The sequence below is a fragment of the Stenotrophomonas sp. YJH_SMC_10 genome (assembly GCF_059371555.1).
The window spans coordinates 110,157-165,024 of the sequence record NZ_JCAFUS010000010.1 but is presented as its reverse complement, the minus strand read 5'-3'; the positions used below and the strand labels follow the sequence as shown (position 1 = coordinate 165,024).

General features: G+C 67.3%; 54 protein-coding genes (2 of these 54 only partly in view). 19 read left to right on the top strand and 35 right to left on the bottom strand.

Going from position 1 to position 54,868, the window contains the following annotated elements:
- A protein-coding gene (locus tag AC5P9C_RS14325) for a methyltransferase family protein (protein ID WP_049414606.1) crosses the window boundary here: on the bottom strand, window positions 1-430 show its 5' portion. The gene continues 32 nt to the left of window position 1, outside the view; the window shows 430 of its 462 coding nt (coding positions 1-430); the start codon lies at window positions 428-430; its stop codon lies off the left edge, out of view.
- Window positions 431-584: 154 nt separating this feature from the next.
- On the opposite strand from AC5P9C_RS14325, the gene AC5P9C_RS14320 reads away from it, so the two are divergent.
- From AC5P9C_RS14320 to AC5P9C_RS14310, 3 genes are all read left to right on the top strand, one after another.
- On the top strand, window positions 585-2,606 hold the full coding sequence (locus AC5P9C_RS14320) for an esterase/lipase family protein (protein WP_074726093.1): 2,022 nt from the start codon (window positions 585-587) through the stop codon (window positions 2,604-2,606).
- 84 nt (window positions 2,607-2,690) lie between these two features.
- Window positions 2,691-3,563, top strand: coding sequence for a glyoxalase III HchA (gene hchA, locus AC5P9C_RS14315; RefSeq protein ID WP_074726094.1), 873 nt, complete (start codon window positions 2,691-2,693; stop codon window positions 3,561-3,563).
- A 4-nt stretch (window positions 3,564-3,567) separates the two neighbouring features.
- Complete coding sequence (locus AC5P9C_RS14310) at window positions 3,568-4,272, top strand: PA1136 family autoinducer-binding transcriptional regulator (RefSeq protein ID WP_074726095.1); 705 nt, start codon at window positions 3,568-3,570, stop codon at window positions 4,270-4,272.
- 20 nt (window positions 4,273-4,292) lie between these two features.
- Here the strand turns inward: AC5P9C_RS14310 and AC5P9C_RS14305 are convergent, their stop codons facing one another.
- Window positions 4,293-5,519 (bottom strand): cytochrome P450, encoded by a 1,227-nt coding sequence (locus tag AC5P9C_RS14305; protein WP_103282925.1) that lies wholly within the window; start codon window positions 5,517-5,519, stop codon window positions 4,293-4,295.
- Window positions 5,520-5,922: 403 nt separating this feature from the next.
- Here AC5P9C_RS14305 and AC5P9C_RS14300 point away from each other — a divergent pair, with 403 nt between their 5' ends.
- Entirely contained in the window at window positions 5,923-6,780 is an 858-nt protein-coding gene (locus AC5P9C_RS14300) for an endonuclease/exonuclease/phosphatase family protein (protein ID WP_049470325.1), read from the top strand.
- 19 nt (window positions 6,781-6,799) lie between these two features.
- On the opposite strand, the gene AC5P9C_RS14295 is transcribed toward AC5P9C_RS14300, so the two are convergent.
- Window positions 6,800-7,063: a hypothetical protein gene (locus AC5P9C_RS14295; protein WP_049470327.1), complete on the bottom strand. Its 264-nt coding sequence runs from the start codon at window positions 7,061-7,063 to the stop codon at window positions 6,800-6,802.
- A gap of 141 nt (window positions 7,064-7,204) precedes the next feature.
- Here AC5P9C_RS14295 and AC5P9C_RS14290 point away from each other — a divergent pair, with 141 nt between their 5' ends.
- Window positions 7,205-7,582: a VOC family protein gene (locus AC5P9C_RS14290; RefSeq protein ID WP_053463366.1), complete on the top strand. Its 378-nt coding sequence runs from the start codon at window positions 7,205-7,207 to the stop codon at window positions 7,580-7,582.
- Window positions 7,583-7,623: 41 nt separating this feature from the next.
- Here AC5P9C_RS14290 and AC5P9C_RS14285 read toward each other — a convergent pair whose 3' ends face one another.
- The 6 genes from AC5P9C_RS14285 to AC5P9C_RS14260 all read right to left on the bottom strand — a co-directional run bounded on the left by AC5P9C_RS14285 (window position 7,624) and on the right by AC5P9C_RS14260 (window position 15,447).
- Complete coding sequence (locus AC5P9C_RS14285) at window positions 7,624-9,045, bottom strand: efflux transporter outer membrane subunit (protein ID WP_049470332.1); 1,422 nt, start codon at window positions 9,043-9,045, stop codon at window positions 7,624-7,626.
- Complete coding sequence (locus AC5P9C_RS14280; RefSeq protein WP_049470334.1) at window positions 9,039-9,776, bottom strand: SDR family oxidoreductase; 738 nt, start codon at window positions 9,774-9,776, stop codon at window positions 9,039-9,041. The genes AC5P9C_RS14285 and AC5P9C_RS14280 overlap by 7 nt, the downstream gene beginning before the upstream one ends.
- A 63-nt stretch (window positions 9,777-9,839) precedes the next feature.
- Complete coding sequence (locus tag AC5P9C_RS14275) at window positions 9,840-13,010, bottom strand: efflux RND transporter permease subunit (protein WP_057493810.1); 3,171 nt, start codon at window positions 13,008-13,010, stop codon at window positions 9,840-9,842.
- A 127-nt stretch (window positions 13,011-13,137) separates the two neighbouring features.
- Complete coding sequence (locus AC5P9C_RS14270; protein ID WP_064238203.1) at window positions 13,138-14,361, bottom strand: efflux RND transporter periplasmic adaptor subunit; 1,224 nt, start codon at window positions 14,359-14,361, stop codon at window positions 13,138-13,140.
- Between the two features lie 91 nt (window positions 14,362-14,452).
- Window positions 14,453-15,223 carry an SDR family NAD(P)-dependent oxidoreductase gene (locus AC5P9C_RS14265; protein ID WP_049470344.1) on the bottom strand — a complete coding sequence of 257 codons (771 nt, stop codon included), beginning with the start codon at window positions 15,221-15,223 and terminating at the stop codon, window positions 14,453-14,455.
- A complete protein-coding gene (locus AC5P9C_RS14260; RefSeq protein WP_049470347.1) occupies window positions 15,220-15,447 on the bottom strand; it encodes a hypothetical protein in 228 nt (75 codons plus the stop codon). The genes AC5P9C_RS14265 and AC5P9C_RS14260 overlap by 4 nt, the downstream gene beginning before the upstream one ends.
- Before the next feature lie 147 nt (window positions 15,448-15,594).
- Between AC5P9C_RS14260 and AC5P9C_RS14255 the strand changes: the two genes are divergently transcribed.
- On the top strand, window positions 15,595-16,626 hold the full coding sequence (locus tag AC5P9C_RS14255) for a LysR family transcriptional regulator (RefSeq protein WP_005416157.1): 1,032 nt from the start codon (window positions 15,595-15,597) through the stop codon (window positions 16,624-16,626).
- Between the two features lie 32 nt (window positions 16,627-16,658).
- Here AC5P9C_RS14255 and AC5P9C_RS14250 read toward each other — a convergent pair whose 3' ends face one another.
- Window positions 16,659-17,549: a LysR family transcriptional regulator gene (locus AC5P9C_RS14250; protein WP_057493812.1), complete on the bottom strand. Its 891-nt coding sequence runs from the start codon at window positions 17,547-17,549 to the stop codon at window positions 16,659-16,661.
- A 119-nt stretch (window positions 17,550-17,668) separates the two neighbouring features.
- Here AC5P9C_RS14250 and AC5P9C_RS14245 point away from each other — a divergent pair, with 119 nt between their 5' ends.
- Window positions 17,669-18,394 (top strand): SDR family oxidoreductase, encoded by a 726-nt coding sequence (locus AC5P9C_RS14245; RefSeq protein ID WP_049470357.1) that lies wholly within the window; start codon window positions 17,669-17,671, stop codon window positions 18,392-18,394.
- Window positions 18,395-18,577: 183 nt separating this feature from the next.
- Here the strand turns inward: AC5P9C_RS14245 and AC5P9C_RS14240 are convergent, their stop codons facing one another.
- The 6 genes from AC5P9C_RS14240 to AC5P9C_RS14215 all read right to left on the bottom strand — a co-directional run bounded on the left by AC5P9C_RS14240 (window position 18,578) and on the right by AC5P9C_RS14215 (window position 26,536).
- Entirely contained in the window at window positions 18,578-19,273 is a 696-nt protein-coding gene (locus AC5P9C_RS14240; RefSeq protein ID WP_005416156.1) for a YiaD family glycine zipper/OmpA-like lipoprotein, read from the bottom strand.
- Between the two features lie 140 nt (window positions 19,274-19,413).
- A complete protein-coding gene (locus AC5P9C_RS14235; protein ID WP_057493813.1) occupies window positions 19,414-20,829 on the bottom strand; it encodes a cryptochrome/photolyase family protein in 1,416 nt (471 codons plus the stop codon).
- Window positions 20,830-20,918: 89 nt separating this feature from the next.
- On the bottom strand, window positions 20,919-21,533 hold the full coding sequence (locus AC5P9C_RS14230; protein ID WP_057493814.1) for an inorganic diphosphatase: 615 nt from the start codon (window positions 21,531-21,533) through the stop codon (window positions 20,919-20,921).
- A 10-nt stretch (window positions 21,534-21,543) separates the two neighbouring features.
- Window positions 21,544-22,893 (bottom strand): purple acid phosphatase family protein, encoded by a 1,350-nt coding sequence (locus AC5P9C_RS14225; protein ID WP_343540619.1) that lies wholly within the window; start codon window positions 22,891-22,893, stop codon window positions 21,544-21,546.
- A 14-nt stretch (window positions 22,894-22,907) separates the two neighbouring features.
- A complete protein-coding gene (locus AC5P9C_RS14220; RefSeq protein WP_057493816.1) occupies window positions 22,908-24,023 on the bottom strand; it encodes an NHL repeat-containing protein in 1,116 nt (371 codons plus the stop codon).
- Window positions 24,023-26,536 (bottom strand): TonB-dependent receptor, encoded by a 2,514-nt coding sequence (locus tag AC5P9C_RS14215; RefSeq protein ID WP_414615257.1) that lies wholly within the window; start codon window positions 26,534-26,536, stop codon window positions 24,023-24,025. Before AC5P9C_RS14215 ends, AC5P9C_RS14220 begins: the two co-directional genes overlap by 1 nt.
- Before the next feature lie 219 nt (window positions 26,537-26,755).
- Between AC5P9C_RS14215 and upp the strand changes: the two genes are divergently transcribed.
- Window positions 26,756-27,388: a uracil phosphoribosyltransferase gene (upp, locus tag AC5P9C_RS14210; protein ID WP_005409099.1), complete on the top strand. Its 633-nt coding sequence runs from the start codon at window positions 26,756-26,758 to the stop codon at window positions 27,386-27,388.
- A gap of 186 nt (window positions 27,389-27,574) precedes the next feature.
- The gene (locus tag AC5P9C_RS14205) at window positions 27,575-27,868 is read left to right on the top strand and encodes a PsiF family protein (RefSeq protein WP_046430010.1); all 294 of its coding nucleotides are present in this window, start codon (window positions 27,575-27,577) and stop codon (window positions 27,866-27,868) included.
- 77 nt (window positions 27,869-27,945) lie between these two features.
- Here the strand turns inward: AC5P9C_RS14205 and AC5P9C_RS14200 are convergent, their stop codons facing one another.
- The 6 genes from AC5P9C_RS14200 to rsmD all read right to left on the bottom strand — a co-directional run bounded on the left by AC5P9C_RS14200 (window position 27,946) and on the right by rsmD (window position 32,759).
- A complete protein-coding gene (locus AC5P9C_RS14200; RefSeq protein WP_049470373.1) occupies window positions 27,946-28,833 on the bottom strand; it encodes an MBL fold metallo-hydrolase in 888 nt (295 codons plus the stop codon).
- Window positions 28,834-28,951: 118 nt separating this feature from the next.
- On the bottom strand, window positions 28,952-30,682 hold the full coding sequence (ggt, locus tag AC5P9C_RS14195; RefSeq protein WP_343542492.1) for a gamma-glutamyltransferase: 1,731 nt from the start codon (window positions 30,680-30,682) through the stop codon (window positions 28,952-28,954).
- The gene (locus tag AC5P9C_RS14190) at window positions 30,679-30,960 is read right to left on the bottom strand and encodes a YfhL family 4Fe-4S dicluster ferredoxin (RefSeq protein WP_010484376.1); all 282 of its coding nucleotides are present in this window, start codon (window positions 30,958-30,960) and stop codon (window positions 30,679-30,681) included. The genes ggt and AC5P9C_RS14190 overlap by 4 nt, the downstream gene beginning before the upstream one ends.
- Window positions 30,961-31,092: 132 nt before the next feature.
- A complete protein-coding gene (locus AC5P9C_RS14185) occupies window positions 31,093-31,584 on the bottom strand; it encodes a hypothetical protein (protein WP_005409092.1) in 492 nt (163 codons plus the stop codon).
- 60 nt (window positions 31,585-31,644) lie between these two features.
- Window positions 31,645-32,154 (bottom strand): pantetheine-phosphate adenylyltransferase, encoded by a 510-nt coding sequence (gene coaD, locus AC5P9C_RS14180; protein ID WP_005416145.1) that lies wholly within the window; start codon window positions 32,152-32,154, stop codon window positions 31,645-31,647.
- A gap of 26 nt (window positions 32,155-32,180) precedes the next feature.
- On the bottom strand, window positions 32,181-32,759 hold the full coding sequence (gene rsmD / locus AC5P9C_RS14175; RefSeq protein ID WP_343542490.1) for a 16S rRNA (guanine(966)-N(2))-methyltransferase RsmD: 579 nt from the start codon (window positions 32,757-32,759) through the stop codon (window positions 32,181-32,183).
- A 646-nt stretch (window positions 32,760-33,405) separates the two neighbouring features.
- Between rsmD and htpG the strand changes: the two genes are divergently transcribed.
- Window positions 33,406-35,295 (top strand): molecular chaperone HtpG, encoded by a 1,890-nt coding sequence (gene htpG, locus AC5P9C_RS14170; protein ID WP_049468731.1) that lies wholly within the window; start codon window positions 33,406-33,408, stop codon window positions 35,293-35,295.
- Between the two features lie 89 nt (window positions 35,296-35,384).
- Here htpG and AC5P9C_RS14165 read toward each other — a convergent pair whose 3' ends face one another.
- The gene (locus AC5P9C_RS14165; protein WP_049468732.1) at window positions 35,385-35,684 is read right to left on the bottom strand and encodes a flagellar basal body protein; all 300 of its coding nucleotides are present in this window, start codon (window positions 35,682-35,684) and stop codon (window positions 35,385-35,387) included.
- A gap of 129 nt (window positions 35,685-35,813) precedes the next feature.
- Between AC5P9C_RS14165 and ftsY the strand changes: the two genes are divergently transcribed.
- The 3 genes from ftsY to AC5P9C_RS14150 all read left to right on the top strand — a co-directional run bounded on the left by ftsY (window position 35,814) and on the right by AC5P9C_RS14150 (window position 38,594).
- Complete coding sequence (gene ftsY / locus AC5P9C_RS14160) at window positions 35,814-37,112, top strand: signal recognition particle-docking protein FtsY (RefSeq protein WP_495205188.1); 1,299 nt, start codon at window positions 35,814-35,816, stop codon at window positions 37,110-37,112.
- A gap of 82 nt (window positions 37,113-37,194) precedes the next feature.
- Complete coding sequence (gene mutY / locus AC5P9C_RS14155; protein ID WP_414615231.1) at window positions 37,195-38,319, top strand: A/G-specific adenine glycosylase; 1,125 nt, start codon at window positions 37,195-37,197, stop codon at window positions 38,317-38,319.
- A gap of 5 nt (window positions 38,320-38,324) precedes the next feature.
- Window positions 38,325-38,594, top strand: coding sequence for an oxidative damage protection protein (locus tag AC5P9C_RS14150; protein WP_019661206.1), 270 nt, complete (start codon window positions 38,325-38,327; stop codon window positions 38,592-38,594).
- 74 nt (window positions 38,595-38,668) lie between these two features.
- On the opposite strand, the gene AC5P9C_RS14145 is transcribed toward AC5P9C_RS14150, so the two are convergent.
- The 10 genes from AC5P9C_RS14145 to AC5P9C_RS14100 all read right to left on the bottom strand — a co-directional run bounded on the left by AC5P9C_RS14145 (window position 38,669) and on the right by AC5P9C_RS14100 (window position 45,620).
- Window positions 38,669-39,118 (bottom strand): DUF6491 family protein, encoded by a 450-nt coding sequence (locus AC5P9C_RS14145; RefSeq protein WP_049468738.1) that lies wholly within the window; start codon window positions 39,116-39,118, stop codon window positions 38,669-38,671.
- Window positions 39,119-39,225: 107 nt separating this feature from the next.
- Window positions 39,226-39,939 carry a lipoprotein-releasing ABC transporter ATP-binding protein LolD gene (gene lolD, locus AC5P9C_RS14140; RefSeq protein WP_049407617.1) on the bottom strand — a complete coding sequence of 238 codons (714 nt, stop codon included), beginning with the start codon at window positions 39,937-39,939 and terminating at the stop codon, window positions 39,226-39,228.
- Window positions 39,932-41,173 carry a lipoprotein-releasing ABC transporter permease subunit gene (locus AC5P9C_RS14135; protein WP_049468740.1) on the bottom strand — a complete coding sequence of 414 codons (1,242 nt, stop codon included), beginning with the start codon at window positions 41,171-41,173 and terminating at the stop codon, window positions 39,932-39,934. The genes lolD and AC5P9C_RS14135 overlap by 8 nt, the downstream gene beginning before the upstream one ends.
- A gap of 23 nt (window positions 41,174-41,196) precedes the next feature.
- Window positions 41,197-41,646: a hypothetical protein gene (locus AC5P9C_RS14130; RefSeq protein ID WP_049468742.1), complete on the bottom strand. Its 450-nt coding sequence runs from the start codon at window positions 41,644-41,646 to the stop codon at window positions 41,197-41,199.
- Window positions 41,597-41,845, bottom strand: a complete 249-nt coding sequence (locus AC5P9C_RS14125; protein ID WP_004153155.1) for an FAD assembly factor SdhE — start codon at window positions 41,843-41,845, stop codon at window positions 41,597-41,599. The genes AC5P9C_RS14130 and AC5P9C_RS14125 overlap by 50 nt, the downstream gene beginning before the upstream one ends.
- Before the next feature lie 98 nt (window positions 41,846-41,943).
- Window positions 41,944-42,729: a succinate dehydrogenase iron-sulfur subunit gene (locus AC5P9C_RS14120; RefSeq protein WP_005409079.1), complete on the bottom strand. Its 786-nt coding sequence runs from the start codon at window positions 42,727-42,729 to the stop codon at window positions 41,944-41,946.
- A gap of 66 nt (window positions 42,730-42,795) precedes the next feature.
- Window positions 42,796-44,586: a succinate dehydrogenase flavoprotein subunit gene (sdhA, locus tag AC5P9C_RS14115; RefSeq protein ID WP_053463388.1), complete on the bottom strand. Its 1,791-nt coding sequence runs from the start codon at window positions 44,584-44,586 to the stop codon at window positions 42,796-42,798.
- Window positions 44,587-44,617: 31 nt separating this feature from the next.
- Complete coding sequence (gene sdhD, locus AC5P9C_RS14110; RefSeq protein ID WP_005409077.1) at window positions 44,618-45,004, bottom strand: succinate dehydrogenase, hydrophobic membrane anchor protein; 387 nt, start codon at window positions 45,002-45,004, stop codon at window positions 44,618-44,620.
- A complete protein-coding gene (gene sdhC, locus AC5P9C_RS14105; protein WP_005416132.1) occupies window positions 45,001-45,393 on the bottom strand; it encodes a succinate dehydrogenase, cytochrome b556 subunit in 393 nt (130 codons plus the stop codon). The genes sdhD and sdhC overlap by 4 nt, the downstream gene beginning before the upstream one ends.
- A gap of 56 nt (window positions 45,394-45,449) precedes the next feature.
- The gene (locus AC5P9C_RS14100) at window positions 45,450-45,620 is read right to left on the bottom strand and encodes a DUF1674 domain-containing protein (protein WP_074726105.1); all 171 of its coding nucleotides are present in this window, start codon (window positions 45,618-45,620) and stop codon (window positions 45,450-45,452) included.
- A gap of 39 nt (window positions 45,621-45,659) precedes the next feature.
- Here AC5P9C_RS14100 and ygfZ point away from each other — a divergent pair, with 39 nt between their 5' ends.
- Window positions 45,660-46,532 carry a CAF17-like 4Fe-4S cluster assembly/insertion protein YgfZ gene (ygfZ, locus tag AC5P9C_RS14095; protein WP_164083335.1) on the top strand — a complete coding sequence of 291 codons (873 nt, stop codon included), beginning with the start codon at window positions 45,660-45,662 and terminating at the stop codon, window positions 46,530-46,532.
- 103 nt (window positions 46,533-46,635) lie between these two features.
- Here ygfZ and AC5P9C_RS14090 read toward each other — a convergent pair whose 3' ends face one another.
- Complete coding sequence (locus AC5P9C_RS14090) at window positions 46,636-47,718, bottom strand: ABC transporter ATP-binding protein (RefSeq protein ID WP_049468752.1); 1,083 nt, start codon at window positions 47,716-47,718, stop codon at window positions 46,636-46,638.
- 352 nt (window positions 47,719-48,070) lie between these two features.
- Here AC5P9C_RS14090 and zwf point away from each other — a divergent pair, with 352 nt between their 5' ends.
- The 5 genes from zwf (at window position 48,071) to eda (ending at window position 54,070) form a co-directional block, all read left to right on the top strand.
- Window positions 48,071-49,507, top strand: a complete 1,437-nt coding sequence (gene zwf / locus AC5P9C_RS14085) for a glucose-6-phosphate dehydrogenase (protein WP_057493828.1) — start codon at window positions 48,071-48,073, stop codon at window positions 49,505-49,507.
- On the top strand, window positions 49,504-50,511 hold the full coding sequence (gene glk / locus AC5P9C_RS14080) for a glucokinase (protein WP_049468755.1): 1,008 nt from the start codon (window positions 49,504-49,506) through the stop codon (window positions 50,509-50,511). Before zwf ends, glk begins: the two co-directional genes overlap by 4 nt.
- Window positions 50,508-51,230, top strand: coding sequence for a 6-phosphogluconolactonase (gene pgl / locus AC5P9C_RS14075; protein ID WP_049468757.1), 723 nt, complete (start codon window positions 50,508-50,510; stop codon window positions 51,228-51,230). Before glk ends, pgl begins: the two co-directional genes overlap by 4 nt.
- A gap of 58 nt (window positions 51,231-51,288) precedes the next feature.
- Window positions 51,289-53,205 carry a phosphogluconate dehydratase gene (edd, locus tag AC5P9C_RS14070; RefSeq protein ID WP_053463391.1) on the top strand — a complete coding sequence of 639 codons (1,917 nt, stop codon included), beginning with the start codon at window positions 51,289-51,291 and terminating at the stop codon, window positions 53,203-53,205.
- A gap of 205 nt (window positions 53,206-53,410) precedes the next feature.
- On the top strand, window positions 53,411-54,070 hold the full coding sequence (gene eda, locus AC5P9C_RS14065) for a bifunctional 4-hydroxy-2-oxoglutarate aldolase/2-dehydro-3-deoxy-phosphogluconate aldolase (protein WP_049468761.1): 660 nt from the start codon (window positions 53,411-53,413) through the stop codon (window positions 54,068-54,070).
- Between the two features lie 294 nt (window positions 54,071-54,364).
- Here the strand turns inward: eda and AC5P9C_RS14060 are convergent, their stop codons facing one another.
- Window positions 54,365-54,868 carry the 3' portion of a response regulator gene (locus AC5P9C_RS14060; protein WP_053506275.1) on the bottom strand. Its footprint extends 144 nt past the window's final position, so the window shows 504 of its 648 coding nt (coding positions 145-648); the start codon falls outside the window, past its right edge; the stop codon is at window positions 54,365-54,367.

Below are 54,868 nucleotides of genomic sequence, written 5' to 3'. Positions count from 1 at the left end.
GCACGTACGCCTCGGGAAAGCGGGCCATCAGTGCACGCTCCTCCGGCAGGATCTGCAACCGGGTGATGTACGCCAGGAACAGCGGTACCACCAGCAGCGCGATCAGGTTCTGCAGGTACATCATGGCCCCCAGCAGAACCAGCGCCTGGCCCAGATACATCGGATTTCGTGTGCGGCGGTAGATGCCGCTGGTAACCAGCACGCTCGAGGCTGAAGGTCGCAGCGGATTGACGGTGGTGCCTGCTCGCCGGAAGGACACCTTGGGCAGCAGGTTCAGCACCACACCGAGCGTCATCGTCAGACCCGCCAGTAGCACCGGCACCGGCGCCCGGAAGTCAAAACCCGGCCACAGGCCGCATGCTGCATATCCGACAGCAGCCCACAGCAGCATCACCACGGGCGGGGGAATACGGTTTTCCAGCCAGGTCATCGCGATCACTGCGTCCCTTGATACTCCGCAGTGTCACACGGCGATACCTGGATGGCACGCAGGGCGAATGAGCCCAGCACCACCCCGACCCAGCCGGTAGATTCCACGTTGACAGACCGCCCGCTAGAGTGGCGCCACCGCGCAGGAGGATCGCATGGCTACCACGGGCTTGGGCTTGATCGGCCGCACGACCCTCATCATCACCGTGCTGCTCACCCTGGGCGGCTGCGCGACGCTGCGCCAGTTCGGGCCGTCGGTGCAGGTCGCTTCGGTCACGCCCGGCCAGTACATCGCGCTCAAGCGCGGTGACATCCTCACCTCCGGCAAGCTCAGCGCGGCGACCACCGAGACCCTGCGCGTGGCCGGGCTCGATGAGGGGGCCTGTGCCAAGCCCGGCCTTCCCTGCATCGAGGCGATGGAAGGCAGCATCGTGGTGCGCGAGGAAGACAAGCGCTCCAGCCTGGCCGAGCTGTGGCTGCAGTATGCGATGACCCTGCCGGCGCCGAAGCGCGAATACTCCGCGTCAGGCCGGGCCAAGACTGCAATCACCGAGCTGGATGCCGACTTCCAGCCGCGCCTGGACGCGTGGATGCAGGTCGCGCGCCAGGCCTATGCCTATCTGTTCTTCACCGAGCGCACCGCCAACCAGCGGGGGTTCGAGGACCGCCAGACCCAGGTGCGCGACTACTACAACCTGGCGGTGCAGGAGGCTTCGGTGCAGCTGTACGATGCCTATGCCACCGGGCGCGTGCACAACACGGCCAACCACCTCCGGCTGGGCCGCTGGACCTTCGTGCTGGCCCCTTCAGACGAAGCATCGGCGCTGGACCAGCGCACCCCCAGCGAGCTGGTACCTGCCGCCTCGCTGTCGTTCACCGGCACGCTGCGCAGCGTGCACCGCCGCGATGGCTTCGGTGCCGAGCTGGTGGCGGTGATGGACGACCCGGCCGGCAGCACGACTACTCCGCCTCCGGCGGCGGCGCAGGCGGCGCAGGCAGGACGTTCTGCCACGCAGAGCTGGAGCGAGATGCCTTCGCCATCGATGACGGTGCTGCTGCGCTTCTCGGGAAAGAACCTGTGGGAAGTGCTGCATGACGACGAGCCGGAACTGGAGATCCACGATCCCTACCAGGTCTCGGAAGTGACCCTGCACGGCCAGCAGGTGCCGCTGGCAGCCAATTTCACCGCCGGCTACGCGCTGTGGCTGGCCCGCTCCAACTTCAGCCGCCAGTCGTTGCGCACGCTGTTCGGTGGCAAGGGCGGCATCGACACGCCGCATCTGTACATGATGCAGCCCTACGACCCGAACCGTCGCGTGCTGCTGATGATCCATGGCCTGGCCAGCAGTCCGGAAGCGTGGGTCAACGTGGCCAACGAACTGCTGCGCGACGACGAGATCCGCCAGGCGTTCCAGGTCTGGCAGTTCTATTACCCCACCAACATGCCCATCGCGATGAGCCACGATGCGATGCGCCACACGCTGGCCGAGGTGTTCAGGCACTTCGACCCCAGCGGCAAGGCGCAGGCCTCGCATGACATGGTCCTGGTCGGGCACAGCATGGGGGGAGTGATCGCACGGTTGATGGTCTCCTCCTCGGGTGACCACCTGGTCGATACCCTGCTGGCCACCGCGCAGATGACGCCTGCCCAGCGCGAGCTGCTGCGCACCAAGGGCGCGCCGGTGCTGACCTTCCTGCCGGAGCCGGAAGTATCGCGGGTGGTGTTCATCGCCACCCCGCATCGCGGCACCGACGTGGCCGGCACCCGCCTCGGCCGCTGGATCGGCCGCCTGGTCCGGCTGCCGCTGACCGTGCTGGAAGACGTGGCGACGCTGGCCAACGACGGCCAGATCGACCGCACCGATGGCAAGCACGGCTACCAGATGAACAGCATCCAGAATCTGGACAAGGATGACCCGTTCGTCCGGGCCGTAACCGACCTGCCGATGTCTCCCAGGGTGCACTACCACTCCATCATCGCCCGCGCCAAGGCCGACGGCCCGCTGGAAAAGACCGATGACGGGCTGGTGCCCTACTGGAGCTCGCACCTGCCGCATGCGGATTCGGAGAAGGTGATCGTGTCCGGGCACAGCGTGCAGGAAGCCACGCCGGCCATCGTTGAACTGCGCAGGATCCTGCATGAGGACATGCAGCAGCACCGGACGCCGCTGAAGTAGCAGGGCCCGATTGAGGGGAATCCCTCATCGTGGCTGCGCGCGCGGCCTTTTATGCTGGGTCCACTTTCCCCCACGGAGGTCCGCATGCACACGCAAGAGCCCAGCCGCCAGCCCAGCCCCGATCCGGCCGAGCGCGATGCCTTCTTCCCGTCGCCGTACTCGCTGTCGCAGTTCACATCGCCCCAGAGCAACCTGTCCGGGGCCGAGTACCCGGATGCACGCCGCGACGGCCGCTGGAAGGTGCTGATGATCGCTGCCGATGAGCGTTACCTGCCGACCGCCAATGGCCACCTGTTCTCCACCGGCAACCACCCCGTGGAAACCTTGCTGCCGATGTACCACCTGGACAAGGCCGGCTTCGGGATCGACGTGGCAACGCTGTCCGGCAACCCCGTCAAGTTCGAATGGTGGGCCTTCCCGCGCGAGGACCGCGAGATCGGCGCACTGTACGAACGCTACGAGGCGCGCTTCCGCCAGCCGTTGCAGCTGGACGCGGTGGTGGCCGGCCTGGGAGCCGATTCGGACTATGCCGCCGTGTTCATTCCCGGTGGCCATGGCGCACTGATCGGCCTTCCGGAGAGCGCAGCAGTGAAGGCCGCGCTGCACTGGGCCATGGCCGCGCAGCGCCACATCATCACCCTTTGCCATGGACCGGCGGCGCTGCTGGCGGCGGGCGTCAACGAAGCTGAAGGCAGCTCGCTGTTCCGTGGCTACCGCATCTGCGCGTTCCCCGACGCGATGGACCGGCAGACGCCGGAGATCGGCTACATGCCGGGGCAGCTGCGTTGGTTCTTCGGTGAGCGGCTGGCGCAGCAGGGCGTGCAGATCGTCAATGAGGGCATCGATGGCAGCGTGCTGCAGGATCGGCTGCTGCTGACCGGCGACAGTCCGCTGGCGGGCAACGCGCTGGGCAAGCTGGCCGCGCGTACGCTGCTGGACGCGTTGGTCGGGCGCTGAGCCAGTGCCCGCGCTGGTGTCCGCGTTGCTGGAACTGGAACAGGCGCGCTCACTGGCCGCGGTGGGCGGCGTGCTGCGCCGCGCCGCCTCACCCTTGGGCTACGACCGCCTGCTGGTGTTCGCCACCGGCACCGGCCTGGAACGCGGCGCACAGCGCGTGTACTGGATCGAAGGGGACTGGTTCGACGACGGCAGCGCTACCGGGCTCGCCCGCTACCTCCACGCCTGCCCGGTCAACCGCCATGTACTGGACAGCACGGCGCCGTTCTTCTGGAGCAAGCGCCAGGGCGTGCGCGGCGAACGCTATCTGGTGGTGAAGCAGCCGCGCGGCGATGGCCTGCATGGGCTGCAGGTTCCGGTGTTCGGCCCGACCGGTCTGGAAGGCGCGGTCAGCTTCGCCGGCACCTCGATTGATGCGTCCGCCAGCGCGCGCGTGCTGCTGGACATGGTCGGCACGTCCGCCTTCCGTGCGGCGCGGCGTCTGGCCGAAGCGCCTGCGCAGGTTCCCGCGGGCACCTTGAGCGCGCGCGAACGTGAAGTGCTGCGCTGGGTCGCGGCCGGGCGGCGCCAGGCGGACATCGCGGCCACACTGGGGCTGTCTGCGCGCACGGTGGAGAACCACCTGCGTCGAGCGCGGCAACGGCTGGGTGTGGCCACCACCGCGCAGGCGGTGCGCGCGGCCGCCCGCCGAGGCGAGATCGACGACTGAGCCCCGCGCGGTGGCCACCGTCATGCGCGCCGCGGCGTCAACGTACCGATGAAGTCGACCGGGATGGCAAAGCCCTCCAGCTGCATCCAGGGTGCTGGCACCTCCTGCACCGACAACTCGAAATCGCGGGTCACCAGCGCGCAGAACAGCAGCAGCTGGGCATGGCCGACCGCGCTGCCGATGCAGGCACGCGATGAGAATCCGAACGGGACATAGGCGCCCTTGTTGGCCTGTCGGCGCTCGGGCAACCAGCGATCCGGATCGAAGCTGTCCGGGTTCTGCCAGTACTCCGGCGAATGATGCTGGAAGTAGGATGACAGCTCGTATGCCCCACCCTTGCGGATGCAGACACCCTCGATGTCGATATCGTGCGAGGCGGGACGATGCAGGGCGAACAGTCCCGGCCACAGCCGCAGAGTTTCCTTGACGAAACGCGACGTGCACGGCAGGGACTTGATCGGCAGTGCATACAGCTGCTCCAGGCTCAGCGCCGAGGTTTCCTCGCGAATGCGCGCATGCCAGTGCGGAAAACGGTGCATCGCGTAGAGCAGGCTGGCGGCAGTGATACCGGGCAGGCCCGACATGCCGGCCAGCACCATCGACACCAGATAGGCCACCCGGTCCACCCCGACCCGTTCTACCAGCGGCAGCAGCGATTGCAGGAAGTCCTCGCGCGGCGCGCTCTCCCGCGCACGGCGCCGGATGTGCCGTGACACGGTGCGCGCCGCGCGGCGGGAAAGGTGGAAGTCGATGATCCGCCGCCAGAACGAGAAGTTCTGCAGCACGATGGCGTTGTAGCGGGTCTTCTGTTCGCCGATGAGTGCTTCGACGTCGGCGCGGCTGAGGCCATCGATCAGCAGCGGCAACAGCGACTGCGAGATCGTCCACCAGCTCAGTTCGCTGAGGTCATGCGCACGATCAGCACGCTGGACGAGAAAGCCGTGCATGCGCGCGTAGAGATCGCGCATGTGCCCGGGGCTGGCCAGGCGTCCGGCCTGTTCGCTCAGTAGTCCACGCACCTCACTCCATGCGACCGGGTCGCGGGCACGGCGCAGGCCAAGATAGTCAATCAGCGAATCCGGTACTGTGTGCCGGTCGGTGTTGGCCTTGTCGACCCTGACCGCCAGGGCCGGATCAAAGATGCCGACAACATCATTGTTGAAGCGCAGCACCGGCCCTTCGCGGCGCACGCGATCGAGCAGGTCGTCGATGGAAACCACTTCCGCATCCGCTGCACGCTCATCCATGCACTGCCCCCGATGCCAGGGAAGATCATCGACCTTCCCTGGCGATGTCATCGAATATGTGGCGTCCTTCCGGTCAGAAGATGTTCCAGTAGCGATACTTGGAACGGATGCACTGGGTGGAATTGTCCGAACGCAGGTTCAGCGACACCTGCAGGGCGCGAATCAATCGTGTCATGGCACAGCTCCTTGTGGTTCCGTTGTGGGTTTGCTGCTGCGATGCCGGGTTCAATGGCCGGCACGGCCGTTCTAGCACGCAGGCCCGGTCTGACGGGTCAATGCGCCGTCAACGCCAGGCTGAATACGCCCCATTCCCGACAGATGCCGCCAGCGCGTGCACAGCCATCCACCGGCAATCCGTGCGATGCTCCGTGAAACCGTTTTCATGGAATGGAGGGATTCCACGATGTTGTCGCGTTTCCGTCGCCCCGCGCTCTCTGCGCTGCTGGCGCTTGCCCTGCCTCTCACCAGCGCCTGGGCGGCTGCCCCCGCGCCGTTGAAGGTGATGTCGTTCAATGTGCGCACCCCGGCCGATACCGAACCCGGCAAGCGCTGGCCTGACCGCCGCGACGCGATGGTGAAGGTCATCCTCGATGCACACCCCGCAGTGATCGGCACCCAGGAACTGGTGCAGGAGCAGGCCGACTACCTGGCCGGGCACCTGCCCGGCTATCGCTGGTTCGGCGAGGGCCGCCGCGGGGGCAGCGGTGACGAGCACATGGGTGTGTTCTACGACAGCAATGTGCTGGCGATCGAGCAATCAGGCAACTTCTGGCTGTCCGACACACCGGACGTGCCGGGCAGCATCACCTGGGGCAACCTGTATCCGCGCATGGTGACCTGGGCGCTGTTCCGCCGCATCGACGACGGCCGCCGCTTCTACTTCATGAACACCCACCTCCCCTACCGCGACGAAGACGAACCGCGGCGGGTCAAGGGTGCCGAACTGATCGGCACGCGCGTGGCCAAGCTGCCGGCCGATCTGCCCGTCGTGCTGACCGGCGACTTCAACAGCGAACCCGGCGGCGACACCTACAAGGCGTTCACCCGCGTGCTGCAGGACACCCGAACCCAGGTGAAGGCCCCGCAGGGCCCGCGGCTGACCTTCCATGATTTCACCGGCAAGGCCACCGTGCAGCTGGACTGGGTGCTGGTGCGCGGCTTCCATGCGCGCAGCTTCCTGACCGACGACCGACGCGTCGATGGCGTGCTGCCGTCGGACCACTTCCCGCTGGTGGTCGAGCTGGACTGGCCCAAGCACTGAGCAGCCACGGCAGCCGCCGTTACAGCGGTGGCTGCCGCGACAGCAGGCGATACAGCGCCTGATGCTGGTCGCGCGCCTGGCAGATGCGGGCGCCGATCGCCAGGAACACGGCCACACCGATCAGGCCCAGCCCGAGCATCGAATCCTGCAGGCGCAGGAAACCGACCGCAGCGGCCATCGTCGCCAGCACCAGCAGCACCACGACCGCCACCGACAACCCGGCACCGGGTGGGCCCGGATCGCCGAACAACATCCGTTGGGTATCCCGCCATCCGTCCGCCATTGCTTGTCCTCCCAGGTGCCTGACCCACTAGTTACACGGCGGGACGCCGTTTCGGCAGAGTCAGAAACGTCACGGACGTGAAGATGTCCACGCCGGGCACCGCGCTACCCTGCCGCATCCCCCTGGACCGCGGAGCAGGACATGGCACACCAGAGCCGGCTGGCCGGATTCATCATCGACTGCCAGGACATGCCCGCCGACGAGGCTGCCCGCTTCTGGGCCGCCGCGCTGGGCCTGCAGGCGCAGGCGGCACGTGCCGAAGGCGGCGCCGAGTACGCCGACCTGCTGGGCGCGCCGGCAGGCTTGGACGTGGAGGTGCAACGCGTCGATCACCCGTCACGGGTGCACCTGGACATCGAGAGCGACGACATCGATGCCGAGGCCGACCGCCTGGAAAAACTCGGCGCCCGTCGCATCGGCTTCGTCAAACGCTGGTGGGTGATGGAAGCGCCCAGCGGCCATCGATTCTGCGTCGTGCGCATGCGCGACCGCGCGGTGCCGGCCAACCAGTGGCCCTGAAAGAAGAAAGGGACGGAAGCCAGCGCTCCCGTCCCCCGGGTCTACTGCAGTTGCGCCACGCTGGGCGGCTGCGGTGATTGCCCCCAGCCCCCCAGTGCCTTGTAGACGCCCACCACGCTGACGTTGACTTCGGCCTCGGCCGCCGCCAGGGCATCGTCGGCAGCCAGCTGCGTGCGCTGCGCGTCGAGCAGGGTCAGGAAGTCCTCCGAGCCCTCGCGGTAGCGGATCTGTGCCAGCGATTCGGCACGCCGTGCCGCCTGCGCCTGCTCGACCACGATCGCCAACCGTGCCTGCTGCTTGGAATAGCGGGTCAGCGCGTTCTCGGTGTCCTCCAGGGCGAGCAGTACCGCCTGTTCGTACTGCGCGGCCACGCCTTCGGCTTCAGCCTTGCTGGCACGCAGGCGCGCACGCACGGTACCGAAGTCGAACGCTGCCCAGCTCAGCGACGGGGTCAGCGACCAGGCCTTGTTGTTGCCGTTGACCAGGCCGCTGGCATCGCCCCCAAGGAAGCCGACGAAACCGGACAGCGACAGCCGCGGGAACAGATCGGCGGTGGCCACGCCCACGCGCGCGGTGGCGGCCGCCAGGCGCCGCTCGGCCACGCGCACGTCGGCGCGCTGGCGCAGCAGTTCGCGGGTGTCACCCAGCGGCAATGCCTTGGCGAAGGCCGGCACGTCGTGCGGCGCAAGCATGTCGGTCAGTACTTCCGGACGCTGTCCCAGCAGCACGGCCAGCCGGTTGCGCGACTGTGTCTCGGCCACTTCCAGCAGCGGGATGTCGGCCTCGATCGCCTTCAGGCGCGCGCGGCTGCTCTGCACGTCCAGCTCGCTGCCGGCGCCCAGTTCCCAACGCGCCTCGGTCAGCTTCTGCGTATCGCGCAGGTTCTCCAGCGTGTGCTGGGCCACGGCGATGCGCTTCTGCGTCCCACGCAGCTCGAAGTAGTTGCGTGCCACTTCGGCGGCGACCAGTACCTGCGCGTCGGCCAGGTTGGCCTGCTCGGCACCGAGGTCTGCACGCGCGGCTTCGGCGGCACGGCGCTTGCGGCCGAACAGATCCAGCTCCCAGCCGGCATCGAAGCCGAGCTGGTAGCTTTCACTGAACACCCGCTGCCCACCCAGCTGCGGATCGGGCTGCTTGCGGCGGTCGTAGCTGCCGCCTGCGGTGATGTGCGGGGCCTGGTCAAGGCGGCTTTCGACGAACACCGCGCGGGCCTGGCTGACGCGGGCCACGGCCACGCGCAGGTCCAGGTTGTCCGACAGGGCACCATGGACCAGCTGCTCCAGCACCGGATCATCGAACTGCGCCCACCAGCTGGCGACCGGCGAGGCCGTGCTGAAGACCGGCTGCTGTGCACCCTGCAGGACCACCGGTTCCTGCACCGGGGCCTTGTAGTTCGGGCCGACGCTGACACAGCCCGCCAGCACCAGGCTGGAGACGGCCATCGCCAACGTGCGGATCACCATGGCAGCACCTCGCCCAGGTAGGTGAAGCTGCCGCTGGCACCGGATTCACCGATCAGCGCCATTTCCACGCTGGAACGCGCGCCTTCGCTGATTTCGATCTCGCCGTTGCCGCCGTTCATGTCGGTCTTTACGTAACCCGGATGCACGGTGTTGACCTTGATCGGCGTGTTGCGCAGCTCATAGGCCAGGCTCAGGGTCCAGCTGTTCACTGCGGCCTTGGACGCGTTGTAGGCCGGAATCTTGAAGTCGTAGATGCCCGAGGAGGGATCCGCGTGCAGGGTCTGCGAGCCGAGCATGCTGGACACATTGACGATGCGTCCGGACTTGGACTGCTTGACCAGCGGCAGGAATGCCTGGGTTACCGCGACCAGCGCATAGACGTTGGTGTCGAAGGTGCGCTTCCAGGTGTCCAGCGACTGCTCGGACGGCGCCTGCGCCGGGTTCTCGATCATGATGCCGGCATTGTTGACCAGGATGTCGAGGCGACCGTGGCGCTGGCGCACCTGCTCGACCGCTTCGGCGATGCTGGCCGCGTCGGTCACGTCCAGCTGCAGGGCTTCGACCGGCAGGCCTTCAGCCTGCAGCTTCAGGGCCAGCTCCACCGCGGTATCGCGCTTGCGACCGGCCAGCAGCGTGTGCACGCCGGCCTCTGCCAGCTGGCGCACGGTTTCCAGGCCGATGCCACGGGTGGCGCCGGTCACCAGCGCGATCTTGTTCTGATGGGTGTTCATGGATGCATGCCTTGTCTGTGGGGAGAGTGGCCGCCGGCCAACGACCGGCGGCGGAGTTCCGTATCAGTGGTGGATGGTCGGTTCGCCGTGCTGCACCAGCTGACCGCCACCATTGCGGGTAACCAGCTTGCGCAGCGCCACGTAGAACACCGGGGTGAGGAACAGGCCGAACAGGGTCACGCCCAGCATGCCGGCGAACACGGTAATGCCGGTCACCGAGCGCACCTCGGCGCCTGCACCGTGCGACAGCACCAGCGGTACGGTGCCGGCGATGAACGCGATGGAGGTCATCACGATCGGGCGCAGGCGCAGGCGGCAGGCTTCCAGCGCGGCTTCAACGATGCCCTTGCCGCCCATCTCCAGCTCTCTGGCGAATTCGACGATCAGGATCGCGTTCTTGCACGCCAGGCCCATCAGCACCACCAGGCCAACCTGCACGAACACGTTGTTGTCACCGCCGGTCAACCACACGCCGAACAGCGCAGACAGCAGGGTCATCGGCACGATCAGGATCACCGCCAGCGGCAGCGACCAGCTTTCGTACAGCGCGGCCAGCACCAGGAAGGCCAGCATGATCGCCACCGGGAACACGATGAACGCGGCCTTGCCCTGCGTGGCCTGCTGGTAGCTCAGGTCGGTCCATTCGGTGGCCATGCCCACCGGCAGTACCTTGCCGGCGATCTCGGTCAGCTTGTTCATCGCCTCGGCCGACGACAGCAGGCGCGGATCGGCTTCACCGGCCAGGTCAGCGGCCGGATAGCCATTGAAGCGCAGCACCGGGTCCGGGCCGAAGGTCTGCTTGATGGTGACCATCGAACCGATCGGCACCATCTCGCCGCGGTCGTTGCGGGTACGCAGCTTGCCGATGTCCTCGACCGTCTCGCGGAACGGACCGTCAGCCTGGGCGATCACCTGCCAGGTACGGCCGAACTGGTTGAAGTCGTTGACGTAGGCCGAACCCAGGTAGGTCTGCAGGGTGTCGAACAGCTCGGTGAGCTGCACGCCCTGTGCCTTGGCCTTGACGCGGTCGACCTCGGCATCCAGCTGCGGCACGTTGGCCTGGTAGCTGGAAATCGGGAAGGCCATGCCCGGCGTCTGCGCCACGGTACCCTGCATCGCCTGGACGGCGTTCTGCAGCGCGCCGTAACCCAGGTTGCCACGGTCCTCGATGAACATCTGGTAGCCGTTGCCGTTGCCCAGGCCGAGGATCGGCGGCGGCATCATCGCGAACGCGAAGCCTTCCTGCAGGCCGGCGATCTTCTGGTTGATCTCGGCGTTGATCTGCGCGGCGGTGCGGCCATGGCGCTCGGCGAACGGCTTGAGCGGGATGAACGCCACACCGGTGTTCGGCGTGTTGGTGAACTGCAGCGCGTTCAGACCGGGGAACGAGATGGTGTGGGCGACGCCATCGGTTTCCTGGGCGATCTTGGCGACCTTGCGCAGCATTTCATCGGTGCGTGCGATCGACGAACCTTCCGGCAGCTTCACACCCGCAATCAGGTACAGCTTGTCCTGGGTCGGGATGAAGCCCGGCGGCACCAGCTTGAAGATCACGCCCGTACCGACCAGCAGGATCGCGTAGACCACGAACACCGCGCCACGACGGCCGAGGATGCGGGCCACGCCACGCTCGTACTTCTCCGAGCTGGACTTGAAGAAGCGGTTGAACGGACGGAACACCCAGCCGAACAGGCGGTCGATCAGGCGGCTCGGGCCGTCCTTCGGTGCGCCGTGGGCCTTCAGCAGGCGTGCGGCCAGGGCCGGCGACAGGGTCAGCGAGTTGATCGCCGAGATCACCGTGGAGATGGCGATGGTGACGGCGAACTGCTTGTAGAACTGGCCGGTGACCCCGGACAGGAACGCCATCGGCACGAACACGGCACACAGCACCAGCGCGATCGCCACGATCGGGCCGGACACTTCACGCATGGCCTGGTGGGCCGCAGCGGTGGGCGACAGGCCCTCTTCGATGTTGCGCTCGACGTTCTCCACCACCACGATCGCGTCGTCGACCACGATGCCGATCGCCAGCACCAGGCCGAACAGGCTCAGCGTGTTGATCGAGAAGCCCAGCAGGTACAGCGCGGCGAAGGTACCCACCACCGACACCGGCACCGCGATCAACGGGATGATCGACGCGCGCCAGGTCTGCAGGAACAGGATCACCACCAGCACCACCAGCGCGATCGCTTCCAGCAGCGTGGAGACCACGGCCTTGATCGAGTCACGCACGAAGATGGTGGTGTCATACACCGCTTCGTACTTCACGTCGGCCGGCATGGTCTTCTGCATCTCGTCCATCGTCGAGATGACCTTGTCGCGGATTTCCAGCGCGTTGGCGCCCGGCGACTGGAAGATACCGATACCGACTGCGTTCTTGCCATCCAGCTGCGAGCGCAGGGTGTAGTCACCGGCACCCAGTTCAAGGCGGGCCACGTCGGCCAGGCGCACGATCTCGCCATCGGTGCCGCTCTTGAGCACGATGTCGCCGAATTCCTTTTCGGTCTTCAGCCGGCCCTGGGCGTTGATCAGGGTCAGGAACTTGCTGTCCGGCAGCGGTTCGGCGCCAAGCTGGCCGGCCGAGACCTGCACGTTCTGCTCGCGCATGGCGCGCACCACGTCGCTGGCGGTCAGGCCGCGCGACGCCACCTTGTCCGGGTCCAGCCAGGCACGCATGGCGTAGTCGCCGCCACCGAAGATCTGCGCGTCACCGACGCCCGGAATGCGCGCCAGCGCATCCTTGACGTGCAGGCGGGCGTAGTTGCGCAGGTACAGGGTGTCGTACTTGCCTTGCGGCGAGGTCAGGTGCACCACCATCAGGAAGGTGGGCGACTGCTTCTGCGTGGTCACGCCCTGCCGGCGCACGTCCTCGGGCAGGCGTGCCTGGGCCTGGGCCACGCGGTTCTGCACCTTCACCGCCGCCGCGTCCGGGTCGGTGCCCGGGCGGAAGGTGACGGTCATCTGCAGCACGCCGTCCGAGCCGGCAACCGACTTCAGGTACATCATGCCTTCGACGCCGTTGATCGCCTCTTCAAGCGGCGTGGCGACGGTCTCGGCAATGACCTTGGGATTGGCGCCCGGATAGACCGTGCGCACGACCACCGACGGCGGCACCACTTCGGGGTACTCGCTGATCGGCAGGATCGGAATCGTGATCAGGCCTGCGGCGAAGATCACGATCGACAGCACCGCCGCGAAGATCGGCCTGTCGATGAAGAAACGGGAAAAGTCCATGGAGGAATTCCTGGGAAAGGCGTCCGGCGGGCAACAGCCACCCTGCCCCTCGCCGGGATGACGAAGGCAGGAAAGGCTGCCGCTGGCGCCGGCAGCTAAGCGGGGACGCGGATCAGGAGCCGGCGGATCAGTGGTTCAGCGCAGCGGTTGCATCGCGGCCCGGTGCCGCCGCCGACTGTGGCTGCATCGCCACGGTCTTGGCCTGCACCGGCATGCCCGGCATGAAGACCTTCTGCACGCCGTCGATGATCACCTTGTCACCGGCGGCCAGGCCGTGCTCGACGATACGCAGGCCATCGGCGGTGCGGCCGAGCTGGATGTCGCGGCGCTGGGCCTTGCCATCCTTGTCGACCACGTAGACGTACTTGCGGTCCTGGTCGGTCAGCACGGCCTTGTCATCGATCAGCATGGCCTGGAACTGGCCGCTGCCGAGCAGCTGCACGCGGGCGAACAGGCCCGGCGTGAACTGGCGGTCGGCGTTGTCCAGCAGCGCACGGACGCGGATGGTGCCGGTGCTGCGGGCCACCTGGTTGTCGAGGAAGTCGACCTTGCCCGCATGCGGGTAGCCCTCTTCCCCGGACAGGCCGACCTTCACTGGCAGCGCGCTGTCACGCTCGCTCGGGCGCTCGCCCTTGCGTGCCATCTGTGCATAGCGCAGGAAGGTGCTTTCGTCGGCATCGAAGTAGACGAACACGGTATCCAGCGAGACCAGCGTGGTCAGCACGCTGGCGCTGTCGCCGGCAGTGACCAGGTTGCCGGCGGTGACCATCGCGCGGCCGGCGCGGCCGTCGATCGGTGCACGCACCTTGGTGAACTCCAGGTTGAGGCGGGCGGCATCCAGCGCCGCCTGCGCGGCCTGCACGGCGGCCCCGGACTGGTCGGCCGCGGCACGACGCTGTTCGGCGGTCTCGGTGGAGATCGCCTGCTGCTCGGACAACCGCTTGGCGCGCTCGGATTCGCTGCGCGCCAGCGTGGCCTGGGTGCGGGCGCGGGCCAGCTCGGCGGCGGCGCGATCGTACTCGGCCTGGTAGCTGCGCGCGTCGATGGTGAAGAGCACTTCGCCCTTCTTCACTTCCTGGCCTTCGACATAGTTGACCTTGTCGATGTAACCGGACACGCGCGGGCGCAGTTCAACGCTCTGCACCGCTTCGACGCGACCGCTGAACTCGTCCCATTGGCTGACCTGCTTGACCAGCACCGGCGCCGCGCTGACCTGCGGCGGCGGCGGCGCACCGGCTTCTTCGGCATGGCCGCCGCTGCAGGCCGCAAGCACGGCCGCGGCGAGGATCGACACGCCGACCATCGCGATGCGATGGCCGAAACGATGTGGGGTGGTATTGGGGGAAGTCATGGCATGCATCCGTACGGAGGGGTGGTACAGCAATATGAGAACGTGTTGCAAAAATCAGCGGCGCATCCTGCGACCTCAACCATGGTCGAGGTCAAGCAACACCTGCGGTATCGCGCCACGAAGGGGGAACGTCCAGGTGCAGCAGCCCGCGTGGCAGTTCGGCATCGCTGCTGTCACAGCGGACGATGGCGCGGTTGTCGCGGCAACCGTCGAGCAGCGAAACCACGCGACGGCCAACCAGCAGCGAGCTCGGCCACTCGATGCAGGCGTTGGCGGCATTGGCCGGGGTACACACCGGGCTGCAGACTTCCAGCATCTGCGCGCGCACGCCCAGTGCCTGTGCTTCCTGGTGGACCACCTGCGCGTACATGCGCAGCGCCGCAGTGGTGATCGAGGTCTCGCCGTAGCCGGCCCACGGCTTGGCGCTGGCCGGGCTGCCGATCATCACGTAGCGCCGCGCATGCACGTTGTCCTGCAACAGCGGCAGCAGGTGGCGGACGGCGTGCACGTGCGGCATCAGATCGGCCTGCATCGCGCCCAGCAGTTCATCACCGTTGCGGTCGATCACCCGGCCGCGGCGGTAGGGCCCGCCCATTGCCGCGATCACGGCAGCCAGGGGACGCGGGCGCTGCACGATGCGCCCGGCCAGCGCGCGGGCCGAGCCGTCGTCGCTGAGCGAGCCCAGCATCGTCTCCAGGCCCGGCTCATCGGCGAACTGCTCATGCAGTGCGGCCAGCCGGCCCGGATCGCGACCGACGACCAGCACCGGGCTGCCGGCTTCCAGCAATGCGCCGACCACGCCCTGGCCGACGGCACCGGTGCCGCCGAGGACCAGGACTTCGGGCGTCAGTATCCCATTCACGGGACATTTCCTCCCAAATCCGGGATAGTCCCAATCCGGCGCAGCCGGTCGCCCTTGTGCGGGACCAGGCGGAGGGCACCGCCACGCTGCTGACGCATGGGCGCGGTAAACTCACGGAAGTCCTTGTGCACCAAGGAACTGGGACGTGCTTCGACGGTCATCGCCAGGTCCAGGGCGTTCTGGCCGACGTGCCGGAAGCGGGCAAGAATGTTGCGCAGGCTCATGGCGAGGGGGCTCCATTTCACGAATGGCGCCACGATAGACCTCAAACCTTTACTTGATTAGTCCTGATTAAGGGGAATAATCATCCCGCACCCGGTCCAATCGTTCTGTCACGATTGTCCCATCCCCGACGTCCAGGATCCCCGACCATGTCCCACGATCTCAACGAGACACTGATCTTCGTCAAGGTGGTCGAGCAAGGCAGCTTCATTGCCGCTGCCAAATCGCTCGGCCTGCCCAAGACCACGGTCAGCCGCAAAGTGCAGGAACTGGAAACGCGCCTGGGCGCGCGCCTGCTGCACCGGACGACCCGGCGCCTCGGCCTGACCGAAGCCGGCTCGATCTACCACGAGCATTGCCAGCGCATCGCGCGCGAGCTTGAAGAAGCCGAGAGCGCGGTGAGCCAGCTGCAGTCCGGCCCACGCGGCTGGCTGCGCTTCACCGTGCCCTATTCGATCGGCATCACCTGGATCGCGCCGCTGCTGGGCCAGTTCCACGCGCAGTATCCGGAGATCCGCCTGGACATGCACATGGGCAACGAGAAGCTGGACCTGATTGCCGGCGAGGCAGATCTCGCGTTGCGCGTCGGTGCCCTGCCCGATTCCAACCTGGTCGCGCGCAAGCTTGGCAGCCTGCGCACGCAGGTGTTCGCCAGCCCGGCCTACATCGAACGCTATGGCGAGCCGCTGCATCCGGAAGAACTGCAGTTCCATCGCATCCTGGCAATGCGCAAGCCGTACCACACCGGCAACTCGCCGCGCTTCACCTGGCAGCTGGGCGAGAACGGCGGCGAGCTGCGCGACTTCCCGGTCACCCCGCTGATGACCGCCAACGACATGTCCGCATTGAACGGTGCATTGGTATGCGGCGAGGGCCTGCTGCTGACCGGCGACGTGATGGCCAAGCCGTTCGTTGAATCGGGCATGGTGCGTCGTGTACTGGCCGGCTGGACCGGCCCGGAAGTGGATTTCAACGCGGTGTTCGCCGGCGGCCGCCTGGTCTCGCCGAAGGTGCGTGCGTTCGTCGATTTCCTGGTGGAAAAGCTCAACTTCGACGCCAACTACATGCTGGCGCAGTGCCCGGGTGCGAAGCTGGCGCAGCAGCAGAAGGCGCAGGAAGACGCCGCGCTGGAAAGCAGCGGCAAGCGGATCCTGGAAAAGGTGGCCGCTTCGGCGGCGTAACCGGATCTTGTAGAGTCGAGCAGGACTCGACTCTACAGCTCGGACAGCACGTGCTCCACCAGCGCGCGCAGCTTCGGCTCGGCCTGCCGGCGGCTGGGGTAATACAGGAAAAAGCCCGCAAACCACGGACAGTATGCTTCCAGCACCGGCACCAGTTCGCCGCGCTGCAGCCAAGGCCGCCAGGTCTCTTCCATGCCGATGGCCAGGCCCGCGCCGGCCAGCGCCAGCCTGAGCATCACGCCCATGTCGTTGCTGGTGATTTCAGGCTGCACATCAACACTGAATTCCCGGCCGCGCTCCTCGAATTCCCAGCGATAGGGCGCTCTGCCGGGCGCGCTGCGCCAGCCGATGCAGCGATGCGCGCCCAGTTCACGCGGGTGGGTCGGCAGCACGTGCGCATCGCGATAGTCCGGCGAGCACACCACCAGCTGGCGCTGCCGCGCCGACACCGGGACCGCGACCATGTCCTGCGCAATGACCTCCCCTAGACGCACGCCTGCGTCGAAGCCCGCGCCGACGATGTCGAACGCCTCGTCGGTCACGGTGATGTCCAGCTGCAGCGCCGGGTAGCGTGCTGCGAACGTGGCCAACAGCGGGCCCGCCAGGAACGCTTCGGCGATGGAGGACACGGCAAGCCGCAGCTGCCCGGACACGACGGCCTGGCGGCGCACGCTGGCCTCCAGCGCATTGCCCAGTTCCGCCAGCGCAGGGCTGACCGAGACCAACAGCGCCTGCCCGGCATCGGTGAGGCTGACGCTGCGCGTCGTGCGCAGCAGCAGGGCAACGCCCAGCGACTGCTCCAGCTTGGTGAGGGTCTGGCTGACCGCAGATCGAGTCACGCCGAGTTGCTGGGCCGCGGCGGTGAAGCTGCGACAGTCGGCCACCCGCTGGAACACGGCCAAAGCGTTCAGATCGACGGACATTGGTTAGCAATTCTGAACAAGGTAATCAGGAATCGCCATCTTATCGCGGCAGGGCGTGCCATCTACCGTGGCTGCACCGGGCACGCCCGGGCACTCCCTACCCCTTCAGAGACACTGCCATGAGCCTTTCCCGAACCATCCTGATCACCGGCGCCTCCAGCGGCATCGGTGCCGGCATCGCCCGCGCCCTCGCACAGCCGGGCGCGCGCCTGGTCCTCGGTGCCCGCCGCGTGGATCGCCTGCAGGCGCTTGCCGACGAACTGCGCCAACAGGGCGCCGAAGTGCGGGTCCACGCGCTCGACGTGACCCAGCGCGCGCAGGTCGATGCCTTCGTCGAAGCCGCGTTGCGGCATTTCGGCTCGATCGACGTGATCGTCAACAACGCCGGCGTGATGCCACTGTCCCTGATGGGCTCGCTGAAGGTGGAGGAATGGGACCGGATGATCGACGTGAACATCCGTGGCGTGCTGTACGGCATCGCTGCCGTGCTGCCCGGCATGATCGCCCAGCGCAGCGGCCAGATCATCAACATCGCCTCGGTCGGCGCACTGTCGGTGGTGCCGACCGCAGCGGTCTACTGCGCGACCAAGTATGCGGTGCGCGCGATTTCCGACGGCCTGCGCCAGGAGCACCGCGAACTGCGGGTGACCTGCATCCATCCTGGCGTGGTGGAAAGCGAACTGGCCGACAGCATCACTGATCCGGCTGCCGCCGAGATGATGGTCGGCTACCGCGCCATTGCGTTGCAGCCCGACGCGATCGGGCGCGCGGTGAGGTTTGCGATCGAGCAGCCGGACGATGTGGATGTGAATGAGATCGTGGTGCGGCCGACGGCGACGGTGTAACGAAGGTCTGGCCGAGTGGCCCTTGCAGAGTCGAGCCGTGGTCGACTCTGCAGGCGCCAGAAGCATGTGACGCTGCGGCCGAGTGTTCCAGTGTGTGCCGAGCAGCGCTCGGCACCTACAGAAAATGCCGCCTGCAAGGGCGGCATTTTCGTTCCGGCTGCGCCGGGACTGTAACGCTGCGCGTTACTGCTTGAGCGGAATCACGCGGATCTCGACGCGGCGGTTCTTGGCACGGCCAGCATCGGTGCTGTTGTCGGCGATCGGGTACGCCTTGCCGGCGCCCAGCGTTTCGATACGCACGCTCTGCACGCCCTGGCCGATCAGGTATTGCGCCACCGAGTCGGCGCGTTCCTTCGACAGGCGGTTGTTGACCGCGTCGCTGCCGATGCTGTCGGTGTGGCCCACTACTTCGATCATGGTCTGGTTGTACTCGCGCAGCGTACCGGCCACACCGTTGAGCGAGCCGTAGAACTGCGGCTTCAGGGTGGCCTTGCCGAAGTCGAAGGTGATGCCGTCCGGCAGGTTCAGCATGATGTTGTCGCCCTGGCGCTGGACATCGATGCCGGTATTGGCGGTGCGCTCGCGCAGGGCGCGTTCCTGGCGATCCTGGTACTGGCCAACGGCGGCGCCGCTGAGCGCGCCGATACCGGCGCCGATCAGCGCGTGCTGACGACGTTCGGTCGCACTGTCGCCGGTCAGCAGGCCGGCAGCCACGCCGATGGCGGTACCGATCAGCGCGTTGCGGCCGGTCCGGTTCTGCTGCTCGGTCGGGTTACCGTACTGGTCACTCTGCACGTAGGAGCCGCCGGTGGCGCAGGCCGACAGGACGGCCGCACTCATCAGGGCCAGTGCGACGTTGCGGGTGGTGTTGCGGATCATGGAGTTCTCCTTGTTTTCCGGTCGGGCCGGCGGCTTGCGGGCGCAGAGAGAATAAACAGCCCGATGCGATGTCGGGATGATGATCGGTCACGGCGACAGGGCCGCGTTCAGCTAACTGACTGGATCACCCACGCGGCCCTTTACCCTGCTCCCGACTGGCGGTAGGCGGCCAGGGCGGCATTGCGGCCAGCAGCCAGATCCACCAGCGGGGTGCGCGGATAGCCCGGCGCGTGCGTGGCCAGCAGCTGCGGGTGCTGCCATGGCGCGAAGCGCGCCTTCACCGGCAACGCCGCCAGTTCGGGCACCCAGCGGCTGATGTAGCGGGCCTGCGGATCGAACTTCTCGGCCTGGGTGACCGGGTTGAACACCCGGAAGTACGGGGCCGCGTCGGCGCCGGTACCTGCCACCCACTGCCAGCCCATCGTGTTGTTGGCCAGGTCGGCATCGACCAGGGTGTCCCAGAACCAGCGCGCACCATGCAGCCAGTGGGCGCGCAGGTGCTTGCACAGGTAACTGGCCACGATCATCCGCACCCGGTTATGCATGTAGCCGGTGTGCCACAGCTCGCGCAGGCCGGCGTCGACGATCGGCACGCCGGTGTTGCCGCGCTGCCAGTGGTGCAGCTGCGCTGCAGTGGGCGTGGCCCAGGGGAAACGGTCAAACCGTGGGTTGAGGTTGTCGGTTGGTGTCTTCGGGAAGTGATGCAGCAGGTGATAGGCGAAGTCGCGCCAGCCCAGTTGCCGCAGGTAACCATCGATGTCGGCATCGGTGCCTGCAGTGCGCAGCCCCTCCAGCGCATGGGCGATGCGCCACGGCGCGATCTCGCCAAAATGCAGATGGGGCGACAGCCGCGAGGTGCCCACGCGATCGGGCAGATCGCGCTGCTCGCGATAGCCACGCAACGCGCCGTCCTCGAACACCGACAGCGCGTCCAGCGCACCGGCCTCGCCCGGCTGCCAGTGCTCCCAGAAGCCGGCATCCCAGTCCAGTGTCGGTGCCAGCTGGAGATCCTCCAGCGCGAGGCTGTCCACCGTGTGCGCCGCCATTGCCTTCGGTGCGGCCTGCAGCGCCGGCAGGCGCCAGTGACTGAGCACGTTGCGCCAATACGGCGTAAATACCTTGTAGGGCTGGCCCTGCTGGGTGGCAATGTCCCAGGGTTCGAACAGCAGGCTGCCGTTGCAGCTCTGCGCGTCGATGCCCTGCTCGCGCAGCGTGCGCTTGATGGTGGCGTCGCGTGGCTGCGTGGCCGGCTCGTACTTGCGGTTCCAGTACACGGCTTCGGCGCCGGCCTGCTCGATCAGGGCCTGCAGGGTCGGCAGGCTGTCACCGCTGCGCAGCACCAGCGCGGAACCGCGGGCGCGCAGGTCGGTATCCAATGCAGCCAGGGAACGGTGCCGCCACGCATCGGAGGCCGCACCCGGCGCCCATTCACCTTCTTCGTGGGGCGCATGGATGTAGACCGGCACCACATCGTGCCCCGCCTCCAATGCGGCCTGCAGGGCCGGATTGTCCTGCAGCCGCAGATCACGGCGGAACCATACCAACGCTACCGACACAGACACCGCCCCCGTTGTTGAAGGCGGACATGATAGCCAGGGGCAGTGAAGGAGATGCGCGCGCCAGGCCATCCACGCATGGCATGGATCTACTTGCCGAAGCGCTGCATCGCCTCGCTGATCAGCGCACGCGCTTCAGCAGCATTGCCCCAGCCATTGAGCTGCACCGGGTTGCGCCCGGCCGGCAGGTCCTTGTAGACGCGGAAGAAGGCCTCGATGCGCTGCCGTTCGACCTCCGGCAGATCCGCCAGGTCGCGGATGCCGGCGTAGCTCGGGTCGACCTTGTCGGTCGGCACGCCGATGATCTTCTCATCATGCTCGCCGCCGTCGATCATCTTCAGGTAACCGATCGGCCGGAAGCGCACGATTACGCCCGGATGCAGCGGTTCGCGGGTCAGCACCAGCGCGTCCAGCGGGTCGTTGTCACCGGCCAGGGTACGCGGCACCGAGCCGTAGTTGGCCGGATAGGCGACCGGCATGGACTGGAAGCGATCCACATGGACCAGGCCATCTTCCTTGATCTCGTACTTGGTAAAGCTGCCGGCCGGAATCTCCACCGCCAGATTCACTTCCTGCGGGGCCTGCTTCGGCTGGGCGACCAGGAAGGGATGCAGCACGGTATCGGCGGCGGTTACCGCACTGGCCAGCAACAGCAGGGACGCGCCGATGGCAGCCAATGGAATGATGCGACGGGGTGTGGTCATCAGTGTGTCCTCATTCCCAGCAGCGGTCGGCACGACCCTTGGCAGTCTGCGCACGCGGACAGTCGCGCGGTGCGATACGGCCTTCGCTCAGCTCCGTGCGCTGCTTGCCGCCCTTGGCGTCGCGGCGCAGTTCGAAGGCATCGTAGAGACGCCCGGTCACGGTGCGCGCCTCGTAGCGCAGGTGCTGCGGATCGATAGTCAGCACCTGGAACAGCTGGGTGTCCTCGGCTACCGGATCCATCGTCTTCCGTGCCTCGTCGGAAAGGCGATACTGCTTCGGCCCGGCCACGGTCACCACGTACTGTGGCGTCGCGGCCTGACCTTCGCCACGGCGGCCATAGGTGTGATCGTGGCCCTGCAGCACCAGATCGACGTTGTGGCGGCGTACCACCGGCAGCAGCACGTCACGCAGCGCGGCGTTCTCGCGCCCTTCCCGCGGCGAGTAGAACGGCTGGTGCAGCAACACGATGGTCCATGGCTGCGGATTGCCGGTCAGCACCTTGTCCAGCCACTGTGCCTGTGCCCTGGCGGTGCCCAGATCGAGTGCCGAGGTGCCATCGACCACGGCCACACGCACGCCCTGCGCATCGAGCCAGTAGCTGGTCTGCTGCGCGGCGGGGGCGCCATTGCCCGGCAGCGCGAACGTGACCGGCCAGTGCCGGCCCAGCACGCGGCGCTCCTGCGGGGTGTCCTCGAATTCCTCGAAGTACTCATGGTTGCCGATCGCCGGGGCTACCAGCGTTTCCTGCGCCAGCCAGCCGGTGGCGGCAAACCACTCGCCCCATTCGCTGTCGTCCATGTTGTCGCCGCCGCTGACCAGATCACCGGCGAACAGGCTCATGCGCGCCTGCGGTGCAGCCTTCTGCGCGGCACGCACCACCCGGCTGACATGGCTGACATTCTTGTTCTGGGTATCACCGAAGTACAGCAGGGTCAGCGGCTGGTCGGCCGCGGCCAGCGTGCGCAGCTGGTTCCAGGCACTCCAGCTGCCATGCCCCTGCACGCGGTAGACATACAGGGTGTCCGGCTGCAGGCCGCTGACGTCGACGCGGTGATGATGCGACAGACCGTTCTCGGTCTGCAGCGCGCGGGTCGTCGCGCGTACCTGTCGGATGCCATCGATGGCGGGCGAATCACCGGCCAGGGCGATCTCCAGCAGGGGCGCCTGCACGCTGCCATCGGTACGCCAGGCCACGGCGAACCCGTGGCTGGGATCGGCCGCCGGCGAGGCGACGATGCGGTCCGGCACCGGCGTCGCTGCGTAGTGGTGGCTGCCGGTCGGCACCTGGGTGTTCGGTTCGGCCGCGGCCCACGACAGCGACGGCAACGCCAGCAGCAGGCCCAGCGCCAGCCTGCGCATCACGCACTGCCCGCTCATGCGCCACACTCCAGCGGCAATGCCAACTGCTTGGCGATGCTCTCCCAGTCGAAGGCCACCACGCCCTGGTCGTCGTGCACGGCGTACAGCGCACCATGCGGGAAGCGCGCGCTGGGTTGCTGCATCATCCAGATGCCATCGGTGTTGGCCACGGTATTGCCCTGGAACGCGCCGACCGGTTTCAGCGTGTGCCGGTCGAACAGGTGGAACACGCTGCGCTGCTTGCCCTGTTCGGTGGTGATCCACCAGCCGTCCTTGCCACAGGTGCGCAGGGTCACGCCTTCGGCCTGTGCCTTGAACACGTCGCGGCCGAAGGTGGTGCCGGTGAAGCGGCCCGCCAGGGTGTAGACCTTGAACTCGCTGGCGTAGCGCTCGTCCTCCTCGGCAATCAGCAGGCGATCGTTCTCGGGGTCGCCCCAGATCGACTCGACCACGCGCAGCGCACCGGCCTCGGTGGTGTCACCGATGCTGGCGACAAGCGTCGCTTCGACCTTCGCGCCGTTGCGGGTCACGTGGTACTGGCGCACGCGCTTGTCCAGCTCGGCCAGCGGCGGCAGGATGTCACGCCCCTGCGCATCCTCGCCGTTGTCCCAGGAGTCGGTGACGTAGACGCTGTAGCCATCGGCACGGCGGTCGACCCACAGCCCGTACGGCTTGCGCAGATCGCCCGCAGCGAACGTCGTCAGCGGCGCGAAGTCCGGCAGGCTCAGCACCTGCACGCGGTGGTTGTCGCGCTCCACGATCCATAGCAGGTCGTCGGTCACCGCAATGCCGTTTGGGCGGTCGAACTGTCCCGGTCCGGTGCCGCTGCTGCCGACGTCACGCAGGTGCCGGCCGGTGCTGCCGTCGTAGACCACCAGCTTGTCGGTGGCCTTGGCCGTGGCGATCAGCCACAGCGTGCCATCCGGGGCGCGCCAGGCCGCCGGCGAGTCGATGTTGTCGGCCGGGGTCATCGGCGTGAGGAAGGCTTCGGCGAGGGTGGTCACCCCGCGCGCGCCACTGGCGGCCGGCGCGGCCGCTCCCGAAACCGGATCGTTGCCGCTGGCCGGCGTGCAGCCGGCGATCAGCGTGGCGGCCAGCGCCGCGGCCAGGACGGCACGGCTGCGCCCCATCACAGCGCCACCTTCAGGCCCAGCGCATATGTGCGGCCGTATTCTTCCATCTGCAGGGTGCGCGACCGCGTGCCCTGGTACAGCTCCAGCGGCTTGTCCAGCAGGTTCTGCGCCTCGAAGTACATGCTCACCCGCGGGGTGAACTTGTAATCCAGCGAGAAATCGAGCTGGGTGTTGGGTGCCACGTAGATGTCGAACGCGCGGCCCTTGCCGATGCTGTCCAGGTACTCGCTGCGGTATACCGCCGCCAGGCGCGTGCTCACGCCGTACTTCTCATAGCCGATGTGTGCGCTGTAGACATGCTTGGAGGCGCGCGGCAGGGTGAAGTCCTCGCCCGCACGGTCCTTGATACCGGCATCGAACGTGGTGTCCAGCCAGGTGCCACTGGCACCCACCAGCAGGCCATCCAGGCCGTCCGGCAGGAAGGCCAGCTGCTGCTGCCAGTTGAATTCCGCACCCCGCACGGTGGCGTTGCGACCATTGATCGGCTGGGTCACGTCGAATCCGCCGTAGGCCGGATCATTGGTACGCACGGTTTCCACGATGTAGCCATCGATCGACTTGTGGAACAGGCCGAGCGACACGATGCCGCTGCTGCCGATGTACTTCTCCACCGACAGGTCGATGTTCTTCGACTCGTACGGGTCCAGTTCCGGATTGCCCAGGCGCACTTCCTCGTCACCGCGGCTGTAGCCCACGCGCGGCGAAACGTCGCCGAAGGACGGGCGCGATACGGTCTTGTTGGCCGAGGCGCGCAGCACCCAGTCATCGGCCGCGTCATAGCGCAGGTGCAGGCCCGGCAGCACGTTGGTGTAGCTGCTGTTGGCCACGCGCGGGGTGACGGTGAAGCTGCGGCCGTTGGCGGCCACGTCCACCTGGTTGCCGATCGCCTTGAAGCGGGTGTTCTCCACGCGCACGCCGCCGATGATGCGCAGCGCGCCCACGTCCCAGGTACCCATGGCATAACTGGCGAAGATGTCTTCGCTGGCCACGTAATCCTCTTCCAGCGACGTCATCGCATTGCCGCCGACATCCTGCGGACGGGCGCTGTACTGACTGCCGCTGGCCGCCCAGAACGCGCGCATCGCGGCCGAGTCCATGCCGTCCCCCATGTTGCCGTGGCGGTGCTCCGGCGAGGAGGTGGTCCAGCTCGACAGCGCCACCTTCGGGCCGACACGCAGTTCGCGCTCATCCACATTGACGTCGCGGTCGCGCCAGCGGCCCAGCAGACCGAACTTGATGCTGCTGCTGTCGCCGTCGAAGCGCACGTTGACCTGTGCGCTGTGCTCCTTGTCGTTCACCTGCTTGGGCGAGAGCACGAAGCGGTCGAACGCGTAGTTGCTGTTGTCCAGCCACTGCGGGTTGTCGAAGCTGTAGCTGGGCAGGCGGCTGCGCTGGTCCAAGGTGCCGTTGAAGACCTTGCCGTTGAGCTTGAAGCGCGCCTCCATCTCGTCGTTCACGCGTTCTTCGGTACGGGTATAGCCGATCCGGTAATCGACCACGGCGTGGGTCAGCCGGTTCTCGCCACCGAGGCTGGCCGCGAACGTGTTTTCCTTCTTGGTGCGGTAGCGCATGCGCTTGTCGATCGAATCCTTCGGCATGCCGTCCAGGCGGTACTGGTCGGTGCCGGTCTTGACCATCTTCGCGTCGTCGAAGTTGAAGATCACGCGCTGGCGCGTCTCCGCATCATCGAACTGGCTGTACAGCGTGCGCAGGTAGTACTTGCTGTCTTCGTCGGGGCGCCAGTCGAGGTTGAGGTTGGCGCCGATGCGCTTGCGTTCGATCTCATACTTGCGGTGCTGCAGGTTGATCGCGGTCACGTCACCGGGGGCGGCATCGTCCTCGCCGTCATATTCCACTTCGGTGTTGTCCGACTCGAACTTCCGCTTCTGGTAGTTCACGCCCAGCGCCACGCCGAAGGTATCGTTGAACACTTCGCTGTAGTTGAGCGCCGCCTTGGGGCTGGTCTCGCCGGACAACGGCTGGTGGCTGCCCTCGATCTTGCCACGCAGGCTGCGACCATCGCGGTCGAAGGCCGACGCCGATTCCACCAGCACGGCGCCACCGATGGCATCGCCGGGCATGTCCGGGGTGGGCGATTTGACCACGCGCAGGCGCTCGGTGGAGTCGGACGGGATCACGTCCAGAGGTGCGGCGCGACTGGAATCTTCCGGGGTGCCGACGGCAATGCCATCCACGCTGACGCTGTTGAGATTGGCGTCCAGGCCGCGGATGACAACGAAGCGGCCCTCGCCCTGGTCGCGGGTCACGCTGACACCCGGCAGGCGCTGCAGTGATTCGGCCACGTTCTTGTCCGGGTACTGGCCCAGGGCGTCCGAGGACACTGCGTCCTCGATGGCATCGCTGCTGCGCTTGAGGTCGACCGCGCGGATCTGCGACTCGAGCTGGGCGCGTACTTCGATGCGGTCCAGGTCGACCGCGTCGGCGGCCACGGCGCCGGTGGCGGCTACCGCCTGCTGCCCGGCCGCCTGCAGCGGTGCTGCGGCCCCCATCGCCAGGGTCAGGGTGATGGCAACGGCCAACGGAGTCTTGATATGCACTGGGAATCCCCATTCCTGTTAAGAATGGGTCTGCACGGTATGTCCGCAAGGTTGCATGGCCATGACATGCGCCTGCACATTTCGGGTCACGCCGCTGCGGGGCCGGTTTGGGATTCGACACGCCGATCCGGCAAAATGGCGTCCTCTCTCTCATTTCCCCCTTCCCCGACCATGAAGATCGTCGAAGTGCGCCACCCGCTGGTGCAGCACAAGATCGGCCTGATGCGCAATGCCGCGCTCAGCACCAAGGATTTCCGCGAACTGGCCAACGAGCTGGGTACGCTGCTGGCCTACGAGGCCACCGCCGACCTGGACACCGAGCCGCACACCCTGCCCGGCTGGGCCGGCCCGGTCACGGTGCAGCGCATTGCCGGCGCCAAGATCACCGTGGTGCCGATCCTGCGCGCCGGCCTGGGCATGCTCAGTGGCGTGCTGTCGCTGATCCCGGCCGCCCGTGTCAGCGTGGTGGGCCTGCAGCGCGATGAGGAAACCCTGCAGCCGGTGCCCTACTTCGAGCGCCTGACCGGGCGCCTGGAAGAGCGCGACGCGCTGATCCTGGACCCGATGCTGGCCACCGGCGGTACCCTGATCGCCACCATCGACATGCTCAAGCGCGCCGGCGCCCGCCGCATCAAGGGCATCTTCCTGGTGGCCGCGCCAGAAGGCATCGAGGCGGTCAAGGCCGTGCACCCGGACGTGGAGATCTACACCGCGGCCATCGATGCCCAGCTCAACGACAAGGGCTACATCCTGCCGGGCCTGGGCGACGCCGGTGACCGCATCTTCGGAACCCGCGTCGGATAATCCCGGTGAACGGGTCGGATCCCTCTCCGCAGGAGAGGGCTCTGACCCGCCATCCGCTCGCGGGCGCGCTTCGCCGCGGCACGTGAACGCCCGTGGACGCGGGCGTGGCCGACGCGTGATTCTTCACGTGGCCTTACCGGTCGGAAGCGAATGCTCCGCGCACCCGCCACCGCTTGGAGCATTCCGATGAAAGCCTCTTTCCTGCTGGCCGCCGTCCTGCTGGTTGGCCTGCCCCTGGCTGCCAACGCCACCACCCCGCAGCAGCAGCGCATGGCCGAATGTTCGGCCAAGAACAAGGGGCTGAAGGGTGATGCCTACAAGACCGCGCAGAGTTCCTGCCTCAGCGGCCACGCCGCCGAAACCAAGGCGGTCAATCCGCAGCAGGAACGCATGCGCAAGTGCAATGCCGACGCGGGTGCGAAGAAGCTGGCCGGTGATGCGCGCAAGACCTTCATGAGCAGCTGCCTGAAGTCGTCGTAGCGATCGCGTCCGATCGGAACGCCGCAAGGCGTGGATCGACACACCCATGGATGGCCGGGCACTGCCCGGCCATTTCATTACCCCAGGGCGCGCGCCTTCAGCTCGCCCTGCTCGTGCAGGGTCACGAACCGTCCCTTGTCATCCCGGCCCAGCTGCGCCAGCGCCACCTGCGGGTCGTGGGTGAAGAACAACCGCACGTTGCGCGCCAGCTTGTCTTCAAGGAACTGCCGCTTCTCGTCGATCAGCAGCTCGGCGTTGCGGTCGTAGCCCATGGTGATCGGCACGTGTACCCATGAGCGGCCCGGGATCAGGTCGGCACAGAACACCACGCCACCATGCGCACTTTCGCCAGCATGCGCGTGCCCGACGATCTCGGCCAGCATCAGGCCCGGCGTATGCCCGTCGCTGTAACTGAAGCGTACGCTGCGGCCGAGCGCCTTCGAGTATTCGCCGTCGACCACTTCCAGGCGGCCACTGGCCTGCAGCAGGCCCGGCAGTTCCGGAATGAAGCTTGCGCGATCGCGCGGGTGTGGCTGCACGGCGCGCTGCCAGTGCTGCGCGCCGACCACATAGGTCGCGTTCGGGAACAGCAGCTCGGGATCACGGCCTTCGCTCCACGCCGCCAGCAGGCCGCCGGCATGGTCGAAGTGGAGGTGGCTGAGCACCACCACGTCGATATCCTCATGCTCGAAACCGGCTTCGCGCAGGGAATCGATCAGTACGTGCTGGCTTTCCTGCACCCCGTAGCGCTCACGCATGCGCGGGTCGAAGAACGCGCCGATACCGGTTTCAAACAGCACGGTCTTGCCTTCCAGCGGGCTGGCAAGCAGTGCACGGCAGGCCAGCTCGATACGATTGAGCTCGTCCGGTGCCGCCCATTTTTCCCACAACGCGCGCGGCGCGTTGCCGAACATCGCGCCGCCATCGAGGCGCTGCGAGTTTCCACGAATAGACCAGAGTTTCATGCGTCGATTATCGGCGCCGGCTCGTTAAATAATCGCTAGACGGCAACAGAAAACCCCGCCGGCAAAGGCGGGGTTTCGGTATCAACCGGATTGCCGGCCAGTGGCCGGCACGGCGGGATCAGCGCGCCGGCACAACCTGGGCGCTGCCCACCGGGTTGCGGGGGTCGCTGCCGCCGAACAGCTTGTTCGCCTTGCGGTCCCATTCCACGGTCTGCAGGTTGCCCCACACGTGGCTGGAACCGCGGCCACCGGCGGCAACGTCGCCGGGCAGGTCGATCTTGTGGCCCATGGCCTGCAGCTGCTTCACCGTCGCCGCGTCGAACGCATCGTCCTCGGCTTCGATCAGGTCCGGCAGCCACTGGTGGTGGTAGCGCGGCAGCGCGGCAACCTGCTGCGCATCCAGCCCGGCGTCGTAGCCCAGGATGCCCAGCAGCACCATGGTGATGATGCGGCTGCCGCCCGGCGTGCCCAGCACCACCACCTTGTCGGCGTTCTCCATGAAGGTCGGGGTCATCGAGCTGAGCATGCGCTTGCCTGCCTTCGGTGCGTTGGCCTCGTAACCCATCACGCCGAACGCATTGGGCGTGCCCGGCTTCAGCGCGAAGTCGTCCATCTCATTGTTCAGCAGCACGCCGGTGCCCTTGGGAATCAGCCCCGAGCCGTACAGCAGGTTGACGGTCTGGGTGGCGCCGACGCGGTTGCCATCGTGGTCGATGATCGAGAAGTGCGTGGTCTCGTCATCTTCCAGCGGCGTGGGGTTGCCGGACAGCAGGTCGCTGGGCGTGGCCTTCTCCGGGTGGATGGTGGCACGCAGGCCCTGCGCGTAGTCCTTGCTGGTCAGCACCTTCTGCGGGATCTGCACGAAGTCCGGATCGCCGAGGAAGAACGTGCGGTCACGGTAGGCGCGGCGCATCGACTCCACCACCAAGTGGGTGCGGTGCGCCGGGTCCATCTTCCTGATATCCCAGCCTTCCAGGATCTGCAGCATGCTGGCCAGCGCGATGCCGCCGGACGACGGCGGCGGCGCGGTGGTGATCTTCCAGCCGTTGTAGTTGAATACGATCGGCTCGCGCTGCTTGACCCGGTAGCCGGCCAGCTCTTCAGCGGTCCACTTGCCGCCGGCCTGCTTCACGCCGGCCAGCAGCAATGAACCGGTCTGGCCCTTGTAGAAGCCGTCGAATCCGCCGGCAGCCAAGCGCTCCAGCGTCTGCGCCAGCTCCGGCTGCTTGAACAGGTCACCGGTGGCGATCGGCTTGCCGTTGCGCAGGTAGACCTCCCGCGTGCCGGGATAGCGCTCCATCACTTCACGCCGCGACGCATAGCCCTTGGCCATGCGCTCGTACACCGGGAAGCCTTCGCGCGCGATGCGGATGGCCGGTTGCAGCGAGGCCGACAGCGGCAGCTTGCCGTGCTTGGCCGACAGCTCGACCAGCGCTGCGGGCAGGCCCGGGATGCCGGCCGACCAGGCGCCGTTGACCGAACGATCCCGGTCCAGGTTGCCCTGCTTGTCGAGGAAGGCCTGCGGGGTCGCGGCGGCCGGGGCTGTCTCGCGCGCATCCAGCATCACGTCCTTGCCGGTGGCCGCGTCGTGCAGCAGGAAGAAGCCGCCACCGCCCAGCCCGGAGCTGATCGGCTCGACCACCGCCAGCGTGGACGATACCGCCACCGCCGCGTCGAAGGCGTTGCCGCCCTGCGCGAGGATGTCGATGCCGGCCTGGGTGGCCAGCGCGTGGCCGCTGGCAATGGCCGCGCCATCGGGGCGTTCGGCACGGGCCGGGCCGTCGGCCCAGGCAACCGGGCTCAGCAGCAGGCCGAGCAGCAACAAGCGGCGGACGATCAGCGTCTTCATTCGGATGGGGGCTCCGCGTAGAGTTCGGGGTGATCGTGCTGCAGTTGGCGCAGCTTGGCCAGCAGCTGGTCTTCCGTTTCCACGATCTCCGGATCCGGGTCGATGCACTCGACCGGGCAGACGACCACGCACTGTGGCTCGTCGAAATGGCCCACGCACTCGGTGCAGCGGGCAGGGTCGATCACGTAGATGGTTTCACCCATCGAAATGGCCTGGTTCGGGCAGGCCGGCTCGCAGACGTCGCAGTTGACGCAGAGCTCGTTGATTTTCAGCGACATGGCGATACTCCTCGCCCGCGCCTTGGGACAAAGGACCGGCCAGCGCGGGCGCGCGGGCCGGTCAGGTCATCAGCGGCACCCTTGCGGGGCGCCGCCCGGGCCATGCCGGGGCATGGCCGCCATGGCTCGGTATTACTTGGCTTCGACGAAAATGTACTCGGCGCCGGTCGGCTGGATCGCCGCCTGCACGCGGGCGTTGTCGGCCGACTGGCCGATGAAGACGACGCGCACGCCCTTCATCGAATCCGGCGACACGTCCTTGAACACGGCCTGGATCATGTCAGCCATCTTGCCCGAGGCCGACGAACCGAAGGCCAGCATGTTGCCCGGCTGCACGCCACGGGCCACGGCCTGGGTCGCGCTCTCGGTCTGGCGCTCGTACTTGGCCTGGAAGTCCGGGTCCGATTCCGGGGACAGGTAGTACAGGAACGGGCTGTTGGTGATGTTGCCCATGTTCTGGATCGCCACTTCCTGCAGGTACTTCTTCCAGCCTGCATCGTCATCCTTGGCCGGAGCGACCAGGGCCTGCTTGGCTTCGTCGACCGGAGCGGCCTCTTCCTTCTTGCAGGCGGTGAAGGCCAGGGCCAACGAAGCGATCAGCATCGCGCGCATGGTGGTGTTCATGGGTTTCCTCCCGGAGTGGTGCGTGGTGGTGTACGTAATGGGGTGCGGATACAGCGGGGCTTACGACTGTGCCGCCTTCGCTTCGCGGACCTTGCGCAGGGCTTCGAGCACCGCGGCCGGCACGAAACCGGACACGTCGCCGCCCAGGCGCGCGATCTCGCGGACCAGCGAGGACGAAATGAAGCTGTGCTGCTCGGCCGGGGTCAGGAACAGGGTCTCGACCTCGGGGATCAGGTGGCGGTTCATGCTGGCCATCTGGAACTCGTACTCGAAGTCGGACACCGCGCGCAGGCCGCGCAGCAGCACCCCGCCCTGGACCGAACGTACGAAATGGGCCAGCAGCGTGTCGAAGCCGATGACCTCGACATTGCCGTGATGGGCCAGGGCGCCACGTGCCAGCTGCACGCGCTGTTCCAGCGGCAGCGCCGGGCCCTTCGACGGGCTTTGCGCCACGCCGACCACGACCTTTTCAAACAGCGGCGCAGCCCGGCTCACCAGGTCGATATGGCCGTTGGTGATCGGGTCGAACGTGCCGGGGTAGACGGCGATGCGGCGGTTGGCCACGGTCATGGGCGGTAGCAGATGTTCAGATGAGGTCAAAGTGTAGCAGTGGCGCGGCGGTACAGGGCAAAGCGCACCTCGCGGGTGCCGCCCTCCCGGTGCAGCAGCCAGTCCGGCGGCAGCACCGGCACGTGGCCGGCCGGCGATTCCAGGTACAGCCAGGCATCGGCGGACAGGTGCCGCGGCAGCTGGGCCAGTACGTCCTGCCACAGGCCATCGGCAAACGGCGGGTCGATGAACACCAGGTCGGCCTGCTGCGCCGGCGCGCCCTGCAGCCAGCGCAGGGTGTCGGCCTGCACGACGGTGATCTGGTCCGCGGCCTGCAGCTTGGCCACGGCGGCAGCCAGGTTGCGTCCCAGCTGCGCATCGCGCTCGACCAGGGTGGCGTGGGCGGCGCCACGCGAGACCGCCTCCAGGCCGAGCGCACCGCTGCCGGCGAACAGGTCCAGCACCCGCGCACCACCCAGCTTGGGCATCAACCAGTTGAACAGGGTCTCGCGCACGCGGTCGCTGCTGGGCCGAAGGCCTGGCAGGGTCGGCACCGGTAGGCGGGTGTTGCGCCAGCGCCCGCCGATGATGCGGACCTGGCCGTCGTTGCCCCCACGGCCGCTCATCGGCGCCCCCGGCGGGAGGTATTCGAGAAATTCAGCATGAGCGGGATTGTAGTTCGGCCGGGCTTTGCCCGGCACCCGCAGAGGCCGAAGCAACAGCCAGAGCAACGGCAAAAGCTGGTTTCCTGTGGGTAGGCGGGGTGGGCCAGGTTGTGGGGGACGCCGTAAACCCGTCCATGGGGGCTTGGCCGCGGCATCCATGCCGCGGACACCCCCACAACCTGACCCACCCCGCCTTCGACAGTTTCCTGCGATCTGTCGGAACAACTCTTGGGGTCAGATCCGTTTTCCTGCGGAAAACGGATCTGACCCCAGATTTATTTCGATATCTGACAGATGTGTCGACCAAGGTCGACACCTACCAACAGCCGAGTGAACCTGTCAGAGGCGGGGCGGTGTGGGTTGGCAGGACCGTTGGCGCCATGGATGGCGCCATCGAGCCCCCATGGATGGGTTCACGGCGTGTCCTGCCAACCCAGACCGCCCCGCCATCCCACGGATAGCTCGCTGTTGCTGTTGCTGTTGCATCGGCCTCTGCAGGTGCAGGGCTGCAAGCCCTGCCGACCAACCCCTTGATTTCGGGACAATCACCCCTACCCCTTGGCGAGGCCGCACGCGCTGGCGCGGCATTGCAAACGGAGCCTTATCGATGACCGAGACGACCCAGACCGAAACCCTTGGCTTCCAGACCGAAGTCAAGCAGCTGCTGCAGCTGATGATCCACTCGCTGTACTCCAACAAGGAGATCTTCCTGCGCGAGCTGGTCTCCAATGCCGCCGACGCCGCCGACAAGCTGCGCTTCGAGGCCCTGACCCAGCCAGCCCTGCTGGAAGGTGACAGCGAGCTGCGCGTGCGCGTCAGCTTCGATCCCACCGCCCACACCATCACCATCGAAGACAACGGCATCGGCATGAGCCGCGCCGAGGCCATTACCCACCTGGGCACGATCGCCAAGTCCGGCACCGGCGACTTCCTGCGCCAGCTGTCCGGCGACCAGAAGAAGGATTCGCAGCTGATCGGCCAGTTCGGCGTCGGCTTCTACAGCGCCTTCATCGTTGCCGACGAAGTGGAAGTGACCTCGCGCCGCGCCGGGCTGCCTGCCGGCGAAGGCGTGCGCTGGACCTCGCGCGGCGAAGGCGATTTCGAGGTGGCCACCGTCGACAAGGCCGAGCGCGGCACCCGCATCGTGCTGCACCTGAAAGACGGCGAGCACGACTTCGCCGACGGCTGGCGCCTGCGCAGCATCCTCAAGAAGTACTCGGACCACATCGGCCTGCCGATCCAGATGCCGAAGGAAGGCGAAGAAGGCGCCGCCGTCGAGTGGGAGACCGTCAACCGCGCCAGCGCACTCTGGACCCGTCCGCGCACGGAGATCAGCGACGCCGAATACACCGAGTTCTACAAGCACGTGGCGCACGACCACAGCGACCCGTTGGCGTGGAGCCACAACAAGGTCGAAGGCAAGCTGGAGTACACCTCGCTGCTGTACGTGCCCGGGCGCGCGCCGTTCGACCTGTATCACCGCGATGCCCCCAAGGGCCTGAAACTGTACGTGCAGCGCGTGTTCGTGATGGACCAGGCCGAACAGTTCCTGCCGCTGTACCTGCGCTTCATCAAGGGCGTGGTCGATTCCAACGACCTGTCGCTGAACGTCTCGCGCGAAATCCTGCAGTCCGGCCCAGTCATCGATTCGATGAAATCGGCGCTGACCAAGCGTTCGCTGGACATGCTGGAGAAGCTGGCCACCGACAAGCCCGAGCAGTACGCCACGTTCTGGAAGGAATTCGGCCAGGTGCTGAAGGAAGGCCCGGCCGAGGACTACAACAACCGCGAGAAGGTGGCCGGGCTGCTGCGCTTCGCCTCCACCCGCGGCGACGGCGATGCGCAGACGGTGTCGCTGGCCGATTACCTCGGCCGCATGACCGAAGGCCAGGACAAGATCTACTACCTCACCGGCGAGAGCTACAGCCAGGTGCGCAACAGCCCGCACCTGGAAGTCTTCCGCAAGAAGGGCGTGGAAGTGCTGCTGCTGACGGACCGTATCGACGAATGGTTGATGGGCTACCTGACCGATTTCGACGGCAAGGGCTTCGTCGACATCGCACGTGGCGACCTCGACCTGGGCGCACTCGAAAGCGAAGCCGACAAGCAACAGCAGGAAGCAGCGGCGAAGGAAAAGCAGGGCCTGGTCGAGCGCCTGAAGACGGTGCTCGGCGATGAGGTGGCCGAAGTGCGCGTTTCGCACCGCCTGACCGATTCGCCCGCGGTGCTGGCCATCGGCGAACAGGACCTGGGCCTGCAGATGCGCCAGATCCTCGAAGCCAGCGGGCAGAAGGTGCCGGAAAGCAAGCCGGTGCTGGAGATCAACCCGGGCCACCCGCTGATCGCCAAGCTCGACGCCGAAGCCGATGGCGCGCGCTTCGACGACCTCGGCCGGGTGCTGTTCGACCAGGCCGCGCTGGCCGCCGGTGACAGCCTGAAGGACCCGGGTGCCTATGTGGCCCGCCTGAACAAGCTGCTGCTGGAACTGTCGGCCTGACCGACAGGGTGGCGCCGGGCATGGCCCGGCCTACCCGGCGATGCTCTGGTAGAGGCCAACCTTGGTTGGCGCCTACCGAGACGGGCTGATCAAACCTCGCGATCCAGCAGCGAACCCAGCATCTGGTCCTGGCGGCGGATGACCGCGGCATTGGCGGCGAAGGCCACTACTTCGGCCTTGGCCGCCAGCAGATCGCCCAGGGGGGCGCCCGGATCGGGGGCGGTGCTGGTCACCGCCGTCGCCACCCCGCCCTGCGCCACCGCATTGCGCTGCAACTGCAGGCGCTGCGCATCGGGGGTGGACAGGTTGGCCACGTTGTGCGCGGCTACCTGCATGCCCTGCTGGGCCGCGCGCATGCCACCCAGAGCGGTTCCCATCACGTTGTCCATGGCGGTCTCCGGGCCGCACGCCGCAGCCCTCCTGACCGGTTAACGGCCGGCACGCCGCGACCTTGAGTCCACATCGGCCCGACAGGCCCGAGTGGTAGCATATCCCCCTGATTTCAGCGCCTTTTGCCAATGCTCAGTTTTTTCCGCCGCAAGAAGCCCCAGGACGCCGCCACACCGGACGCGCCCAAGACCCAGCACTACTCGGCTGAAGAGCTGGCGGCGGCGTTCCCGTCAGCCGCCCCGGTCGAAGACGCGCCCACCACTGCGGTGGCCGAAGCCGTAGCACCGGTACCCGTGCCGGAACCGGCCCCCGTCGCGGTACCGGCGCCGGTCACCGAAGTGCCCGCCGTGCCGGCTGCGCAACCGGTCATCGCGGCCGAGGATGTCCAGGCCGAAGCGCTGGCCGCCGCCGCCGTGCTGGCCCCGCTGGCTCCGGTCGTTCCGGCCGCGGAGCCGGCCGCCCCGGCCGCCGATCTGCCGGCGCTGGTCGATGCCCCGCCCGCCCCGGCCGGCAAGCCCGGCTGGCGCGAACGCCTGCGCAACAGCGTCATCGCGCGCAGCTTCGGCGGCCTGTTCTCGCGCAATCCCAAGCTCGACGACGACCTGCTGGACGAGCTGGAGACCGCACTGATCACCGCCGACGTCGGCGTAGGTGCCACCACCGACCTGGTGGAAGGGCTGCGCAAGCGCATGAAGTCGCGCGAGTTCGCCGACGCCAATGCGCTGCTGGCTGCGCTGCGCGCCGAGCTGATCGCGATCCTGCAGCCGGTGGCCAAACCGCTGGTGATCGACCGTGCTGCCAAACCCTTCGTGGTGCTGACCGTCGGCGTCAATGGCGTCGGCAAGACCACCACCATCGGAAAGCTGGCCAAGCGCTTCAAGGATGACGGCCACAGCCTGATGCTGGCCGCCGGCGATACCTTCCGTGCCGCTGCCGTGGCCCAGCTGCAGGCCTGGGGCGAGCGCAATGGCGTGGCCGTGGTCGCGCAGGGGCAGAACGCCGATGCCGCGTCGGTGGCGTTCGACGCGCTGCAGGCCGGCAAGGCACGCGGCACCTCGGTGCTGATCGCCGACACCGCCGGTCGCCTGCACACCCAGTCCGGCCTGATGAACGAGCTGGGCAAGATCCGCCGCGTGCTCGGCAAGATCGACCCCACCGCACCGCACGAAGTGCTGATGGTGATCGACGGCACCACCGGCCAGAACGCGCTGTCGCAGCTGCGCCAGTTCAATGCCGCAGTGAACGTGACCGGCCTGGTGGTGACCAAGCTGGACGGCACCGCCAAGGGCGGCGTGGTGTTCGCGCTGGCCCGCGAGTTCGGCATTCCGATCCGCTTCGCCGGCATCGGCGAGCGCCCGGAAGACCTGCGCGTGTTCGACCCGGAAGCCTTCGTCGATGCCCTGCTGCCCGAAGCGCTGGGCGCCTGATACACCGCGCCGCCACGCATGACGTGGCGCTACTGATATCTGGTAGCGCCACCCCATGGGTGGCTGCCTCTCTGGAACACCCATGCCCCGCCAGCCGCACGCCAGCGCCGGATCCCCGCACACCGACGACTTCGTCGCCCGCCTGCTGCACTGGTTCGACGACCACGGCCGCCACGACCTGCCCTGGCAGCATCCGCGCAGTCCCTACCGGGTCTGGCTGTCGGAGATCATGCTGCAGCAGACCCAGGTGGCCACGGTCATCCCGTACTTCCTGCGGTTCCTGCAGCACTTCCCGACCTTGCCCGACCTCGCCGCCGCCAGCAATGACGCAGTGATGGCGCAGTGGGCAGGGCTTGGCTACTACGCCCGCGCACGCAACCTGCATGCCGCCGCCAAGCGCTGCGTGGAACTGCACGACGGCGACCTGCCGCGCGATTTCGACGCGCTGCACGCGCTGCCCGGCATCGGTCGCAGCACTGCCGGCGCCATCCTCAGCCAGGCCTGGAACGACCCGTTCGCGATCCTCGACGGCAACGTCAAGCGCGTGCTCAGCCGCTACCACGGCATCGACGGCTTCCCGGGCCTGCCGGCCATCGAGAAGCAGCTATGGGCAATCGCCGAGGCGCACGTAGCGCAGGTGCCGGCCGGGCGCATGGCCGATTACACCCAGGCGCAGATGGATCTGGGCGCGACGGTGTGCAGCCGCGCCAAACCGGCCTGCGTGATCTGCCCGCTGCAGGACGCGTGCGTGGCGCGGCGCGAGGGCCGCACCGCTGAACTGCCCACGCCCAAGCCGGGCAAAACCCTGCCCGAGCGCGAAGCGGTGGCCCTGCTGCTGCGCGACGCCCAGCAGCGCGTACTGCTGCAGAAGCGACCGGACACCGGCATCTGGGCGCAGCTGTGGACGCTGCCGCAGGCCGAGGCCGGCAGCGTGCTGCAGGATTGGTTCGATGCGCACGTGGAAGGTTCGCTGGAAGACGCCGAGGCGCTGCCGGTGCTGCAGCACACCTTCAGCCACTACCGGCTGCACCTGCAGGTACTGTCACGGCAGGTAGACGGCCTGCGCGTGGAAGAACCCACGCTGCGCTGGGTCGCTGCCCACGAACTGCCTTCGCTGGGCCTGCCGGCACCGATCCGCAAGCTGCTCGACGGTGCCACGATCAGGACGCCGAAACGAAATTCCAAGAAACCCCGCAACCACGAGTGAGTGCCATGCCCCGAACCGTCTTCTGCCAGTACGAACAACGCGATGCCGAGGGCCTGGACTTCGTGCCCTACCCCGGCGAACTGGGCCAGCGCATCTTCAACAACATCGGCAAGCAGGCGTGGGCCGCGTGGCTTGCGCACCAGACCATGCTGATCAACGAAAACCGGCTGTCGCCGCGGACGCCGGAACATCGTGCGTTCCTTGAAGGCGAACTGGTCAAGTTCCTGTTCGAGAAGGACGCGGAAAAGCCGGCCGGCTTCGTTCCGGAAGCCTGACCCACAGGTAGTGCCGGCCGCTGGCCGGCAACTTGGCATCTGCGCGATGCCGGCCAGCGGCCGGCACTACCGCGCTAGTTCGTATTTTCCTCGCGCTCCTGCACCTGCGCCTGGCGCAGCTCCTGCTCGGAGGCACGCAGCGCCTTCACATCCAGCTTGCGGATGCTGTGGATGAAGCACGGCATGCGCGGGCCACCGGTCGGGTCACGCACCAGTACCTTGTCGAAGCGCGACGATACCCGGCCCATGCTGCTGGTGAGCCCGATGGCCGTGGCGTAGGGCAGGTCCGGGCACGGGCCGCTCAGTTCCAGCAGGTAGGCCTCGCTCGGCCGGGTCCACACCGCCAGCGCGCTGTCACCCAGTTCGGTCCAGCCATTGAGGCTGCCGAAGAAGGGCATGTCATTCTGCGGCGCGCCAGCATGGGCGCGGTACAGGCCGAGCTTTTCGGTGCTGCTGAGCCGGCCGGTGGTCGCACAGGCGGCCAGCGCCAGACAGAGTCCGGCAATCAGGAGCGGGGTCTTCATGGCGATCTCCTCGGGGAACCTGCCGCGATCATGCGCCGGCCGACGTGCGGCCGGCGCGATGGCAGGTATACCCGTTCAGGCACCGGGAGGCGGCCGTTGCCGGGCGCTCAGACGTCGGCGTGGGCGAGCGCGTGCAGGCGGCCTTCGCGCAGCTCCAGCACCCGGTCCAGCCGCCGCGCAAGGCTGCGGTCGTGGGTGACCAGCACGAGGCTGGTGTGACGGGCACGGTTGAGTTCCAGCATCAGCTCGAACACGGTGCCCGCGGTGCGGTCATCCAGGTTGCCGGTCGGCTCGTCGCCGAGCACGCAGGCCGGATGATTGACCAGCGCACGGGCCACTGCGGCACGCTGGCGCTCACCACCGGACAGCTCGCCGGGCTTGTGGTCCAGGCGATGTCCGAGGCCGACCGCTTCCAGCAGCGTGGTGGCCCGGCTGCTCGCTTCGGCCACGGCGGTGCCGGCCAGCAGCACCGGCATCATCACGTTTTCCAGCGCGGTGAACTCCGGCAACAGGTGGTGGAACTGGTAGACGAAGCCCAGCGCCTGGTTGCGCAGCAGGCCGCGCGCGGTATCCGACAGCGCCGACATGCGCTGGCCCGTGACGTACACCTCGCCTGCGGTCGGAACATCCAGCCCCCCCAGCAGGTGCAGCAGCGTGCTCTTGCCCGCGCCGGAGGCACCGATGATCGCCACCGTCTCGCCGGCGGTCACGGTCAGGTCCAGTCCATCGAACACCGGGGTCTGCATGCGCCCTTCGGCGTAGGTCTTGCCCAGTGCTTCGGCGCGGATCACTTCATCGCCACGGTTGAAGACCTTATTCATAACGCAGGGCCTCCGCCGGCTGGGTGCGTGCTGCCCGCCAGGCGGGATACAGGGTGGCCAGGAAGCTCATCAGCAGCGCGACCACGGTGATCGCCACCACGTCGCCGGTCTGCATGTCGGTCGGCAGGCCGGTGATGTAGTACACATCCTCCGGCAACAGCTTGACGTTGAACACGCGCTCGATGGCGCCCAGGATGCGCTCCAGGTTGAGAGTCAGCGTGATGCCGCCGATCAGGCCGGCCAGCGTGCCGAAGATGCCGATCAGCGAACCCTGCACCATGAACACCTGCATCACCCCGCCCGGGGTCAGGCCGAGGGTGCGCAGGATGGCGATGTCGGCCTGCTTGTCGGTCACCAGCATCACCTGCGAGGACACCAGGTTGAAGGCACCCATGGCGATGATCAGCGACAGCAGGATGCCCATCACCACCTTCTCCATGCGCAGCGAGTGGTAGAGGTTGGCGTTCTGCTGCGTCCAGTCACTCACGCGGTAGGCCCCCCCCAGGCTCTGCGCCAGGTCCACGCCCACTTCCAGCGAGCGGTCCATGTCGTGCAGTTTCAACCGCACGCCGGTGGCACCGTCGCTGCGCAGCACGCGCTCCAGGTCCTGCATGTTGGCGAAGCCGACGCCCCGGTCGACCTCGTTGTAGCCGGCCTCGAAGATGCCACTGACGGTGAAGCGTTTCATCCGTGGCACCGCACCGGCAGGCGTGCCCTGCACTTCGGCAAATGTCACCAGCACCTGGTCACCGACATCGACGCCGAGCCAGATCGCCAGTTCCTTGCCCAGCAGCAGGTTGAAGCTGCCCGGCGTCAGGCTGGCATAGCTGCCCTTGGTGACCTTCTTGTCGATCACCGAAACCTTCGGCTCCAGCGCCGGATCGATGCCCTGGATGATCGCACCCTGCACGCGCGGGCCGCTGATCATCGACTGGATCTCGATATACGGCGCGGCACCGGCCACGCGCGGATCCTTGCGGGCCACGTCGACCACGCGCATCCAGTCCGGCATCGGCTCGCCGTCGCGGCTGATAGTGGTGTGCGCGGTCATCTGCAGCAGGCGGCTGCGGATTTCCTTCTGGAATCCGCTCATCACCGCCAGCGTGGTGATCAGCACCGTAACGCCGAGCGCGATGCCCAGGATCGATGCCATCGAAATGAAGGAGATGAAGCCGTTGCGGCGCTTGGCGCGCAGGTAGCGCAGGCCGATGGCCACGGGAATGGGTTTGAACATGCAGGCACGCCGGTCAATTCAGCTTATGGTGCCATTGACCGGGCCCGACGGGAAACGCTGCGTGCGGCCACGGCCAGTCGCAGTTCACGTCGCTGCCCGGAATCGAGCACATCCGGCCAGAACAACAGGCGCTGGCGCCTGCCGCCCTCACGCCAGAGCAACAACAGCCAGGGGCCGCGTACGATCAGCCGCGGCGCATCGATGCCCTGCCCGCCCACCTGCAGCGGCTTCGGAGGCAGGGGCAGAAGCAGCTGCGTGCGTGGCCGGCGCTGGCGCCAGGCCAGCTCGGTGCCCCCGGCGCCCCAGGCCAGCAACACCGCGGGCATCAGCAGTTGCGGCGGCAGATCCGATGCGCGCAGCAGCCAGGGCGCGGCCAGCAACACCGCCAGCTGGGCGGCGGCCTGCAGCCGCGAGGGACGCCACTCAAGGCTTGAGGGCGAGGATCTTCTGCATGAGGGGGATCGCGTGCGCATGCGGGCAGGCCTCGTAGCCCATGAACCAGCGCCACAACTTATCGTCCTCGCAGTCGAGCAGGAACAGGAAAACTTCGCGTTCTTCGGTCGGCGCAGTACTCCACTCCCGGTCCAGGTAGCGGCCGAACAGCTGGTCCAGTTCGCGCATGCCGCGTCGGCAGCGCCAGCGCAGCTTCTTCAGCAGAACATCTTCTTCCATCGTGTTTCTCCAGATACAGCAAAGCCACGCATGGCGTGGCTCTACTGGGGTGGCACAGCCACGCGTCGCGTGGCTCTACCAGATACCGCCGGGCCTGGTCAGGCGCGGCGTTCCATCATCAGCTTCTTGATCTCGGCGATCGCCAGCGCCGGGTTCAGGCCCTTCGGGCAGGTCCGGGCGCAGTTCATGATGGTGTGGCAGCGGTAAAGCTTGAACGGGTCTTCCAGATCGTCCAGGCGCGCACCGGTGTCCTCATCACGCGAGTCGATGATCCAGCGGTAGGCCTGCAGCAGGATCGCCGGGCCCAGGTAACGCTCGCCGTTCCACCAGTAGCTCGGGCAGCTGGTCGAGCAGCAGGCACACAGGATGCACTCGTACAGGCCGTCCAGCTTCTTGCGGTCTTCCGGCGACTGCAGGCGCTCGCGGTCCGGCGGTGCCGGGGTCTGGGTACGGATCCACGGCTTGATCGACGCGTACTGCGCGTAGAAATGGGTCAGGTCCGGAACCAGGTCCTTGACCACGTTCATGTGCGGCAGCGGGTAGATCGGCACTTCCTTCTTGCCACAGTCCGAGATGGCTCGGGTGCAGGCCAGGGTGTTGGTGCCGTCGATGTTCATCGCGCACGAACCACAGATACCCTCGCGGCACGAGCGGCGGAAGGTCAGGGTCGGGTCGATCTCGTTCTTGATCTTGATCAGGGCGTCCAGGACCATCGGGCCACAGGCATCCAGATCGACTTCATAGGTATCGGTGCGCGGGTTGCTGTCGTCGTCCGGACTCCAGCGGTAGATCTTGAAGGTGCGCACGTTCTTGCCGCCGTTCTTGACGGGGAAGTGCTTGCCCTTCGTGATCTTGGAATTCTTGGGGAGTGAAAACTCGGCCATGGCTGCTCTCGTTGGCTCAGGCGGCCCGCGCCCGTGGGCGCGGATTGCATGGTAGGCGGGGTCGGATCAGTACACGCGCGGCTTCGGCGGCACCACGGACACGTCGTCGGTCAACGTGTACATGTGCACCGGACGGTAGTCGAAGCTGCACTTGCCCTTCTCGTCGACGCTGACCAGGGTGTGCTTCTGCCAGTTGACGTCGTCGCGGTCCGGATAGTCCTCGTGCGCATGCGCACCACGGCTTTCCTTGCGCTGTTCGGCCGAGTTGATCGTCGCCACCGCGTTGAGCAGCAGGTTGTTCAGCTCGTAGGTCTCGATCAGGTCCGAATTCCACACCAGCGAACGGTCGGAGACCTTCACGTCCTGGAACGAGTCGAAGATCTTGTCCATCTTCTCGCAGCCTTCCTTCAGCGTCTGGCTGGTGCGGAAGACCGCCGCGTCGGCCTGCATGGTGCGCTGCATGCGATCGCGGATGACCGAGGTCGGGGTATCGCCATTGGCGTGGCGCAGCTTGTCCAGCAGGCCCAGCGCCTTGTCGCAGGCATCGGCCGGCAGCGGCTTGTGCGATGCGCCCGGCTTGATGGTCTCGGCGCAGCGGTTGGCCACCGCACGCCCGAACACCACCAGGTCCAGCAGCGAGTTCGAGCCCAGGCGGTTGGCACCGTGCACGGACACGCAGGCCGCTTCGCCGATGGCGTACAGGCCCGGCACGACCGCGTTGTCGTTGTCACCGACCTTCTGCACCACTTCACCGTGGTAGTTGGTCGGGATGCCGCCCATGTTGTAGTGCACGGTCGGGATGACCGGGATCGGCTGCTTGTGCACGTCGACGCCGGCGAAGATGCGGGCGCTTTCGGCAATGCCCGGCAGCTTCTCGTCGATCACGCCCGGGCCCAAGTGGGTCAGGTCGAGCAGGATGTGGTCCTTGTGCTCGCCGACGCCGCGGCCTTCGCGGATCTCGATGGTCATCGAACGGCTGACCACGTCGCGCGACGCCAGGTCCTTGTAATGCGGTGCATAGCGCTCCATGAAGCGCTCGCCGCTGCTGTTGCGCAGGATGCCGCCTTCACCGCGGACACCCTCGGTGATCAGGCAGCCGGCGCCGTAGATGCCGGTCGGATGGAACTGCACGAACTCCATGTCCTGCATGGCGATGCCGGCACGCATGGCCAGGCCGCCACCGTCGCCGGTGCAGGTGTGCGCCGAGGTGGCGCTGAAGTACGCACGGCCGTAACCACCGGTGGCCAGCACCACGCCCTGGGCGCGGAACAGGTGCAGGGTGCCGTCGGACATGTCCAGGGCCAGCACGCCGCGGCAGGCGCCTTCCTCGTCGAAGATCAGGTCGAGCGCGAAGTACTCGATCATGAAGCGCGCGTCGTGCTTCAGCGACTGCTGGTACAGCGTGTGCAGCATCGCGTGGCCGGTACGGTCGGCCGCCGCGCAGGTACGCTGCGCCGCCGGGCCTTCGCCGTACTTGGTGGTCATGCCACCGAACGGGCGCTGGTAGATCTTGCCTTCGGCAGTGCGCGAGAACGGCACGCCGTAGTGTTCGAGTTCGATGATGGCCGGGATGGCCTCACGGCACATGTACTCGATGGCGTCCTGGTCGCCCAGCCAGTCCGACCCCTTGATGGTGTCGAAGAAGTGGTAGCGCCAGTCGTCCTCGCCCATGTTGCCGAGTGCGGCCGAAATACCGCCCTGGGCGGCAACGGTGTGCGAACGGGTCGGGAAGACCTTGGTCAGGCACACGGTCTGCAGGCCCTTGGCGGCCAGGCCGAACGTGGCGCGCAGGCCGGCACCGCCGGCGCCGACCACGACCATGTCGTACTTGTGTTCGGTGATCTTGTAAGCGGACATCTAATCTGGATTCCTGTGTAGGTGCCTGGGCTCAGGCAACGCCGAGGGCGATGCGGCCCACCGCAAACACACTGACGATCATGCCGAGCACGGCGACGAACTTCACCGCGGTCTGCAGCACCAGGGCCAGCAGCGATTCGTGGATGTAGTCTTCCAGCACGACCTGCATGCCGAGCTGCGCGTGCCAGAACATGGCGATCAGCAGGCCGATCAGCGGCACCGCGTTCCACGGCTTGGCCACGGCGGCGGCGGCGGTCGCGTAGTCCGAGCCGAGCAGGCCCAGCACGAAGACCAGGAACCAGATGCCCAGCACCACCAGTGCGGCGGCGGTCAGGCGCTGGTGCACGAAGTGCTCGGTGCCGGTCTTGGCCGAGCCCAGGCCGCGCACGTTCTTCAACGGGGTACGGAACTTGCTCACGCGGCACCTCCGAACATCACATAGGCCCACACCAGCAGGGTGATCACCAGGCTGCCGATGACCGACAGCCAGCTGCTGCGGATGAAGGCGGGGATGCTGAAACCAATGGCGAAGTCCTGCACGACGTGGCGGATGCCATTGCACAGGTGATAGGCGAACGACCATGTCCACGCGAACAGGAACACGCGGCCATACCAGGCCCCGGCATGGCCGGTGAAGCAGTTCCAGGACTCGGGCCCCATCATCAGGGCCAGCAGGCCGGCAGCGATGATGAGGGCACCAACAGACAGAAAGATGCCAGTGGCTCGATGCAGGATCGAGGTGGCCATCTGAATCTGCCAGCGATACACCTGAAGGTGCGGGGAAAGTGGGCGTTGTCTGGTCGCCATTCGCTGGGCTCGTTGTCTCGGCTGGGCGGCACGCGGCCGCGTTGGCTCAATGCTGATCAGAAATCGATGCAGCGTCCGTTTTTCTCCCAATCGCCATACCGCACCGGATCAAGTCCGCCGCGGCCGCCGAATTCCTCCACCTTTTCCTGTTCCACGGGCACGGGTGCCGCAGGGACCAGCGGGGCTTCAGATTCGTCGTCGGGAGTGGGGGTTGTTTGGCCTATCATGTTCGGTCTCGCAACGCACAAATTTTAGACCTCGTTCACGTGCCTGACAACCTGCCCCCTGCTTTCGTCGGATATCCGCGCCTGCCCGGCCACCAGCTGCTGAGCCTGCAGGGCCCGGATGCGGCCGTCTTCGCCCACGCCCAGTTCAGCAGCGATGTCACCGCCCTGCCCCTGCTGCACTGGCAGTGGAGCGCCTGGCTGAGTGCCAAGGGCCGCACCCTGGCGGTGTTCCAGCTGCTCCGGCTGGCCGACGATCACGTGATGCTGGTGCTGGCCGACGGCGATGCCGATGCGATTGCGTCGCAACTGCAGCGCTTCGTGTTCCGGCGCAAGCTGAAGGTGCTGCCGCGCGGCGACCTGGCAGTGGCCGGTGCGTTCACCGCGCCCGAGGCCGCCAGCGGCGCTGCGATCGCGCACGCCGGTGATGGCTGGGAACTGGACCTGGGCAGCGACGCCCTGCCGCGCACGCTGCGCATTGCCGCCGCTGATGCCTTCTCGACCGGCGGCGACGCCGACGAGGCCGCCTTTGCCCTGGCCTGGCGCCAGGCCGACCTGCGCTACGGCCTGCCGCGGCTGGAACACAGCCAGCGCGAAGTGTGGACCCCGCAGCAGCTCGGGCTGGACCGGCTGAACGGCTACAGCGTGAAGAAGGGCTGCTACCCGGGGCAGGAAATCGTCGCCCGCACCCATTTCCTCGGCAAGGCCAAGCGTGCAGTGCAGCTGCTGCATACCGCGGCCCCGGCACAGGCGGGCGATGGCGTGCAGCAGGACGGCGCGGCCCTCGGCACGATTGCCAGCGTAGCCGGCGAACTGGCCCTGGCGGTGCTGCCACTGGAGGCTGGCGACGCCGAGCTGCAGGTGGGTAATGCCATCGCGCAGCGCGTGCCGTTGCTGGATGGCCTGGCCCGCTGAAGCAGTCGGGGACCTGCACGGGTGAGTGCAGGAATGGTAGTGCCGGCCGCTGGCCGGCAACCATGCGGGGTTGAGGTTGCCGGCCAGCGGCCGGCACTACCCCTTACAGGCGCTCGCCGGTTTCCGCGTTGAAGAAATGCAGGCCCTGCGGGTGGATGGCCACCCGGATGTCTTCGCCCACGCCCGGCAGCGACTGCGGCGCCACGCGCATGGTCAGCGCGTGCTGGCCACTGCTCATGTTGACGAAGATCTCGTTGCCGACCGGTTCGATGCCTTCAATGCGCGCGATGAACGCGTGCGCGTCATCGGCAGCAGCAGGCTGCAGGTGCTCCGGGCGCACACCCACCGCGATCGGCTTCTGCAGCCACGCTGGATCGATCGTGGCCTGTCCCAGCGGCGCGCGCCATTCGCCGTCGACCACGGTCACGCCGCCGGCATCGCCCTGCAGCGTGCCGCGCAGCACGTTCATCGCCGGGCTGCCAAGGAAACCGGCCACGAACAGGTTGGCCGGGCGGTCGTACAGCGCCATCGGCGTATCGATCTGCTGGATGATGCCGTCCTTCAGCACCACGATGCGCTGGCCCAGGGTCATCGCCTCGACCTGGTCGTGGGTCACGTAGATCATGGTGGTGCCCAGCTTGCGGTGCAGCTGCGCGATTTCGGTGCGCACGCTGTGGCGCAGCTTGGCATCGAGGTTGGACAGCGGCTCGTCGAGCAGGAACACCGCCGGCTCGCGCACCAGCGCACGACCCAGCGCCACGCGCTGGCGCTGGCCACCGGACATCGCCTTGGGCAGCTTGTCCATCATCTCGGTCAGGCCCAGCGTCTGCGCCGCCTCGGCAATGCGCCTGTCGATGGTCGCCTTGTCATGTCCGCGCAGCTTCAGGCCGAAGGCCAGGTTCTCGGCCACGGTCATGTGCGGGTACAGTGCGTAGCTCTGGAACACCATGGCGATGTCGCGATCCTTCGGCGCCACGTCGTTGACCACGCGATCGCCGATGGTCAGCGTGCCACCGCTGATCTCTTCCAGGCCGGCCACCATCCGCAGCAACGTCGACTTGCCACAGCCGGACGGACCGACCAGCACCATCAGTTCGCCATCGGCGACCTCGAAGGTGGCGTCCTTCACCGCGACCTGGCCGTTGTCATAGACCTTGCGCACACCCTGCAACTGCACTTTTGCCATATCACCTATCCGGTCCGCCCGAAGCCGGGCTGTCTTTTGGGACTGCCTCGGCCCTCCCGATGGCAGTGATGATTGCGCGCTTGCCGCATGACGGCGAGCACTGCAATCGAATACAGTTGCCCATTCTGCCATGTAAACGTTTTCACGTGGCACTATCCGATGATCGGTGCGCACCGATCTGCGTCGGCGGTTGAACGAAGGTTCCGCCGAGGTGGTGGTTTCGAATGGAACGGTCTTCCAGTGCACCGGAGAACGCGCCCGACGAACCTCGGACAGGCAGTTGCGCGGATGTCCCCCGAACCCAGCCATGAAGCGATTGACAACGATGTCACCCGGATCTGAAACTCGAGCGATGCACGACACCCTCTTCCTGTTCGGTGCCACAGGTGATCTGGCCCAGCGCTACCTGTTCCCTTCGCTGCTTCGCCTGCTTGGCGACGGCCTGCTGCCGGAGGACTTCCGCATCCGTGCGCTGGCCCTGTCCGGGCATGACACCGAAGCCTTCCATGACATCCTGCGGCCGCGACTGCAGCAGGCCATGCCGATGGCCACGCAGGACGACATCGGCGCCCTGCTGCGCCGCATCGACTACCGCTCGGTGGACCTGCGCGACGTCGACTCGGTCGCCGCCGCGGTCGCCGACCTGGTGGACCGCAAGTGCGTCAGCTACCTGGCCATTCCGCCGGGCCTGTACATCTCCACCTGCGAAGGCCTGGCCAAGGGCGGCGCGCTCGCCGCGCCGGCACGGCTGATGCTGGAGAAGCCGATCGGCAGCGACAGCGAAAGCGCCGAGGAGATCATCAGCACCATCGGCCAGTGGATCGACGAGGACCGCGTGTTCCGCCTCGACCACTACCTGGGCAAGGCCGCGGTGCAGAACCTGATCGCGCTGCGCTTCGGCAACACGCTGCTGGAAGCGGTGTGGAACCGCAACTACATCGAATCGGTGCACATCCTGGTGGCCGAGAGCGAGGGCGTGGACGGCCGTGACGCGTACTACGCGCGCTCCGGCGCGCTGCGCGACATGGTGCAGAGCCACATCCTGCAGCTGCTGTGCATGGTCGCGATGGAACCACCCGCCTCGCTGGAAGCCGACCGCATCCGCGACGAGAAGGTCAAGGTGCTGCGCGCCCTGCGCCCGCTCGATGCCAGGCACGCCGCGCGTGACAGCATCCGCGGCCGCTACACCGCCGGCACCATCAACGGCCAGCCGGCGCAGGCCTACCAGCCGCCGGAAGGCAGCGACGTGGAAACCTTCGCCGGCGTCACCGCGCACATCGACAACTGGCGCTGGAGCGGCGTGCCGTTCCACCTGGTCACCGGCAAGCGCCTGCCCGAGCGCACCACCCGCGTGGTGGTCACGCTGAAGCCGGTCACCCACTGGCTGTTCGAGCGCCCGCAGCGCGCGCAGGCCGCACCGAACCGCCTGGTGTTCCAGCTGCAGCCGCAGGAGAACATCGAACTGGGCCTGATGAGCAGCCTGGCCGGCCCGGAATGGGGCGCGCTGGAACTGCATCCGCTGGAACTGGAACTGTCGGTGCCGACCGGCCTGCACCGCCGCATCGCCTACGAACGCCTGTTCCTGGACGCCTTCAACGGCAACCACACGCTGTTCGTGCGCGACGACGAAGTGCGTGCCGCGTGGGCGTGGATCGACAGCGTCGCCGACGCCTGGAAGGAGGCCAAGCTGCCGCTGGAACCCTATCCCGCCGGCCAGTGGGGCCCGAGCAATGCGGGCGAGTTCCTGCCGCAGGGCGTGGACGCGCCGGACAGCGGGGCCTCGGCATGAGTGCCACCTCGCAGCCGGTGCTGGTTGCCGACATCGGCGGCACCAACGCCCGCTTCGCCCTGGCCGACACCTCGCAGGACGCGCCGCTGCGGAAGGACAGCATCCGCGAATACGCGGTGGCGGAGTTCCCATCGCTCGGTGACGCGGCGCGCCACCACCTGGAACAGATCGGCGCCAGCGCAAGCCGCGGCGTGTTCGCCGTGGCCGGGCGCGTCGATGGTGACGAAGCGCGCATCACCAACCATCCGTGGGTGATCTCGCGCAGCCGTACCGCCGCGATGCTCGGTTTCGACGAGCTGCACCTGATCAACGATTTCGCCGCGCAGGCGATGGCGATTTCGCTGCTTCAGCCCGACGACGTGGTCCAGGTCGGCGGGGCTGCCTGGGTACCGGGCAAGCCCGGCCAGCCACGCAACTACGCGGTGATCGGGCCCGGTACCGGGCTCGGCGTCGGCGGCCTGATCATGCGCCACGGCCGTTGCTATCCGCTGGAAACCGAAGGCGGCCATGTCAGCTTCCCGCCGGGAACCCCGGAAGAGATCCGCATCCTGGAGATCCTGTCCGAGCAGTTCGGCCGCGTCTCCAACGAGCGCCTGATCTGTGGCCCCGGCCTGGTCAACATCCATCGCGCGGTGTGCGAGATGGCCGGCATCGACCCCGGCCAGCTGCAGCCGGTGGACGTGACCGCCCGCGCCCTGCACGGTGATCCCCAGGCCATGCGCACCGTGGATGTGTTCTGTGCCGTGTTCGGTGCCATCGCCGGCGACCTGGTGTTGACCCAGGGTGCGTGGGATGGCGTGTTCCTGACCGGCGGCCTGACCCCGAAGATGCTCGATTCGCTGCAGCACTCGGGATTCCGCCAGCGCTTCGAGCACAAGGGCCGGTTCTCTTCCATCATGGCGCGGGTTCCTTCGCTGGCCGTGATGCATCCGCATGCCGGGTTGCTGGGCGCCGCTGCCTATGCCGCCGACGCCGAACGTGACGCACCAGGAGTTGCCGCATGACCCCTACCCTCCACGACGACCGCATCGAGTTCATCCCGCACGGCGATGCCGATGGCTGGATCGAGGCGGTGGCCGCCGAGATGGCGCAGACGCTCAACCACGACATCAACGAGGTGGGGCGCGCCCGCATCCTGCTGTCCGGTGGCACCACGCCGGCGCCGGTCTACCAGGCGCTGGCCGAGCTGGACGTGCACTGGGACCGGGTGGAAGTGAGCCTGGCCGACGAACGCTGGCTGTCGCCACAGGATCGCGACAGCAACGCCTGGCTGGTGCGCGAAAACCTGCTCAAGCGTGCCGAGGGCGCCCACTTCGATCCGCTGGTGCGGATCGGCAAGCCGCTGCCCGAATGCGTTTACACCGCCAACCTGCAGGCCCAGCACAGCCAGCCGCCGAGCCTGGTGGCACTGGGCATGGGCAACGACGGCCACACCGCCTCGCTGTTCCCGGGCTCGAAGGACCTGGCCCGCGCACTGGAAAGCACCCTGCCCTATGCCGCGCTGGACGCCACCGGCTGCCCCGGGGCGAACCAGTGGCCACTGCGCATCACCCTGACCCCGCATGGCCTGCGCCAGTGCCGCCAGCGCCTGTTGCTGCTGCGCGGCAAGCAGAAGCTGCAGGTACTGCGCCAGGCGCTGGACAGCAACGACGCCCAGCAGTACCCGATCCTCAATGCGATCAACCTGGACGGCGCGCGCCTGCGCGTCCACTGGGCTGATTGACGTCGGCGGCGGTGTCCTGCCGCCGCTTGCCTCTCGCCACCTCGAACGCCGGTAGCCAATGAGCCTCCATCCGCAACTGCAAGCCATCACTGAGCGCGTCATCCGCCGCAGCGCCGCCTCGCGCGCCGCCTACCTGGCCGCGATCGACGCCTCGCTGCGTGATGGCCCGTTCCGCAGCCGCCTGAGCTGCGGCAACCTCGCCCACGGGTTCGCCGCCTGTGGCGGCACTGACAAGAGCCGCCTGCGCGGCGGGGTGACACCGAACCTCGGCATCATCACCGCCTACAACGACATGCTGTCGGCGCACCAGCCGTTCGAGACCTATCCCGAACAGATCCGTGAGATCGCCCGCGAGCTGGGCGCCACCGCGCAGGTGGCCGGCGGCGTGCCGGCGATGTGCGACGGCGTTACCCAGGGCCGCGGCGGCATGGAACTGTCGCTGTTCTCGCGCGATGTGATCGCGCAGGCCACCGCGATCGGGCTCAGCCACGACATGTTCGACAGCACCGTCTACCTCGGTGTCTGCGACAAGATCGTGCCGGGCCTGCTGATCGGTGCGCTGGCCTTCGGCCACCTGCCGGCGGTGTTCGTACCGGCCGGCCCGATGACCCCGGGCATCCCCAACAAGCAGAAGGCCGAGGTACGCGAGCGCTACGCCGCAGGTGAAGCCACCCGCGAAGAGCTGCTGGAAGCGGAATCTGCGTCGTACCACGGCGCCGGCACCTGCACCTTCTATGGCACGGCCAACTCCAACCAGGTGCTGCTGGAGGCGATGGGCGTGCAGCTGCCGGGGGCGTCGTTCGTCAATCCGGGCACGCCGCTGCGCGATGCGCTGACCCGCGAAGCCACCGAGCGCGCACTGGAGATCACCGCGCTGGGGGATGACTTCCGCCCGCTGGGCCGGATCATCGACGAGCGCGCGATCATCAATGCGGTCATCGCGCTGATGGCCACCGGTGGTTCGACCAACCACACCATCCACTGGATCGCGGTGGCGCGAGCGGCCGGCATCGTACTGACCTGGGATGACTTCGACGAACTGTCGCAGCTGATCCCGCTGCTGGCCCGCGTCTATCCGAACGGCGAAGCCGACGTGAACCGTTTCGCGGCCGCCGGCGGCCCGGCGTTCGTGTTCGGCGAGCTGATCAAGGCGGGCCTGATGCACGGTGACCTGGTCAGCGTCGCGCGTGGCGGCATGGCCGACTATGCGCGCGAGCCGCAGCTGCGCGACGGCCAGCTGGTCTATCTGCCGGGCCTGGAACGCAGCGCCGATGACGAGGTGGTGCGCGGCGTCGACAACCCGTTCGAGCACCAGGGTGGCCTGCGCCTGCTGCGCGGCAACCTGGGCAAGTCGCTGATCAAGCTGTCGGCGGTGAAGCCGCAGTACCGCACGATCGAGGCACCGGCGGTGGTGGTCGATGCGCCGCAGGTGCTGAACAAGCTGCATGCCGGTGGCCTGCTGCCGCAGGACTTCGTGGCGGTGGTGCGCTACCAGGGGCCGCGCGCCAACGGCATGCCGGAGCTGCATTCGCTGGCGCCGCTGCTGGGGCTGCTGCAGAACCAGGGCCGGCGCGTGGCGCTGGTCACCGACGGCCGGCTGTCCGGCGCCTCGGGCAAGATCCCGGCGGCCATCCACGTGACGCCGGAAGCCGCGCGTGGCGGTCCGCTGGCCAAGGTCCGCGAGGGCGACATGATCCGCCTCGATGGCGAAGCCGGCACCCTGGAGGTGCTGGTGGATGCGGCGGAGTGGGCGGCACGGCCACTGGCACCGAACACTGCGCCGGCGGCACATGACCTGGGCCGCAATCTGTTCGCGGTCAACCGGCGCGTGGTGGGGCCGGCCGACCAGGGCGCGATTTCGATTTCGTGCGGTCCGGCGGCGGCCGATGGCGGGCCGTGGGAATACGACGCGGAGTATGAGCTGGGGCACGATGCCGCAGCGGCGGCGGCGCCGCATGAGGCAAAAGACGCCTGAAGCGAAAAGCCGCGGCAGGCTTCCCGGCTTGGGCAGTAGAGCGCCCTGGCCGGGACACGCCGTTAACCCATCCATGGGGGCTCGGTCGCGGCATCCATGCCGCTCACGGTCCCGGCCAGGGCGCTCTACTGCCCTTGGACAATTCCCGGCGCGTCGTTTGCGCTGCGGCCACTGAATCAAGAAGAGCAAAGGCAAGGGCAAAAGCATGGGTATCGAACAACATCAGGTGAAGGCGGCGGAGCTGTTGCATGCGGCGGGCATCCTGCCGGTGGTGACGGTTCATACGCTGGACCAGGCGCGTGCGGTCAGTGCGGCGTTGCTGGAAGGTGGCCTGCCGGCGATCGAGTTGACGCTGCGTACGCCAGTGGCGATGGACGCGCTGGCGATGCTCAAGCGCGAGCTGCCGGACGTGGTGGTGGGTGCCGGTACGGTGCTGACCGTGGAGCAGATGCAGCAGTCGATCGATGCAGGTGCGGACTTCCTGGTGACCCCGGGTACGCCGCCGGCCTTGGCCGATGCGCTGGCGGCTGCACCGCTGCCGGTGGTGCCGGGTGCGGCCACGCCGACCGAACTGCTGTCGCTGTATGCGCGTGGCTTCCGCGTGTGCAAGCTGTTCCCGGCCACCGCCGTGGGCGGGCTGGCGATGATCAAGGGACTGGCCGGCCCGGTGGCAGACCTCAAGCTGTGCCCGACCGGCGGCATCACCGAGAACACCGCCGCCGAGTACCTCGAGCAGAAGAACGTCGTCTGCATCGGGGGTTCGTGGATGGTGCCGGGCAACTGGATCGCCGACGGCCAGTGGGACAAGGTGCGCGCCAGCGCTGCCGACGCCGCGAAGATCATCAAGCGCGTACGCGGCCACTGACATGAAGATCGGGGTCAGAGCCCTTTCCCGCCGGGAAAGGATCCGACCCCAGGCTGCGAGCGCGCGCAGCGCGCGACCCGCTCCTGCTCTTCCTTCTTCGTTCCGCGGTGGCGGCGCACGGAACCTGTCCGTGGCCCTGCGGAGGGATTGCGCAGGGGCGTAAGCGCCATGGATGGCGCGCCCGAGCCTCCAGGGATGGATTCACGGCGTCCCCTGCGCGGTCCCTCCGCAGGGCCAACCCCACAAATCCAACCGCACCACCACCGCGAGGGGCTCAGCCGTTGGCCGAATCCCTTACAACGGCCGTGCCGGATCTACCAGGCCGTACTGGCTGGCCATGCGCGCCAGTGCGATGTTGTCGTGGATCCCCATCTTCTCGAACAGTCGCGCCTTGTGCGTGTTCACCGTCTTCGCACTCAGGCTCAAGCGCCGCGCGATGTCTTCCTGGCGCAGGCCCTGGGTCAGCAGCAATGCAACCTCCAGTTCGCGCGGCGACAGGTTGTCGAACGGCGAACCGTTGCCCTCCACGGTCGACAGGGCCAGGTTCTGCGCGATGCTGGTGCCCAGGTAGCGCCGGCCCATGGCCACATCGCGCACCGCGCGCAGCAGCTCCTGTGCATCGCAGCCCTTGCCGATGTAGCCCGCAGCGCCCGCTTCCAGCAGACGCTTCGGCAGCGGACCGTCTTCCAGCACCGACACGATCACCACGCGGGTGTTGCGATGGCTGCGGACGATACGCTCGGTCACCTCCATGCCACTCACGCCGGGCAGGTGCAGGTCGCACAGCACCACGTCAGG

Coding starts and splice junctions, on each gene's coding strand:
- htpG (WP_049468731.1), top strand. CDS start 33,406: ATGACCGAGACGACCCAGACCGAAACCCTTGGCTTCCAGACCGAAGTC.
- pgl (WP_049468757.1), top strand. CDS start 50,508: ATGACCCCTACCCTCCACGACGACCGCATCGAGTTCATCCCGCACGGC.
- hchA (WP_074726094.1), top strand. CDS start 2,691: ATGCACACGCAAGAGCCCAGCCGCCAGCCCAGCCCCGATCCGGCCGAG.
- AC5P9C_RS14240 (WP_005416156.1), bottom strand. CDS start 19,273: ATGATCCGCAACACCACCCGCAACGTCGCACTGGCCCTGATGAGTGCG.
- mutY (WP_414615231.1), top strand. CDS start 37,195: ATGCCCCGCCAGCCGCACGCCAGCGCCGGATCCCCGCACACCGACGAC.
- AC5P9C_RS14185 (WP_005409092.1), bottom strand. CDS start 31,584: ATGAACACCACCATGCGCGCGATGCTGATCGCTTCGTTGGCCCTGGCC.
- glk (WP_049468755.1), top strand. CDS start 49,504: ATGAGTGCCACCTCGCAGCCGGTGCTGGTTGCCGACATCGGCGGCACC.
- AC5P9C_RS14270 (WP_064238203.1), bottom strand. CDS start 14,361: ATGACTTCCCCCAATACCACCCCACATCGTTTCGGCCATCGCATCGCG.
- AC5P9C_RS14230 (WP_057493814.1), bottom strand. CDS start 21,533: ATGACCACACCCCGTCGCATCATTCCATTGGCTGCCATCGGCGCGTCC.
- sdhA (WP_053463388.1), bottom strand. CDS start 44,586: ATGTCCGCTTACAAGATCACCGAACACAAGTACGACATGGTCGTGGTC.
- AC5P9C_RS14245 (WP_049470357.1), top strand. CDS start 17,669: ATGAGCCTTTCCCGAACCATCCTGATCACCGGCGCCTCCAGCGGCATC.
- AC5P9C_RS14250 (WP_057493812.1), bottom strand. CDS start 17,549: ATGTCCGTCGATCTGAACGCTTTGGCCGTGTTCCAGCGGGTGGCCGAC.
- AC5P9C_RS14120 (WP_005409079.1), bottom strand. CDS start 42,729: ATGGCCGAGTTTTCACTCCCCAAGAATTCCAAGATCACGAAGGGCAAG.
- lolD (WP_049407617.1), bottom strand. CDS start 39,939: ATGAATAAGGTCTTCAACCGTGGCGATGAAGTGATCCGCGCCGAAGCA.
- AC5P9C_RS14225 (WP_343540619.1), bottom strand. CDS start 22,893: ATGCGCAGGCTGGCGCTGGGCCTGCTGCTGGCGTTGCCGTCGCTGTCG.
- edd (WP_053463391.1), top strand. CDS start 51,289: ATGAGCCTCCATCCGCAACTGCAAGCCATCACTGAGCGCGTCATCCGC.
- coaD (WP_005416145.1), bottom strand. CDS start 32,154: ATGACCGTGGCCAACCGCCGCATCGCCGTCTACCCCGGCACGTTCGAC.
- upp (WP_005409099.1), top strand. CDS start 26,756: ATGAAGATCGTCGAAGTGCGCCACCCGCTGGTGCAGCACAAGATCGGC.
- AC5P9C_RS14220 (WP_057493816.1), bottom strand. CDS start 24,023: ATGGGGCGCAGCCGTGCCGTCCTGGCCGCGGCGCTGGCCGCCACGCTG.
- AC5P9C_RS14145 (WP_049468738.1), bottom strand. CDS start 39,118: ATGAAGACCCCGCTCCTGATTGCCGGACTCTGTCTGGCGCTGGCCGCC.
- AC5P9C_RS14285 (WP_049470332.1), bottom strand. CDS start 9,045: ATGGTGATCCGCACGTTGGCGATGGCCGTCTCCAGCCTGGTGCTGGCG.
- AC5P9C_RS14320 (WP_074726093.1), top strand. CDS start 585: ATGGCTACCACGGGCTTGGGCTTGATCGGCCGCACGACCCTCATCATC.
- ftsY (WP_495205188.1), top strand. CDS start 35,814: ATGCTCAGTTTTTTCCGCCGCAAGAAGCCCCAGGACGCCGCCACACCG.
- AC5P9C_RS14130 (WP_049468742.1), bottom strand. CDS start 41,646: ATGCGCACGCGATCCCCCTCATGCAGAAGATCCTCGCCCTCAAGCCTT.
- AC5P9C_RS14305 (WP_103282925.1), bottom strand. CDS start 5,519: ATGGATGAGCGTGCAGCGGATGCGGAAGTGGTTTCCATCGACGACCTG.
- AC5P9C_RS14150 (WP_019661206.1), top strand. CDS start 38,325: ATGCCCCGAACCGTCTTCTGCCAGTACGAACAACGCGATGCCGAGGGC.
- AC5P9C_RS14165 (WP_049468732.1), bottom strand. CDS start 35,684: ATGGACAACGTGATGGGAACCGCTCTGGGTGGCATGCGCGCGGCCCAG.
- AC5P9C_RS14280 (WP_049470334.1), bottom strand. CDS start 9,776: ATGAACACCCATCAGAACAAGATCGCGCTGGTGACCGGCGCCACCCGT.
- AC5P9C_RS14255 (WP_005416157.1), top strand. CDS start 15,595: ATGTCCCACGATCTCAACGAGACACTGATCTTCGTCAAGGTGGTCGAG.
- zwf (WP_057493828.1), top strand. CDS start 48,071: ATGCACGACACCCTCTTCCTGTTCGGTGCCACAGGTGATCTGGCCCAG.
- AC5P9C_RS14200 (WP_049470373.1), bottom strand. CDS start 28,833: ATGAAACTCTGGTCTATTCGTGGAAACTCGCAGCGCCTCGATGGCGGC.
- AC5P9C_RS14260 (WP_049470347.1), bottom strand. CDS start 15,447: ATGAGCCTGCGCAACATTCTTGCCCGCTTCCGGCACGTCGGCCAGAAC.
- AC5P9C_RS14295 (WP_049470327.1), bottom strand. CDS start 7,063: ATGGCGGACGGATGGCGGGATACCCAACGGATGTTGTTCGGCGATCCG.
- AC5P9C_RS14135 (WP_049468740.1), bottom strand. CDS start 41,173: ATGTTCAAACCCATTCCCGTGGCCATCGGCCTGCGCTACCTGCGCGCC.
- AC5P9C_RS14215 (WP_414615257.1), bottom strand. CDS start 26,536: ATGGGGGCCGCAGCACCGCTGCAGGCGGCCGGGCAGCAGGCGGTAGCC.
- AC5P9C_RS14275 (WP_057493810.1), bottom strand. CDS start 13,010: ATGGACTTTTCCCGTTTCTTCATCGACAGGCCGATCTTCGCGGCGGTG.
- ggt (WP_343542492.1), bottom strand. CDS start 30,682: ATGAAGACGCTGATCGTCCGCCGCTTGTTGCTGCTCGGCCTGCTGCTG.
- AC5P9C_RS14190 (WP_010484376.1), bottom strand. CDS start 30,960: ATGTCGCTGAAAATCAACGAGCTCTGCGTCAACTGCGACGTCTGCGAG.
- eda (WP_049468761.1), top strand. CDS start 53,411: ATGGGTATCGAACAACATCAGGTGAAGGCGGCGGAGCTGTTGCATGCG.
- rsmD (WP_343542490.1), bottom strand. CDS start 32,759: ATGAGCGGCCGTGGGGGCAACGACGGCCAGGTCCGCATCATCGGCGGG.
- AC5P9C_RS14090 (WP_049468752.1), bottom strand. CDS start 47,718: ATGGCAAAAGTGCAGTTGCAGGGTGTGCGCAAGGTCTATGACAACGGC.
- AC5P9C_RS14100 (WP_074726105.1), bottom strand. CDS start 45,620: ATGATAGGCCAAACAACCCCCACTCCCGACGACGAATCTGAAGCCCCG.
- sdhC (WP_005416132.1), bottom strand. CDS start 45,393: ATGGCGACCAGACAACGCCCACTTTCCCCGCACCTTCAGGTGTATCGC.
- AC5P9C_RS14205 (WP_046430010.1), top strand. CDS start 27,575: ATGAAAGCCTCTTTCCTGCTGGCCGCCGTCCTGCTGGTTGGCCTGCCC.
- AC5P9C_RS14290 (WP_053463366.1), top strand. CDS start 7,205: ATGGCACACCAGAGCCGGCTGGCCGGATTCATCATCGACTGCCAGGAC.
- AC5P9C_RS14125 (WP_004153155.1), bottom strand. CDS start 41,845: ATGGAAGAAGATGTTCTGCTGAAGAAGCTGCGCTGGCGCTGCCGACGC.
- AC5P9C_RS14300 (WP_049470325.1), top strand. CDS start 5,923: ATGTTGTCGCGTTTCCGTCGCCCCGCGCTCTCTGCGCTGCTGGCGCTT.